This window comes from Streptomyces sp. SDr-06 (assembly GCF_003324565.1).
Classification (GTDB): Bacteria; Actinomycetota; Actinomycetes; order Streptomycetales; family Streptomycetaceae; genus Streptomyces.
On record NZ_QOLA01000001.1, the window covers coordinates 1 to 57449 of the forward strand.

Consider the following 57449-nt stretch of genomic DNA (forward strand, 5'->3'; position numbering starts at 1 on the left):
CCCCACATGACGCCCGCGCCCCAGCCACACGGAATCGGGGACAGTGGTCGAGAAAATACTGTTCTTGGCCATGGAATCGTTCTGTCGGAGATCAGGGCCCGACCAGTATGGTCCGCCCACCCCCCGCCGGAGGCAGTACCCCCTCCCGCCATCTCCAGCACACCATCGACGCCCCCCTCCCTCGGCGTCACCGCCCTGGCCCGTCCCGGTGCCGTCCCCGAGCCGTGCGCCGGATGACCGCGCGGCGCACGGCGGTCTCACACGCTCCGCTCGTCCTCGGGCTCCCGCGCTCTCAGGCGCTGACGGACGCGCCCGACCAGGCGGTAGCGCTCGCGCTGTTCCCGGGACTGCCGGTCCAGCTCCTCGACCAGGCGCTGGGAGCGCTTCTCCACGTCGAGCTCGTCGAGGATCCGGTCGATCTCCGCGAGCAGCGCGCCGTGCAACTGCCACTGCCGGGGGTGCCGCTGCACCTGGGCGAGCAGCAGGTCGGCGACGCGGTTGCGGCTCGCGCGCCCCGCCGTCAGCTCCGCCGCCAGCCGGTCCTCGGCCTCCTCGGCGTTCGCGCTGACCTGCGTGGTGATCAGTACGGCGAAACTCTCCACGGCCCGGGCCAGATGCCCGAAGACCTCCTTCAGGGCGTCCCCCACCTCCGGTTCGAAGAGCCGCTCCTGCGTACGCTCCTTGGCGAGGTCGGTGAACGACCGGCACACCACCCGCAGCACCACCGCCGAGATCTCCAGGGCATCCAGGCCGGTGCGCAGCACCACCCGTGACAGCAGCCCCTCCTTGACGCGCGGGTTGAGCCGGAGGCTGTCCTCGGCCTGCCGCAGCGAGGCGTCCACCCGCACGATGTCGTGGTCGAGCCGGCGCGCCTCGTGCAGCCGGGCGGCCGCCTGGGCGACCGGCGTGTGGCCACCGACCTCCTCCCCAAGGTCCATCAGCAGCCCCCGCATCCGCGCGGCGAGCTCCTCGATGGCGCCGCCCGCGGACTCGACCCAGACGGGCGGCGCGAGCAGCACGTTGAACAGCATGCCCACGCCCGCGCCGATCAGCGTCTCCAGCACGCGGTCCCAGGCGGTCGCCGACACGCGTGTCACGCCGAGGACGAGCATCGCGCTGATCGCCACCTCGGGGACGAACTCGCCCACCTTCACATAGCGCCCTACCACCAGCGCCACCAGGATGATCAGCCCCAGGCTCCACCAGGTCAGCCCCACCAGGGAGCTGAAGCCGATGGCCAGGAGCACGCCGGCCACCACGGAGTTCACCCTGCGCACGGCGGTGACGAGGGTGGTGAAGAGGGTGACCTGCACGACGAGCAGGGCCGTCAGCGGCGCGGTGAGCGGTGCGGGCTCGCTGCTCAGATGGAGGGCCACCACATAGGAGATGACCGCGGCCGCCGTGGATCGCAGGGTCTGCACCACCGCCGGTTCCCGGCGGCGGCGCGCAAATTCGAGGAGAGGGTCAGCGAACTCGGGCATCCTCCGCACCTTCCCTTGTCATGCGCCGGGATCGGGTGGGGCGGCGAGACGGACGGCGCTCTCCAGCATGATCGCGTGCACGAAGGCCTGGGGCAGGTTGCCGCGGAGCTGGCGCTGGCTGATGTCGTACTCCTCGGCGAACAGTCCGGGCGGACCACAGGCGGAACGGTTGCGTTCGAACCATCGCACGGCCTCGACCTGGTTGCCCTGTTGGTGTTCGGCGACCGCCATCAGATAGCCGCAGAGCAGGAAGGCGCCTTCGGCCTCCTCCAGTGGGCGCTCGTCCAGGCCGGCGTCGCGCGTGGAGCCGAAGGCGTCGAGCTGGAACTGGTGGTTGACCCGGTTGCCCACCCGGCTGCCGCCACCGGGGTAGCCCGGCAGATCGAGCTCGCGTCGCCGTCAGGCCGCCGCGGTGGCCGAACCGGGTGGGGCGCGCCTGAGGGACGCCGCTCCAGCGCCGGCGAAGGCTTCCGGTGCGGGCGCTCCACATGCCGTCCTCGTCGCGGTGCGGCTGGTGGGACCGGTCGGAGCCGAAGCCCGCGGCCGGGGCCGGGCTGACGGTGAGGCGGGCTTCCCCGGAGACCGCGTGGACGCGGCGCAGCAGGACCGCCCGGTGCGGGTCCGCGGGGAGGGCGAGGGCCTCGCGGCACTCCACGATGCCGTTCTCGGTGATCCAGCGGCTGCGCCAGATGAGGCTGCCGTTCTCGTAGTAGCCGCCCCACACGTACCGGCCCACGGGGCCGAGCGCGTAGTGGCCGGGCCCGCCGATGAGCGTGCTGAAGACGGCGTCGGAGTCCCGGCGCGGCATGCACATCCAGGCGACGTCCCCGTGCGGGCCGATGAGGGTGCCCCGTTCCTCGTGGGCGATCAGCGCGTACTCGCGCGGCGTCTGCGGAGGGGGAAGGTGCGCGGAACGCGACGATACGGAGGTGCGGGTCACCAGGGTCCCTTGCGTTCAGGCCCGGACCGGTTCGGCGGGACGGGTGGAGCTGTGTACGTAGTGCTGTCCGCGGGCCCACGGGGCGGTGCGGAACGCGGCCCGCCGACCGTCAGTCGTCCGCCACGACCCGCGAGCCGCACACCGTCGAGTCCGCCGCGTCCGGGACGGCCCCGTCCGCGTCGATGCCGCCGCGCTCCGGCCGTTTTCGCGGTACGGCCGCAGAGCCTCCAGGTCGGTCGCTTTCGACTGATCCATGACGCCCCACTGCCCCTATGCCCGCTGGGGGAAACGGGTGCCTGTCGTGCGTGCGGCCAGCTGGAGCAATGCCTTTTCGTGCGGGCGGGCCAGGCCGGAGCGCACGCTTGAGCGGGTTCCGCGGGTTCAGGCGGAGGGCAGCGGCGGCCGGTTCCAGTGGCGGTCTGCGGCTATCGCTTCGGCGAAGGCGTCGGTGAACTCGGCGTCCGTTCCGTGCGCTCCCCTGGCCGATCCGGTGACCACGCCGTCGAGCTGCGCCGCGAGCCCGCTGCCCGACTCCTCTGGGTCCGTTCCGGCGCCGGGCACGATGCCGCCGAGCGCCGCGAGGACCAGGATGCCGGAGCCCAGCGCGCCCACCGCCCTGCCGTGCATGTAGCAGTCCCGCAGAAAGCCCATCGCGTACGGGTCGGCCGTGAGGACGTCCGGGTCCGCCCCGTCCGGCAGCAGCACCGCGTCGTAGAGGTCCGAGGAGAGGGTGGGCAGGGCCCGCTCCGCCTGGGGCCCGGCTCCCTGGTCGCCGGTGACCTCGCCTCCGTGTGAGGCGACGGCCTCGACGACGGCGCCCTCGGCGGCCAGCCGCTCCCGTACGGCGGTGAATCGCTCCGCGTCCACCCCGTCGGTGACCAGGGCCGCGATCCGGCGGGTGCGGAGGCCGCCGCGCACGTTCTCCCCCGTGCGAAGGGTGTCCTGCCGTGTCTGGTCCGGGTTGCTCATGCGTCCGTCGCCTCTCCCCTGGCCGCGATGGGCACGGGTGTCTCTCTCCTGCCTCTGCCGCCCCGGTCGGGGGGCGGGACCTGGTCCTTCGCCCGGCGGCGCCTGGTCGCTGACGCCCCGCGGCGGCCACCGGCGCACCGATGCGCCGGGGACGGACCAGGCCCCCTGCGTCAACCCGCCTATTCCTTCAGTGTCTTGAGGACGGTGTCGCAGAAGACCTTGAGGTCGTCGGGCTTGCGGCTGGTGATCAGGGTGTTGGGACCGCCGGTGCAGACCTTCACCTGCTCGTCGACCCAGGTGCCGCCCGCGTTGGTGATGTCGGTTCGCAGGCTCGGCCAGGAGGTCAGGGTGCGACCGCGCAGCACGTCGGCCTCCACGAGCGTCCAGGGCGCGTGGCAGATGGCGGCGACCGGCTTGCCCGCGTCGAAGAACCCCTTGGCGAAGGCGACCGCGTCCTGGTCCATGCGCAGCGCGTCGGGGTTGGCGACGCCGCCGGGCAGGACCAGGGCGTCGAAGTCGTCCGGCTTCGCCTGCGCCACGGTCACATCGACGGGGAACGTGTCGGCCTTGTCGAGGTGGTTGAAGGCCTGGACCTTCCCGGAGTCGGTCGACACGAGCTTCGCGGTGTGACCTGCGCCGGTGACGGCCTTCCACGGTTCCGTCAGCTCGATCTGTTCGATGCCCTCTGTCGCCACGAGAAATGCCACCTGCATGGCTCCGCTCCCTTCTTCGATGCGCCGCGCGGGTCGCGGCCCGATGTTTTCGACGCCGCCGTCTCCGGTCATTTTCGGCCTGGTCGCATGTCCAGGCCCGGGCAGGATTTCTGACCCCGGTGGGCCTTTCCCGGCAGACGGGGCGGCTGACCGCTCTCGGCCCGCTTTCGGGACCGACGGCGTCACGTAGGCCCGGGTGCCCCTCAGCCCCCGCGCAAAACAGCGCCCTGTCACCGGCCCCTGGCGCCGGACCTGATGAGAAGACTCCGGCCATAGGGGAACCAGATGATCACGTGCACGTTTTCGGAAGGCGGCGCCGGTCACCCGGGGAGAGGCTTGTTCCTACGGTCCGTAGGGACCGCGGCGAGGATGTGTCCGCGTACGACCAAGCACGAGCAGCGACGAGAAGGGTTGCCATGCCGACTCCCACCGCCCCCGTACCCGCAGGCCCGCCCGCCCGCGCCTGGGCCCGCTGGCGCCGGGGGAAGGATCTCCCGATCTCCTCGGCCGCGTCCGGGGTCGAGGACGCCAACCGGCGGTTCCTGCTGTACGGCGTCCTGCCCATGTGGGTGCTGCCGGGCGTGGCCGACTGGTGGATGCACCGGCGGACGAGGATCGAGGACACCTCGGGGGCCCATGAGTCGGCCGTGCACGCGCTGATGATGACCGAGGCGGGCGTCCCCGTCGCTGTCGGCCTCCTGGCGAAGATCAACCCGCTGGTGCTGTCCGTCATGGGCGGCGCCGCGCTGGCCCATGGCGCCACCGCTCTGTACGACGTCAGCTTCGCCACCGGCCGACGCGAGGTCCGGCCGATCGAACAGCACATCCACAGCTTCCTCGAGGTGCTGCCCCTGACGGCGATGGCCTTCGCCGCCTGTCTGCACCCCGAGGCCGTCCGCGCGACGCTTCGGGGCGGTCCCGGCGCCGACGACTGGAAGCTGCTGCCCAAGGAGAGGCCGCTGCCCGCGCGCTACCTCGCGGCGCTGGGCGCCACCATCGCCGTCGGCGTGGGCCTTCCCTACGCCGAGGAGATGAGGCGCTGCCTGCGGGCTCGCCGCGTGCGGCGCGCGGCGTGAGCGCGGCCCGCGCGGGAGCGCGCCCGCGTCCCGCGCCGTTACCCGAGCTCCGCCGCATCGCGGTGGACGGCGTGGGCCCTGAGGACGTCATCTTCGACGCCTCCGGGCGGGTGGTGACCGGCATCGGGGACGGTCGCCTCCTGCGGATCACGCTGCCCGGCCCCGGCCGTCCGGCCGAGGTCCAGGAAGTCGGACGCACCGGAGGCAGGCCCCTCGGGCTCGAAGTCCTCGCCGACGGACGCCTGTTGGTGTGTGACGCGGAGCGCGGGCTGCTGCGCCTCGACCCGGACGGCGGGCAGGGTGTCGAGGTCCTGGCCGATGCCGTGGCCGGGACGCCCCTGCGGTTCTGCAGCAACGTGGTGGCGGCGGTGGACGGCACGATGTACTTCACGGTCTCCAGCCGCCGCCACGGACTCCAGGACTGGCTCTCCGACATCGTGGAACACGAGCCCACCGGCCTGCTGGTGCGACTTGCCCCGGGCGGCGAACCCCAAGTGCTGCTCGACGGGCTCCAGTTCGCGAACGGCGTGGCGCTCGCGCCCGACGAGTCGTTCGTGATGGTCGCCGAGACCGGGGCGTGGCGCCTCACCAGGCTCTGGCTGACCGGCCCCGCCGCTGGACGCCGCGACACCCTGGCCGACGATCTCCCGGGCTTCCCCGACAACACGTCCCGCAGTCCCGGCGGGGGATTCTGGGTGGCGCTCGCCGGGCCCCGCACCCCGCCGCTCGCCTGGCTGCACCGCGCCGCTCCGCGCGTGCGCCGGGCGGCGGCCGCCGCGGCCAGGCACCTTCCGGCCGTGCCGCCCAGCCCCGCACGCGTGGTCGAGGTGGACGCGTACGGCCGGGTGATCCGCGAACTGCGCGGTGCGGGGCGAGGGTTTCGCATGACGACCGCCGCGGCCGAGCACGCGGGACGACTGGTTCTGGGCAGTCTCGTGGAGGACGCCATCGCCTGGTGCGACCTCCCCCGGAGCGGGCGGGAGTGACACGGCGCGGGTCGCCCAGGACATGTCCTGGGCGACCCGCGCCAATCCTTATTCGTCACCGACGGACCGGATTCCCGCAATTTCCCGACCCGGCCCGTCGGCCCTTTCCGGCTTTTGCGGAACGGTACCGCCCGGTATCCCTTATTCCGCTACCAGCGATACCAGCGTCCGCCTCCGCCCTTGGGCCGTGCGACGAATCCGATGAGCCACAGGACCAGGACAACGATCGCGACCCACCACAGGACTTTCACCGCGAACCCGACGCCGAAAAGGATCAGCGCGAGGAGCAGGACGAGGAGCAAAGGAACCATGGCAATCGACCTCCAGACATGCGTGTTCCCCCATTGCACCTCTCCATTCATTTCCCCGGACGGTTCGAATGCGGAGACATAAAGAACAAGGCCGGGGGCCGGGCACCGCCGACGGGCTTTGGGCCACGGACCCGGGGTACCCGCGCTCCGTGATCGCCCTCGCGGCGGCCGCGGTGACCTTTGCGGACCGGCCGCCCGATGCGCGCGCCGCCCCGATTGCGAAGCGGCCGTACGCGACAGAGGCTGAGAGTGACCGAGCGATCACCATGAGCCAAGGAGGAAGACATGCCCAGGGGATCGAGCCCCAAGCGGGAGCGGCAGTACGAGCACATCAAGGAGAGCGCCGAACAGCGCGGCGAGGGCACCGAGCGCGCGAAGGAGATCGCTGCCAGGACGGTCAACAAGGAGCGCGCCCGGGCGGGCGAGTCGAAGACCGCCAGCAAGAGTTCGACCCAGGACATGTCCTCGTCGAAGCGGGGCGGGCAGCGCTCGCACAGCGGGTCGCAGGGTCCGACGTACGACCAGCTCTACGCGGAGGCCCGGCGCCGCAACCTCCATGGCCGCTCCAGCATGGACAAGTCGCAGCTCAAGCGGGCACTCGGCGAGAAGTGAGGCGGCCGCCCGGCTCGGCCCCGGGCCGGCCCGCCTCCGTGACCCCGCGACGCCACGCCGTTCACGGCGGACACCTTGCCCCGGGTTGTGATCGGCCGCCCTGAACCGGGTACCCGCCACCCGGCACTGACCGGCCATCCAGGAAAGGCCCTCACCATGACCACAGCGCACACCACCACCCTCGGTCCCGAATCCGACCTGCCCCAGGTCCGCGAACTCGCGCAGCAGCTGCGCGTGGACTCGGTGCGCGCCAGTACGTCCGCGGGGTCCGGGCACCCCACCTCGAGCCTATCCGCGGCCGACCTGATGGCCGTGCTCATGACCCGGCACCTGCGCTACGACTGGGAGGCGCCCGACAACCCCGCGGGCGACCACCTGATCTTCTCCAAGGGGCACGCCTCTCCCCTGCTGTACGCGATGTTCAAGGCGGTCGGCGCCGTCAGCGACGACGAGCTGATGAAGACCTACCGCCGCTTCGGCGGGCGTCTGCAGGGCCATCCCACGCCCGTGCTGCCCTGGGTCGATGTCGCGACCGGCTCCCTGGGTCAGGGCATCGCGTACGGCGTCGGCATCGCGCTGGCCGGCCGGGACCTCGAGAAGCAGCCCTACCGGGTGTGGGTGCTGTGTGGGGACAGCGAGATGGCCGAAGGGTCCGTGTGGGAGGCGCTGGACAAGGCGGGCCAGCACCGGCTGGCCAACTTCATCGCGCTCATCGACGTCAACCGCCTCGGGCAGAGCGGCCCCACTGAGCTGGAATGGGACACCGACACCTATGCCCGCCGCGTCGAGGCGTTCGGCTGCCGCGCGATCGTGATCGACGGGCACGACGTCGACGCGATCGACCAGGCCCTGACGACCGCGGCCGACGGGCAGGCCCCCACCGTCATCGTGGCCAGGACCGTCAAGGGCCAGGGCGTGAGCGAGATCGCCGACAAGGAGGGCTGGCACGGCAAGCCGCTGCCCGAGGACATGGCCGATCGGGCCGTCGAGGAGCTCGGCGGCATCCGCCACCTGAGCGTGCGCGGCCCCAGGCCGCCGGCCGCCGAGCGCACGCCCGCCCCGGCCGCCGGGCCCGTGGAACTGCCCCGCTTCGACGTCGGTGACAAGGTCGCCACCCGCGTCGCGTTCGGAGGCGCCCTTGCCGCGCTCGGCGTCCGCCCGGAGGTGGTGGCGCTGGACGCCGAGGTCGGCAACTCGACGCACGCGGAGGACTTCAAGAAGGCTTATCCGGAGCGGTTCTTCCAGACCTACATCGCCGAGCAGCAGATGATCGCCGACGCCGTGGGGATGGCCGTCCGCGGCTACCGGCCGTACGCCACCACGTTCGCGGCCTTCCTCACCCGGGCCCACGACTTCATCCGCATGGCGGCCGTCTCCGAGATCACGATGGCGCTGTGCGGCACCCACAGCGGTGTCGAGATCGGCGCCGACGGTCCCTCCCAGATGGGCCTCGAAGACCTCGCCATGATGCGGTCCGTCCGCGGCTCAACCGTCTTCTACCCGAGCGACGCCACCTCGGCCGCCTCCCTCACCGCCGCCATGGCCGACCTCGACGGCATCTCCTACCTGCGCACCACCCGCGGCGCCTACCCCGTCCTCTACGGCAGCGACGAGACGTTCCCGGTGGGCGGCTCCAAGACCCTGCGCCACAGCGACGACGACCAGGTCACCCTCATCGGCGCCGGAGTCACCCTGCACGCCTGCCTCGACGCCGCCGAGCGCCTCGCCGCGGACAACGTGCGGGCGCGGGTCATCGACCTGTACTCCATCAAGCCCATCGACACCGACGCCCTCAGCCGCGCCGCGCGGGACACCGGGGCCCTGGTGGTCGTCGAGGACCACCACCCCGAGGGCGGGATCGGAGAGGCGGTCCTGTCGGCACTGAGCGCGGCCGGCGCCTCCCCCGCCGTCGCCCACCTCGCCGCCGTCGGCCTGCCGGGCTCCGGCACGACCGACGAACTCATGGACGCCGCGGGCATCTCCCCCACCCACATCGCCGACGCGGCCCGCGCTCTCGTCCAGAAGTAGCCTCGGCGGAGCGGCCTCGGGGAGGGTGCACTCCGTGGCGTGATGGCCGGGCGTCACCGTCGCGAGCGGCTCTCGCGGCACAGGCGCCCGGCCATCGGTCGTCCAGCGCTCCCCCTGCCCGAACTGGGCTGCTGTGCAAGGGGGTTGACGGGGGGCTCAATTAGTTCTGATCCTAATCAAACTAATTGAGGAGGGCGACTGTCATGAGACGGTGGGAATCACGGCCCAGATCATGGGGCGCACGCATGGCGCTCGGCGCCGTCATGGCCCTCGCGGCCGCCGGACTGCCGCTCGCGCCCGCGTCGGCCGCTCCGGCCGTCGCCGGGAACAGCGCCGCGGCGGGCACCGGCACGAGCACCATCACGGCCGGCGGATGGTGCCTGGACGACGCCGACGCCGCGACCGGCGACGGCAACCCCATCCGCCTGTACGGGTGCAACGGCACCTCCGCGCAGCAGTTCACCTGGCGCGGCGACGGCACGGTGACCGTACTCGGCAAATGTCTGGACGTGACGGGCGCCTCCAACGCCAGCGGCACCCTCGTGCAGCTCTACGGCTGCGCGAGCGGCGCGCCGCAGCAGAAGTTCAAGTACCTGCCCGACAAGACGATCTACAGCGTCAAGTCCGGCAAGTGCCTTGCCGTGCAAGGGGCCACAGCGGAACTCGCCCGCGTCGGCCTCGCCCCCTGCGACCCCTCCAAGGCGGCGGAGCAGTGGGGCGCACCGGCCGCGCCGACCTCCGGATACACCCTGTCCTCCGGAAAGGCGGTCGAGTTCACCAACCCCGACGACATCCCCGCCGTCCCGTTCACCGACCGGAACGGACAGTTCTACTACCAGCAGTCCCACGCCCTGTACGGCGCCAAGGACAGCCGCCAGTGGGACTTCTACACCGGCACGGACTTCGACCACGTCGGCCTCGCCCCGGTCAGCAACGCCTCCGACCCCGCCAACCCCGCGGACAGCAACGCCGACACCACCTGGCGCTGCAACAACAGCCCGACCGGCCGGACCGCCACCAACGCCCCGGCCCCCTCAGGCTATTCGCAGCGCAACTTCTGCGATCTGAGCGGGGTGTGGGTCGACCCGGACACCGGCTGGTGGTACGGCCTGGTGCACAACGAGTTCACCCCGCAGCCGTTCGGCGACGGCCTGCACTACGACGCGATCGACTACGCGCTCTCCAAGGACCGGGGCGCGACCTGGACGATCCAGGGGCACGCGATCACCTCGCCCTACAGCACGGCCCGCGGCGACACCACCGCCTTCCCCCACGAGACGTACTACTACGGCGACGGCGACCAGCGCCTCTTCGTCGACAACGCGTCCGGCTACTTCTACGTCTTCTACGCCACGCGGGTCCTGGACAAGTCCGGTGGCGGCACCATCTGGCTCCAGCACGTCGCCCGGGCCCCCATGGCACAGAAGATGGCCTCCGCCTCCTGGAGCAAGTGGTACGACGGCGCCTGGCGCTCGCCGGGGGTGGGCGGCGCCGAGAGCGACATCATCCCGTCCGAGGGCCTCGGGTCCGGCTACCTCGCGCCCGGTGAGGACTACAAACCGGCCACCTCCGGCACCGTCGCCGACCAAGTGGCCCGCGGTGCCATGCCGGACCATTCACAGCTCGCGGTGATGAACGTCGCCTGGAGCGCCTACCTCGGCAAGTACATCGGCACCCCGCAGAACAACGTCGCCCAGGCCACCGACACCAGGACGCCCCTGCACTTCTACGTCACCGACGACCTGGCCACCCAGAAGTGGACCGACATGGGCCTGGTCGCCGACCAGCCGAACGCGGCGTGGTACCGCTGGATGCTGGATCCCGCGAACCTGACGAGCTCGACCGTCGTGGGCAGGACCTTCCGCTCGTACTGCGCGTTCTACTGCTCCACCTACACCAGCGAGTACGCCGACATCACCATCGCGCCGAGGACGCCCTCGGACCTCCCGGCTCCAGTGACCCCGGGCGCGTCCTACCGGATCGGCACGGGCGGGGGCCTGTCCCTCGCGCAGAGCGGGTCCGGCCTGACCGCGGCCGCCCCGGACGCCTCGTCGCCCGCGCAGCAGTGGCGGTTCGATCCCACCGGAGACGGCTTCTTCACCGTCAGCAACGCCGCCTCGAACCAGGCGCTGGCCGTGGCGACCGGCGACGCGGGCCGGGCCTGGGGAGCGGGCGTGACAGCGGCCGCGCCCACCTCGAACCCGGCGGTCGGCCTGCAGTGGTCCGTGCAGCCCGTCGTCACGGCCTCGGACGGAAGCGGCCCGTCCGCGCCGACCGGCGCCTACCGGCTGGTCAACCGGTACAGCGGGCTGGTGCTCAGCCTCGGCTCGGGCGCACAGGCGGTGACCACCGCGCCGGTCCGCGCCTGGGACAACCGTGGCACCGGCGGCGACACCCGCCCCGCGGCCGGCCAGCTGCTGAGCCTCGTTCCCACCGGCCGCGCCGACCTGGCCCTGAACCGGCCCACGACCGCATCGAGCGTCCAGTCCTCGGCCACCCCGGCGAGCGCCGCGGTCGACGGGGACGGGGCCACGCGGTGGTCCAGCCAGTTCGCCGATCCGCAGTGGATCCAGGTCGACCTGGGCGCGGTCCGCAGGGTGTCCGAGGTGACACTCACCTGGGAGGCCGCCTACGGGAAGGCCTATCAGATCCAGGTCTCCGACGACGCCAAGCAGTGGACCACGATCGGGGCGACGACCTCCTCGGACGGAGGCGTCGACGACCTCAACGGCCTGTCGGGAAGCGGGCGTTACCTGCGAGTCCTCGGAACGCGGCGCGCCACGGGGTACGGCTACTCTCTCTGGTCGCTCCAGGTGTACGGAGCTTGAGACATGGGGGCCGGCCCGTCGCCCCTGGCCCGGGGCGCGGCGGTCCTCACCCGGCGACGGCGCCCGGGTCCTGGTAGACGGCGTCCAGGGCGAGGTGGGCGCCGCCGCGGGCCGGGGCGTTCAGGCCCAGGGTCGAGGGGACGATGTCGCAGCCGCCCGCGTCGGGTGCCATGACGCGCCGCGCGACGCCCTCGCGGACCCGGTCGAGGAGGTGGTCCGCGAAGACCGGGAAGTAGCCGCCGAGCACGACCGCGCGGGGGTTGAGGACGTCGGCGAGGAGGGCGACGCCAAGGCTCAGGTCGTCGGCGAGGCGCTCCAGCGCCGCAAGGGTGCGGGCGTCACGGGCGTCGGCGCGTGCGCGCAGGTCGGCGAGGCGCGAGGCGACATCGAGCGAGGCGTCGTGGACACGGTCGTGCGGGTCGGCGGCGTGGCGCAGCAGGGCGCCGAGCCCGACCATGGTCTCCCAGCAGCCCCGCCGCCCGCAGTTGCAGCGCCGGCCGCCGGGAGCGAGTGGCATGTGACCGATCTCGCCCGCGAACCCCCGTGCCCCGCGCAGGAGTTGACCGCCGGAGACGATGCCGCCGCCGACACCGATCCCGCCCGTGACGGAGATGAGGTCGTGGATGTCGGCGGCGGAGGCGATGACGTATTCGGCGATGGCCGCCAGCTTCGCGTCATTCTCCAGGTGGAGCCGGGGCGCGGCGCGGCCCAGGCGTCGGCGCAGTTCGGCCAGGGCGGCGATGTCGCGCCAGCCGATGTTCGGCGCGTAGCCGACCTGGCCGGTGGCGATGTCCACGTTCCCCGGCGCGCCCAGCGCGGCGCCCACCAGGCGGGCACCGGCGGCCGTCACCGCCGCGTCGGCCTCGCGGATCAGTTCCGCCGTCTCCTCCAGCACGGCCGTCGGCCCGAGGGCGCGGACGTCGAGCGGGATCCGGCGTTCGTAGAGGGTTTCGCCGCGCAGGGACAGGGCGACCGCCGTGACGTAGTCGGCGGTGATCTCCAGGCCGAGCCCGCAGACCGCGTGGCCGTCGATCTCGACGGCAAGACCCGGTCTTCCGACCGATCCGTCCCGCTGCGAGTGGCCCTCGCGGACCAGGCGCAGGCCCACCAGTTCGGCGACCAGGTTGGTGACGGTGGGGCGCGGCAGCCCGGTGTCCGTGGCGATCCGGGCGCGCGAGCGGGGACCGCGGTCGCGCAGCAGCCGCAGCACGAGGCCGAGGTTGGTCCGCCGGATCGACGCACGGTCGCTCGCCCGGCCCGGCCCGCCCGCCCCCGGTTCACGGACGCCCCGCAGACCTTCCCCCACGCTCTCCCCCCACCTCACGCGCCGCACCGCGTACGGCAGTCTGCCACCACGGCCGGTATCCTGCCCGACCCGGACGGCACCGTCCCCGAACTCGGCCCGGGTGCACGGGAAGCGGTCCTGCCCCGTGCCGTGCGCGGACGGATCGTAGCCATCCACGGCATGTTCCACTGGAAAATGCCATAACTTCCCCCTTCTCGCTACACCGGGCGTAACTTCTCCGTCACCGCGGCACCGGAGTTGAGCCGTGGGACCAGTCCTCAAGTGACCCCAGGGAGGGGAGTTCCGCGTGCCCGGAATCGACGAGTGCCTGCTGGAGACGATGCGGCTGCCCGGCGCGCTCGGAGCGGCACTCGTCGACTGGACCAGCGGGCTCGCCCTCGGCACCATCGGCGACTCACCGGGCGGTGACCACGAGGCGGCGGCCGCGGAGGCCGCCGAGTTCGCCAGGAGCGCCGCGGAGCACCCGGCCTTCGCACCCGCCTCCACCGACGCCTTCGGCGGGTCGCTGCCGGTGGAGGACGTCCTCGTCACCGCGCACGGCGGCTACCATCTGCTGCGCTTCGTACGCACCGGCCACGACAGCAGCATCTTCCTGTACCTCTGGCTCGACCGCGATCAGGGCAATCTCGCGCTCGCCCGGCTCCGGCTGGGCGATCTGGCCGAGCGGCTGGTGCTGGCGTGAACCGCGGCGCGCAACCGACGGACGGGCACCATCTCTCGCCGATGCTCCGCCGGTTGGTGGCCGAGCGCGCGACCGGGGCACTGCTGCGCGACAGCGGCACGCTCTACCTCGTCGACGGCCAGGTGGTGCACGCCGAGAGTCCCTCCGCGCCGGGCATCGACATACTGCTCACGGTGGGCGGCCGACTGCGCCCCGAAAGCTGGCAGTGGGCCGTCGACCAGGCGGGCGCGCGCGGCTCGGTGGGCCGCTTCCTCGTGGACAGCGGCCAGGTCCCCGGCGGCGAGCTCGAACTGTGCCATCTGGGCGCCCTGTTCGACGCCGCGTTCTTCACGCTCTCCCCCGGCAGCGGCGCCACCCGCTTCCGCTACGGAGTGGCGCACTGGATCGGCCCGGTGTCGCCCGTTCCGGCGCAGGCGGTGGCCCGCGAGGCCGCGCGGCGCCGGGAACTGCTCGGGAGGCTGTGGCCGCACCCGGAGGTCGACACCGCTCCGGTGGTGCGCGCCCGCGGCCTGCCCGCCGCATCGGTCACCGGCCGCCAACGGGCCCTGCTCGCCCTGGCCGACGGCGCCCGCACACCCCAGGACATCGCGCGCCTGCTCGGGCGTCCGGCCTTCCACACCCTGGTCGACGTCCGCAGGCTGGCGGCCGCCGGCGCGATCGCGACCCCGACGGCGGCCGTCCCGCCGCTCGGCATGCCCGCCCCCCTGGCGCGGGCCGCGGCCGAGGCGGAGGCGGTCGCGGACGTGGCCCTGCTGCGCAGGCTGCGCGACGGCCTGGAGACCGCGCTGTGATCCGCGTCCGCAGGCAGCGGGCCGAAAGGAGACAGATGATGACGGCCGAGGCCGAGGTCCTCGCCGAGCTGCGCAGGCTGCGGGTCCAACTGCCGCAACTCAGCGGGGCGTTGGCGGCCAGCGTCGACGGTCTTGTACTCGCGCAGGACGCCATGAGCGAGGCGGAGCCCCTGGCCGCGCTCACCGCGGCCGCCCTCGGTGTGGCCCAGCGCCTGACCGACACCGCCGGCCGGGGCGCCTTCCACGAACTGCTCCTGCGGGGCGACGAAGGATACGTCGCCACCTATGCGGCGGGCTCGTCCGCCGTGCTCACCCTCCTCGCCCAGCCCCGCATCAACGTGGGGCGGCTGCATCTCGAAGCCCGCCGGGCGAGCGCCCGGATCGGCGACCTGGTCGACGGCAGCCTCGGCCGACTGGAGACCCCATGACTCCCCCACGTACCCGGGCCGACCGGCCCGGGACCACACCCATCGGAAAACAGCGGAAAGGAAGCACGAATCCCATGGCCAACACGGAAGCCGCGCTCAAGGAATCGATGACCACGATCGACGGGACCATCGGCGTGGCGCTCGTCGACTACAGCAGCGGCATGGCCCTCGGCACCCTGGGCGGCAGCAAGGACCTCGACCTCTCGGTGGCCGCCGCCGGCAACACCGACGTGGTGCGCGCGAAGGTGCGCACCATGGAACTACTCGGCCTCAAGGACGAGATCGAGGACATCCTGATCACCCTCGGTTCCCAGTACCACCTGATCCGCCTCCTGACAGGGCGGGGCCACAACGGTCTCTTCCTCTATCTGGCCCTCGACAAGTCCCGGGCCAACCTCGCGATGGCGCGCCACCAGTTGAGGAAGATCGAGGCAGAACTGGAGGTGTGAACCGCCCCTGGGCGGGCCCCTTCCGATGGCGCCGCGTTCCCCGGCCCGCGGCGCCACCCGGGCACGGCCCCCATCACGTCGGCCCGATGTCCCCGCTGGGGAACTTTCGTCCAAGACAGGGCCGCCGAAGTCGGCGACCGTAGAGGCATGCACAGCTACGAAGCGGGGCCGGACCCCCTGGAACGCGACGCGGGGACCGGCTGGGAGGTCGCCCTCCCCCACAACGGCACGTCCCTCGGCGGTGTACGGATGGCGGGGTTCCGCGACCGCGTCTCCGCGGGGCTCGACAAGCAGGTGCTCCCGCAGCCTGCCGTGGTCGTCGTCATCGGGCTCGGGGACGCCCCGTTCACGGTCGAGGGCGGCAGCGGAGGGCAGTCCCTGAGGAGCTTCGCCGCCACGCTGGCGCCCGGCCCGGCCCGCATTCGCGGCCGACGCGTCGAATGCATCGAGATGCGGCTGTCTCCCCCGGCCGCCTACGCGCTGCTCGGCGTGTCCCCGAGCGAACTCGGCCAGTCGGTCGTCAGCCTCGAAGACCTGTGGGGACGGCAGGAACAGCGCCTGCGCGAGCAGCTCCCCGAGGCCTCGACCTGGCAGGAACGCCTCGCCCTGGTGGACGCGCTCCTGGTGCGGCGGGCCGCACGGGCGCCGGTCATGGCGCCCGAGGTGACGGCCGTCTGGGACCACATCGTGGCCCGCCGGGGCCGGGTGCGGATCGGTGAACTCGCCGCGTCCTGCGGCTGGAGCCGCAAACAGCTGTGGTCCAGGTTCAGCGCCCAGATCGGCCTCAGCCCCAAGCGCGCGGCCATGCTGGTCCGCTTCGATCACGCCGCACGTGCCCTGCGCGCAGGCCACAGCGCCACCGAGGTCGCACTCGCCTGCGGATACGCCGACCAGCCGCATCTGCATCGCGACGTCCTGGACTTCGCCGGATGCACGCCGGGCGCCCTGGCCGCACGGGCGACGACCAGCGGCTGACAGGCGCCCCCGAAACGCCCATCACTCCGGGAAGGTCCGCGTACCTCCCCGGTGAACACGCGCACCTGCCCACCCACAACGGAAGGAACACCGTGGCGACTACCGATGCCCGAGCAGTGAACCTGGCCGATCGAGGCCTGATCCTCCGGACCGCCTTCGGCGGCATGGCCGCGCAAACCCTGCGCGCCGCCGTGCGGTTGAAGGTGATCGAGCTGATCGGTGCCGCGCCCCGCCGGGCCGACGACATCGCGGCCGCGGCCGGGGCCGACCCGCGGTCCATGACCCGGCTGCTGCGCGCCCTGGCCGGGCTCGGCCTCCTCGAGGAACACGCCCCAGGCCTGTTCTCCGTCACCCCGGCGGGCGCCCTGCTCGATTCCCGGGCGCCCGGCTCCCTCACCTCCTTCGTGCGGGTGTTCACCGACCCGGTGGCCCTACGCGCCTGGGAGCACCTGGACACCAGCGTCCGCACCGGTGACGTGGCCTTCGACGCCGTCTTCGGCACGGACTTCTTCAGCCATCTCGCCCAACACCCCGATATTTCAACGGCGTTCAACGCGGCGATGAGCCAGGCCACCATGGCGACCGCCACCGTGCTGCCGCACGCCTTCGACTTCGGGCGGTTCACCTCGGTCACGGACGTCGGCGGCGGGAACGCGACTCTCCTGTCCGCCGTCCTCGCGGCGCACCCCCACCTCAGCGGCGTCGTCCACGACACGGCGCAGGGTCTGGCCGAGGCGCCGGGGACGCTGCGGCGGCACGGACTCACGCAACGCTGCACCCTGATCGCCGGGGACTTCTTCGGCTCGGTGCCCAAGGGCTCCGACCTCTACCTGATCAAGAGCGTCCTGCACGACTGGACGGACGAGCAGGTGGTCACCATTCTGAGCCACTGCCGCGAGGTACTGCCGCCCGAGGGCCGTGTCCTGATCGTGGAGCCCGTGCTGCCCGAGACCGTCGCCACCCAGGACGGCGCCCATGCCTCCGACCACGGAGTCACGTATCTGAGCGACCTCAACATGCTGGTGAACGCGGGCGGCCGGGAGCGCACCCGCGAGGGCTTCCAGGAGGTGTGCCACCGTGCGGGCCTGACCGTCACCTCGGTCGCTCCTCTCGAAGGAGCCGCCCCGTTCTCCCTCATCGAGGCCGCCGCCTGCTGACCGTCCCACCACCGGAGGTGAGCGGTCACCGGGACGGGCACCGACCAGGCCCACCTCACGTGTGTGCAAAGTTCACGATGCGCGTCCGGGGCCACCGGGCGCGGGTTGCGGAGCGAAGTCGGCGGCGGGCTCGGTGGCGTACCGGCTCATCGTGCGGAGGGTGGCCCGCGGGCTCAGCGCCTGCCCGCCGGCGATCATGTCCTGGAGGTCGCGGAAGTACTGCACGTACAGGTCGGGTGTGAACGTGCTGAGCATGACGGCGGGTTGGTCGGTGACGTTGGCGAAGGTGTGCGGGGCGCCGGTCGGGACCATCACGAGCGTGCCCGCCGTGGCATCGTGGTCCTGGTCGCCGACGGTGAACCGCACCGCGCCGGAGATCACGTAGAAGCCCTCGTCGTGCTGGGCGTGGCGGTGTTGCGGCGGGCCGGGCGTGTGCGGCGCGAGGACGGACTCCGCGAGCCCGAGGCGGTGCCCGGTGTTGCTGCCGTCCTCCAGGATGCGCAGGCGTGTGGTGCCGAGAACGATCGTCTCGCCGTCACCCGGCCCGACGACCGAGACGACGGGGTCGGCGACGGGCTCGCTGGTTTTCGATGCGTCAGTCATGACCCGATTCCACGGCCGGGGCCCGGTGCCTGTCCAAGACCTGTTCTCCGACCTCGATACCGTCCGGGTATCGTCGCAGCATGGAGCTACGTACGCTGCGCTACTTCGTGGCGGTCGCCGAGGAACTCCACTTCGGGCGGGCCGCCACGCGGCTGCACATGAGCCAGCCGCCCCTGAGCCGGGCGATCAGACAGCTGGAGGGCGAGGTCGGCGCCACCCTGCTGGACCGGTCGCCGGCCGGTGTCACGCTGACTCCGGTGGGAGCGGTACTCCTTGAGGAGGCGCGAGCCCTGCTCGACCGGGCCGAGCGGCTGCGCGTGCGCGTGGCCGCGGCCGCCGGAGCCGCGACGCTCACCGTCGGCATCCTGGGCGACGGCGGCGACCGGGCCGCGCTCCGGCTGGCCGACTCCTACCGGCGACGGCACCCGCGCGTGGAGGTCCGCGTCCGCGAGACCGACCTGACCGATCCCACCTGCGGGCTGCACGCCGGATTGGTCGACGTCGCCCTCACCCGCGCCCCCTTCGACGAGACCGGCCTGAGGGTCCACGAGGTGCGCGCCGACCCGGTGGGGGCGCTGCTGCGCGCGGACGATCCGCTGGCCGGCCGCGCGCAGTTGAAGCTGGCCGACCTGACGGACCGGCGCTGGTTCCGGTTCCCGGAGGGAACCGACCCCCGCTGGCAGGCGTACTGGAACGGCGGGGAATCCCGCGAGGGGCCCGTGGTGCGCGCCGTCCAGGAGTGCCAGCAGGCCGTTCTGTGGAACGGCACGATCGGCCTGGCACCCCTGGTCCACCGGCCGACGCGGGGGCTCGCCGTCGTGCCGCTGTCGGACATGCCACCGAGCCGGGTGGTGGTGGCGTGGAACGAGGGCGACACCAATCCGCTGATCCGCTCCTTCGCCGAGATCGCGACGGCCGCCCACCGCGCCTGAACGGCCCATGTCCGTACGGCGGTTGGGCCCATGGAGGGCGCCGGACGGCCCCGGCCTAGAGGGCCAGCCACTCACTCAATGTCGTCACCTCGTCGAGGACGTCGGGCAGCGGCTCGACGCCCAGACCGGGCCCGGTCGGCACGTCGAGGTGTCCGTCCGCCAGGACGAACGGCGTGGTGATGTCGGTGGCGAAGTAACGGTGGGAGCCCGAGGTGTCGCCGGGCAGGGTGAAGCCGGGCAGCGCGGCCAGGGCGATGTTGGCGGCGCGGCCGATGCCCGTCTCCAGCATGCCGCCGCACCAGACGGGTATGCCGTGGGCCCGGGCGAGGTCGTGGATGCGGCGTGCTTCCAGGTAGCCGCCCACCCGGGCCGGTTTGACGTTGATGACGGAACAGGCGCCCAGGGAGATGGCCGCAGCGGCATGGGCGGCCGACTCGATGGACTCGTCGAGGCAGATCGGGGTGCCCAGCATCCTGGCCAGCTGGGCGTGCTGCACCAGGTCGTCGTTGGCCAGGGGCTGCTCGATCAGGAGCAGGTCGAAGGCATCGAGCCTGGCGAGGTGCTGGGCGTCCACAAGGGTGTAGGCGGCGTTGGCGTCGACCTGGAGGAGCAGATCGTCCCCGAAGCGCTCGCGGACGGCACGGACGGGCTCGATGTCCCAACCGGGCTCGATCTTCAGCTTGATGCGGACATAGCCTTCCGCGACGTACTGCTCCACCGCGTCCAGCAGTCGGGGCACCGAGTCCATGATGCCGACCGAGACCCCGCACGGCACGCGGTCGCGGGCCGCGCCGAGGTACGAGCCGAACGACTCGCCGCTCAGCCGGAGTTGCGCGTCGAGCACCGCGCTCTCCAGGGCGGACTTGGCCATGTGGTGGCCGGTGAAGGGTTCCAGCGCCCGGCCCACGCCCGCGGCGTCCACGCCGTCCGTGGGCAGGGCCGGGACGAGGAACCTGCGCAGGACGTCCTGGGCGCCGTCGACGTACTCGGAGCAGTAGCGGGGCTCGGACATGGCGGCGCACTCGGCCCATCCCTCGCCGTCCGCGGTGACGACCCGCACGAGGAGGACGTCCCGGCGGGTCTCGACGCCGAAGGAGGTGCGGAACGGGGCGACGAGCGGCATCGCGATGCGGCGCAGTTCGATGCCGGAGATCTTCATCGTGGTCACAGGTGGCTCCCGGGGGCGGGTCGGGCGGGGATCGGGGTGGGCGTGCGGCGGACGATGTAGCCGCGACGGTCGTGGAGACCGACGACATCGGCCCCGTCGGCGAGCAGACCGCCGAGGGTCTGGCGGACGGCGAGCCGCCAGGCATGGGCGGCCGGTGCGTCGCCGCGGCGCAGGGCCTCGATGTCCTCGGGCAGCTCGATCACCACGAACTCGGCGTCGGTGGGCCCCAGTTCGGGACGCCCCTCGACACTGCGCACGCCGTGCACGGCGCCGTCCGGCATCGCCCGGCCACCCGCTCCGGCGGCGGGCAGGGGCGCGGTGATGTCCCAGGCCGCCAGGATCCGGTCCGACTCGTCGCCGCCGTTGATGGTGTCGTCCATGGCGCCGTAGAAGGACTGGAGGTACTCCTCGGGGCGGGCGCCGAGTTTGGTGAGGTTGAAGTGGGCGTTGCGGCGGACCAGCGGGTCGTAGGTCCAGGTGATGCGCTTGAGGCCGCGCTCCAGGGCCCATTGGCGCTGGTGCAGCTTGAGCGCCAGACCGATACCCCGGCCCATGGCGGCGCCCGTGATGTGGGAGTGCAGGGTGGTGCCCGCGGGCTCGCCGAAGAACGCCAGGGACGCCCCCGCGAGCCGGCCGTCCTCGTACGCCCCGACCGCGTAGTTCCCCGCGTGGCTCAGGGCGCGCATGACCTCGGCGGAGACCGGCGGTGTGTCCGGGCGGGTGCCCCAGATCTCGGCGTAGAGACGGCCTGCGGCCTCGAACTCCGCCATCGTGTGGAGCTCACGGATGTCGAGGCCGGTCACAGCATCGCTCCGAGGAGTTCGGCCAGCAGCCGCGCGCGGGGCGGCATGGTGGCGGCCAGTACGTGTTCGTGGTCGGCGTGCGCCCCGTCGCCCACCGCCCCGAGGCCGTCGAGGGTGGGGCAGCCCGCGCCCGCGGTGTAGTTGCCGTCGGACGCGCCACCGACCGCCGCCTGGCGCAGTTCACCCATGCCCAGGCCGCAGGCGACGTCCGCGGCCAGCGCGAACAGTTCCTTGGATCGATCGGCGTCCAGGGGTGGGCGGTTGGGGCCGCCGTCCAAGTGCAGCCGGGCGCCGGGGTGGTGGGGACGCAGGGCCGAGATGAGCTCGTGGACCGCTTCCTGCGCCGCCGGGGTGGGGACGCGGGCGTCGATGCTCAGTTCGGCGCGGGCCGGCACGGTGTTGGTGGTGGTACCGGCGCGCATCACGGTCGGGGTGATGGTGGTGCCCGGTCCGGTGCGGGTGGTGACCGCTTCGGTGACGCGTTCCAGGGCGAGCAGGTGACGGGCGAGTTCGGTGGCCGCGTTGATGCCCTTGTCCGGGTCGAGTCCGGAGTGGGCGGCGCGGCCCTCGACGCTCAGATGGTAGTGGGACATGCCCTTGCGGCTGGTCTTCAGGGCGCCTCCGGGAGCCGACGGCTCCACGACCAGCGCGGCCCGGCAGGACCGTGCGGTGTCCTCGATGAGGGCGCGGGAGGTGTCGGAGCCGACCTCCTCGTCGCCGGTGACCAGCACGCACAGCCCGTCCAGGGAAGGAAGCGTGGCCAGCGCGTGGAAGAGCTGGACCAGCCCGGCCTTCATGTCGAAGACACCGGGACCGCGGACGATGCCCTCCCGCACCGTGAAGGGGTGCGACGCGAGTGTGCCGATCGGCCAGACGGTGTCGTGATGGCCGAGGAGCAGGACGCGCGGAGTGCCGAACGACCACTGGAGGTGGCTCACCCCGTCGACCACGTGGATCCGCGGCGTGGCACCGATCAGTCGGCTGCCCTGCTCGGCGACGACATGGGCACTGCGGGCGACCGCCTCGTGGTCGGCGGAGTACGACTCGCACGACACGAGCTCTTCGAGGTCCTGGAGCATCGGGTCGAGCGGCGGGGCGGAACGGGAAACGGGGTGGGCCTGCACGGGTGCGTTCTCCTGGGCTGGGCGAGGGGGTGTCCGCAAAGGTGTCCTGAGCGGATGACCGCCACGGTAGGCACGCCGCGGGAGCCGGAGTTGGTACGTGAGTGGCAACATCGGGGCCGCATTCGTACGGCGGCCCCAACCAGCCCGGCGCGCCATGGCGTACGGCGGCGGACGTCAGCCCATGGGGGGTGCTGATGACGCGTCTTGGGGTTGCCGCCGAGGACCTGACACCTTCGGCGACATCCATGCCGACCTGCCCGTGCCACCCGGCGCGCGCCGCTGAACCGGCCGCGGCGCAGGCCCCCTTGGGCACCGGGGCCACCCTCACCCCGCGGCGGCGCGCCACCCCGGTTCGTCCGCGCTGTCGTAGAGGCCCATCAGGCGCATCTGCAGCATCGCCGCGAACCGGGCGTTCGGGTCCCGCAGGTCGATCCCTCCCACCTCCGCCACCCGGCGGATGCGGTAGCGGAAGGTGTTGGGGTGGACGAAGACGCTCGCCGAAGCCGCGATCACGTCGCCGAAGGCGTCCAGCCACGCCCGCAGGGTCTCGACCAGATGGGCATGGTGGCGCGCGTCGTAGTCCGCCAACCGCGCGATGGGGCCGGCCAGTTCGTCCCGGTTGGCGGCCACCAGGTCCCGCATTTCGAGCAGCAGCGCGTCGATGTGCACGTCCCCGATCGCGGCGACCCGCCGCAGTCCGCGCCCGTGGAGCAGGACGCGCAGCACCCGGTCGGCGTTGACCCGCGACCGGGCCAGGGCGGCGGGGTCGTCCGCCACGGAACCGATTCCAACGACCGCCCCGGTGCGCGCGCCGGTGCGCTCCAGGAAGTTCGACGCCACCTGCACGGCACGCTCCTGGGCCGACACCGAGGTCCCCTTGACCGGGAACAGGGCGTACGCGACATCGCCAAGGTACGCCACCGCGGACCTCGGCTGCACCGCCGTCAGGTGCACGCCCAGCGCACTCGCCAACCGCTGACACTCCGCCGCGACCTGGGCATGATCACCCTCCCCCGGCTGAAGGCCCAGCGCCATGACGAGCAGCGGTCCGTCGGCGAGGCCGAGGCGGCCCAGCGCCGACGCCGCGCCGGCGCCGCCCTCCAGTGCCGTCGTCACCAGGTCGGCGCGGAGCCGGTGCTGCGCGTCGGTGCCCGCGCGGAAGCGCAGCATGTGGAGGGCGGCGAGCTTGGCCGCCTCCCGGAACGCCTCCTCGCGCTCCTTGGTGAGCGGCTCGCGCAGCGTCGCCCACACGGAGCCCAGGATCTCGTCCCCGGCGCGCACGGCGATCGCCACCCGCGGCAGCGCGATCTCGTCCCCCAGCGTGGGCGGCGGAATGTGCAACGGGCCCTCGCGGCGGTACAGCTCCTTGAAGACCCCCTGTTCCTGGTGGATCCTCAGGTATCGCTCCGGCACCCGCCGGGCCAGGATGCTGGCCACCCGGGGCGGATCGGCTTCGTCCTGGCGTCCGGAGAAGGCCAGGATGCGCGAGCGGCGGTCCTCGATGGTGACAGGCGCGTCGAGGAGCGTGGCGATCGCGTTCGCCAGCGCGAACAGATCACCGGACGGCACACCGCCCAGGGTCTGCTCCCCAATCTCACCCACGTCGTCCTCGGACAGCAACATCCTCAGCATGGAGGCCAGTTGAGCCCATGAGGCTCCGCGGGTCAGCTCCAACAGGGCGACACCGGTCTCGGCGGCCGCGGCTTCGAGTTCGGCGCACGCCTCGACCGGTCCACGGACCACCAGGGCGGCCGCGCCCGCACGCGCCAGTTCGCGGAGCAGCCGGGCCGTCCGTTCCGGCCCGTGGACACCGTTGCCGAGCACGATGGCGTGCTCGGGGTAGTGCTGCTCGTCGTACGGATCATGGATGCCGACCCCGCCGAGTTCGCCCGCCCGGGCGGGATCACCGTGGAGCAGATCGAGAAGGGTGGGTCCGAGGTCGTCGAGCACCCGGCCCAGACTCCGGGCCGGGTGTTCCGACATGTGCCTGATCATCTCCGCAGGTTAGAACCGGTACGGTCCTATACGTCCGTATGTGCGGACGAGGATACGGGACGGTCTTCGTCGCCCGGTACGAATGCCTGGCGAGCGGGCCGCCACAGCCGTGCCTGGACGGCTTCCCACCAGCGCCTCGGCCGGTTCGACGGCCGACAGCACCCGCGCGGCGCCCGCCGGGACGAGCCGGATTTCGGTGCCGCGGCGACGGCCACCTGCGCGCCCGCCGCCGCAGTGCCTCCCCAGCCCGGGCGCTCCACTGGCCCGCCCCGCTCGTGACGGTACGGATCGCGGGATCGACCAGCTCCTCCCGTACGTCGGCGGCGACTTGGAGGACGTCCAGCCGCCTAGCGTCGGCTTGTCCCTACACAACCGCACCGCCTCCCGGGTGCGGCACACCCAGGCAACGCACGCCCTGGCAGACGGAGTTCAACCGTCCGAGACTCGGTCCGACAGCACCCATCAGCATCAGCACCAAGGACAGAGGGTTTCGCCATGCCGAGGAACACGAACAGCGGCCTTGCCGAGGCGGCCGGGCAGACCGGTGCGAAGGTAGTGGCGGTCACAGGCGCGAGCAGCGGGATCGGCGAGGCGACCGCACGAAGGCTCGCGGCGGACGGCCATCACCTCCTGCTCGGAGCGCGGCGCACCGAGCGTCTCGCCGCGCTCACCAAGGAGATCACCGCCGCGGGCGGCACCGCCTCCTTCAAGCGGCTCGACGTCACGGATGCCGCCGACGTCCAAGCCTTCGTCTCCGCCGCCCGCGAGCGCCACGGCCGTGTCGACGTGATGGTCAACAACGCCGGGGTGATGCCGCTCTCACCGCTGGAAGCACTGAAGATCGAGGAGTGGGACCGCATGATCGACGTGAACGTCCGCGGGGTCCTGCACGGCATCACGGCCGCGCTGCCCGCGATGCGGGCCCAGGGTGGCGGACACTTCGTGAACGTCGCCTCCGTCGGGGCGTACGAGGTCTCCCCCACCGCCGCCGTGTACTGCGCCACCAAATTCGCCGTCCGGGCGATCTCCGAGGGACTGCGCCAGGAGTCGAACGGGGACATCCGGGTCACTCTGGTCTCCCCGGGAGTGACCGAGTCCGAACTCGCCGACAGCGTCTCCGACCCGGCGGCGAGAGCGGCCATGCAGAGCTACCGCGCCGTGGCCCTGCCCGCCTCGGCCATCGCGGACGCCATTGCCTACGCCGTGTCCCAGCCGCCTCAGGTCGACGTCAACGAGGTGGTCGTGCGCCCGGCCGCGAGCGCGCAGTAGGCCACACAGCGGGCACCGGACCTCCAGCGGTACGCCAGAGCGGCGCTCTCGGACGGGCCACCCCGGCACTCCGACAAGGCCCGGGGCCGTCAGGACAGGGTGATCCGCAGTTCGTAGGGGCGGCCCGCACTGATCGCCTCGGCCTGCTCGCGCAGGTCGGCCGTGGTGAAGCCGAGCAGCGCCTGGTCGGCCGCGCGGCGCAGCAGGGGCACGATCTGGGCGGGCGGGCTGCCGCGGTGGGTGGAGGCGAGGGTGGTGAAGGCCCGCTGGTACGTGGAACCGTGCGGGTCGCTGCTGTCGGCCAGCAGTCTCGGCAACGCGCTCGCGTCGATGCTGATGTTTCCCATGTGGTCGCCTCCCGTCGTCGCGCGGCCGGGCGGATCCGGCCCACACGACCGACGGTAGGGGCCGGGTCTGACAATCCCCCGCCCCCCAGACCCGTGAGCCCCACCACCCGCCGGATCGCCAGGGCCGTCCCCCTGGACAGATAGTCTGTGCACAGATAATCTTTGGGCACATCATCTTCGCAGGAGGCCATCATGTGGGTGTACGAGCACAGCATCGAGACCGACGTCGCACGCGCGGCGATCTGGCGACTCTGGGCCGATGTCGAGAACTGGGCCGCCTGGAACGCGGAGATCGAGAAGATCGAGCTGCGCGGCCCGTTCGCCGCGGGCGCGGAGATCTCGATGACCCCGCCCGGGCAGGACCCGGTGGAACTGCGGGTGACCGAGGCCGAGAAGGACACCATGTTCGTCGATGAGGCCCGCTTCGACGGGCTGGTCCTGCGCACCATCCACCGGCTCGTCCCCCTCGACCACGGGCGCACCCGGGTGGTGTACCGGATGGAGATCACCGGCGAGGGAGCCGATGATCTCGGTCCCCGGATCGGCCCGGACATCACCTCCGACTGGCCCGTGACCATGGCCGCACTCGTCGGCCTCGCCGCACGGAGCTGACGGCAGTGAACCCCGAAGCCAGCCCCGGGTTCCTGCTGTGGCACGCCACGCTGCGCTGGCAGCGGGGCATCGCCACGGCCTTGGCGCCCCTCGGCCTGACCCACGTCCAGTTCGTGCTGCTCGCCTGCGCCTGGTGGCTCAACGAACAGGGAAGTCATCCGAACCAGTTGGCGCTCGCACGGCAGGCGGGGACCGACGTCAAGATGACCTCCCAGGTACTCCGCACCCTGGAGAACAAGGGCTTGGTCGAACGCGAGGTGGACCCGTCGGACACCCGGGCCAAGCGCCTGCGCGTCACCGCCCTCGGCGCGGAACTGGCCCCCCGCGCCATCGCCGCCGTCGAGCGGGTCGACGCCGAGTTCTTCCAGCCCGTCCCCCTCGACGAAGCCGTGGCAATGCTCAGCCGCCTGTCGCATCCCGAGTCCTGACCACCGCCCCCGCCCGTTCGGCGCAGCCGGCCCGCGCTCCGGGGTGCGCGAGCGACCCGCGGCGCTTACCTGAGAGAGCCACGCTTTCGCAGGGAGACGCATCATGACCGAACAGCACCCGCCCGACCCGGACCCTCATGGCGGCACACCACCGGGCGGGCAAGGCGGAGCGGCTCCGGGATGGGGGCAGCGACAGCCGCCCGGAGGGGCACCCTACGGCTCGCCCCCGCCGGCCTGGGGCCCCCAACCCCCCGCCCCTCCCGGACGCCGCTTCGGCCGAGGCGTCCTGATCGGGTGCCTCGGCGCCGTCGTACTGCTCATCGTGATCGTCGCGGTCCTCGTCCTGGCCTTCGGCGGCAGCAGCGGCAAGAAGAGCCCGCCCAGTCCCACCACCACCAACAGCGGCGTCCGATCCAGCGAAGGTGCGCACCCTCCCGCCGCGGACGTGTCCATCACGTCCTGCGAACTCGACCCCTCCACCTCCTTCGCCAGCGCCAAGCTGAAGATCATCAACCACAGCTCAAAGCCCTCGGACTACAGCATCTCCGTGGAGTTCCTCGCCGCGAACGGAACCCGCGTGGGCGAGGGCGGGACGTTGCAGACGCATGTGGCGCCAGGCGAGACAGCCGAGGACACGGCCAGCAGTCCCACTCAGGCGACCGGCAACATCACTTGCAAGGTGACTTCCGTGGAGCGGTTCTCCTCAGCCGGGTGAGGGCCCGACCACCGGCCCCCACACTCATACCAACTTGCGCAAGCCCCAGGCCAGTTCACTCCTCATGCGAAGATGAGCCATGCGCGCACCACCGCCGTTCGGGGACAAGCTGCGGGCGCAGCTGGGCTCACCTCAGGAGGCGCGGCAGCTCGAAAGCAGCCCCCGATCGCGGGTGTGGCGGGCCGAGCTGGCCGGCACCGCCGTGGTGGTCAAGCAGCTCGTCGACGGCTCGGAAGCGGCGGAGAGGTACGCGCGCGAGGTGGCCGCACTGACCCTCGCGTCGCACGTCGACCCACCCGTCGTGCCAAGGCTCATCGGCACTGACCCGGACGAGCGCGTGCTGGTCGATCGGCCCCTCCGAGGACCGCTGCCACAGCGTGACGAACTGACCGACTTGCGTCGGGGTGGTCTTGGCCACACGGAATCTGACGGCTTGCCCGTCGAGGGTGAACCGGTGCGCCACGTACTCCGCGCTCTCCGGTTCGGGCTCCGGCCGCGAGCAGTCGAAGCCGCTCGGGCCGTACACCATCGTTTGCGCCGCCAGCAGGTCACAGTGAGGCCCGACCAGGGCTGATTGGCCATGCACTCATCCTGCCGTCCCCCGGAGATGAGGCTCGTCACCCACCCGGCGAATCAGAGAAGGAATTCCGCGTACAGCACGGTGAACGCCGGGCGCAGGCCGTCCAGGAAAGGCCGGTCGAAATGCGGCCTTCGGGCGCAGGGCCGAGGGGAGGGAAAGGCCAACACCCTACGGCGCTTTGGGTCGACCGGTTTCCGCCTGAGTGCGCGAACGTCGGCACCGAGTCTTTCACCAGCCGCTAACGATCCGCTAACGCACCGACTCCACGAGGTGGGCGGGCGAGGATCTCACCCCGGCCGAGCCCAAGACTTCGCAGGCCGGAGGACTGAGGGGCAATCAACTCCGCCAGTGATGGCTTCCGTTGGGGTGCGCGTGGAGCACAGCTCCCTAGTCCCGACACACCTCACTGGGTAGCCGAACGCAGAAGCTCGGGGGCCGAGCGAGGTGTGAGGTTTCACACTCTGCGAGGAATTGCCGGGCGGTGTCGGCTTCCAGCAGAGTTCTACAACCGTCAGGCCCCGCATACGGCCACCCCGTCCCCCGAGTACCTCGTACTCGTACAACTCCATAGCCGAGCCGTATGCCGCCCGTGCATCACCCGGGTTTCGTCCCGGGAAAATTGCCCATCGGGTTCCGTTCCTCCGTGACCGGCAGTTGGGAGGAGGCAGCAAGGGGCACGATTGCGTTCGCGAGGTCACCCGTGCGTATGCTCCTGGAAGGAAATCGTGTGAGCCGGATCCCGATCCGGGGATTCGCGGTGGCGTCTGCCACCGCGGTCACCGCCGTTGGCGCCGTGGTCGGCGTGGCGGCGGGGAGTCCCGCCGCCGCCTCGAACGACAACGTCGAGGCCACCGCTGCCGACACGACGCTCCTCGCCGACATACCCGCCGGCCAGCAGGTCCAGGTGCAGACCACTTCTCTCGCACAGCAGGCGAACGCGCAGTCCGCGCAAGCCAACGCCGCGGCGAAGAAGTCCGCCGAGGAGGCCGCACGCCTCCGGGCCGCCCAGGACGCCAAGGCCAAGAAGAGCGCCGCCGACAAGGATAGGGCGGACAAGGCCGACAAGGATGCCAAGGCCCGCGACCTGGAGACCCAGGCCGCCAGCCGCTCGACCAGCCGGACCACCTTCCAGGTGCAGAGCTCCTACTCGGTCTCCGACGTCCAGGCCATCGCGCGCCAGATCATCCCCGCGGGCCAGTTCCAGTGCTTCAGCAACATCGTGAACAACGAGTCGAGCTGGAACTACCGGGCCACCAACGGCACCGCCTACGGCCTCGTCCAGGCGCTGCCCGGATCCAAGATGAGCTCCGTGGGATCCGACTGGCAGACAAACCCGGCCACCCAGATCAAGTGGGGCCTCAACTACATGAACGAGCGCTACGGCAGCCCTTGCGGCGCGTGGTCGTACTGGCAGGCCCACGACTCGTACTGATCCTGCCCCGTGGGCAGTTGAACGGCCGGCCGGTGAGTCACGCGTCGGCCGGCTGTAACCTCGGCCCTTGTGAATTGGCTGCCTGACGACTTCGTCCACCCCGAGTACGTGCCCGTGCCCCGTACGACGCTGCACCTACGGCCGATCCGGGAGGCGGACTGCGCGCTCGACTATCCCGCGGTCATGGGCTCCCGAGAGCGCCTGTGGGAGATCTTCGGCCCGGCCTGGGCGTGGCCCAGTGAGACGATGACGTACGAAGCGAACCGCGTCGACCTGCTGCGGCACGAGAGGGAGATCGCCGCGCACCAGTCGTTCAACTACGCGCTCCTCGACGAACAGGAGACGTCGCTCCTCGGCTGTGTCTATGTCGACCCGCCCGAGCGCGCCGGTGCCGACGGGGAGGTGGCCTGGTGGGTGGTGGACGCACTCGCCGACAGTGAGGTGGAGCGCGCTTTCGACGCGTTCGTGCCGCAGTGGATCGCGACCGCCTGGCCCTTCCAGCAGCCCCGCTGCCTGGGCCGGGACATCAGCTGGAAGGCCTGGCTCGCGCTGCCGCGCGCCTAGCCGGGTCTCGACACGGAGGGGCGGCGCCCCGGCGGCCTCTCCTCAACTCCTCGCCCGTCACAGGTTGATAACGTCCCGTCGACCCCTTGCCAGTAACATTTCACATATCACATGCTGCTCCGCATGAGAAAAGTCCTGGCTCTGCTCTCGGCGGCCGCCGCCGTCACAGCCCTCACCGGCACGTCCGCCGGCGCCGCACCCACCGCCCCCGAGGACACCGGGCAGGGGAAGCTCGTCTGGAGTTCCTGCAACGACGCCACCACGCCCACGCTCCAGTGCGCGATGCTCGACGTGCCGGTGGACTACGCCGACCCGCACGGCCGCAAGATCAAGATCAAGGTGAACCGTCTGCCCGCCACCGCGCCGCAGAGCAAGCGGCAGGGGCCGATCCTGCTGAACCCCGGCGGCCCCGGCGACTCCGGGCTTTGGATGCCCGCGTACATCGCCGGACAGATCCCCAAGGACGTCGCGTCGACCTACGACTGGATCGGGTTCGACCCGCGCGGCACCAACAGCAGCGAGCCCCATGTCGTGTGCGACGCCCACTACTTCGACGGCGAGCGCCCGGACTACCAGGTGGGCCAGGGCACTTCGAAGGCCTGGCTGGCGAAGGCGGCCGGGTACGCCGCCGACTGCGCGGCCGACTGGTCCTGGCTGATGCCGCACATGACCACCGTCGACAACGCACGCGACATGGACAGCATCCGGTGGGCGCTGGGGGCGCAGAAGATCAACTTCTATGGTGGCTCCTGGGGCACCTCGCTGGGCTCCACCTACGGTCAGCTCTTCCCCTCGCACGTGCGGCGCATGGTCCTGGACAGCATCGTCGGGCCCACCATCAGCTGGTACGACCACAACATCCTCCAAGACAAGGAACACCAGCGCCGGTTCGACGCCTTCGCGGCCTGGACGGCGAAGGCCGACTCCGTGTACCACCTGGGCACCGACGCCGCCGCGGTCGAGAAGGCGTACCAGCAGGTCGAGGCCGATCTGCGGACGCACCCGGTGGACGCCGCGCCGGCCCCCGGCAAGATCGGCCCGGCGGAGTTCGAGGACACCTTCTACGGGGGTGGCTACAACTTCCTGCGCTGGCCCCGGATGGCCACCGTGCTCTCGGCCTACCTCACCCACCACGACACCCGGGCGCTGAACACCGCCTACAACAAGTACGCCGCGCCGAGTGGTGACGACGGCGCCTTCCCCGCGTACAACGCGGCCCAGTGCACCGAGAACGCCTGGCCGCGCGACTGGGAGTTCTGGAAGAAGGACCAGGCCAAGGTCAACGCCGTCGCACCCTTCTACACGTACAACAACATGTGGTACAACGCGGCTTGCATGTTCTGGCCCTACCAGGGCAACCCGGCCGGCCGCATGAAGATCACGGGCAAGGGCCTGCCGCCCGTGCTGCTCTTCCAGGCCACCGAGGACGCCGCCACCCCGTACCAGGGCGGGCTCGCCATGCACGACGCGCTGCCCGGTTCGAAGCTGGTCGTCCAGAACGGCGGCAGCTTCCACGAGATCCTCTTCCACGGCAATGCCTGCCTGGACGACACCTTCGCCGACTACCTCCGTGATGGGACCCTCCCCACGGGTCGCGGCCGCATCGCCAAGACCTGCGCCCCGGAGCCCGAGCCCGCACCCACGTACGTGAGTGAGCGGTCCCTCACCGCCAAGACCGCCGCTCCGGCCACCCCTCTCGCCCCCACCGACCCCGAGGCCGTGCGCGGCCTCCTGCGGTAACAGAGGCCGCACCACCTCGCCTTCAACGGCCGGTCCCGCCACCCGGGGAGGGACCGGCCGTCGGTCCGGTCAACCGGCCCGGTTCCCCGGAGCCCGGCGTCCCTCCTGGTCAGCGTCGCGCCTTGGACCTTCTGCCGAGGGCGGTCTGCGGCCATGGTCGGGACGGCGCATTGTGCGGGGCGGAGACCTGCGGATGGGATGGGCAGGATCGCCACGGCGGGGCCGGTCCCGCCGTCGCGTTCGGGGCGCGCCATCGGGACCACCACTCGACGAGCGCGACGCGATCCGTACGGCCCCCGCTCCCCGCCGGTACAGAAGGAAGCGCATGACATCCCTGCTCGACGGGTGCACGCCCTGGCCCAAGGAGTTCGTCGACCGCTACTGGGCGGCCGGCTACTGGCGCGGCAACACCCTGGACAACCTGCTGCGCGGCTGGGCCCTCCAGCACGGGCCGCGGACCGCGCTCGTCCACGGCACCACGCGGCTCACCTACGCGAAGCTGAACCGGCAGGCGGACCGCATGGCCGCCGGTTTCCGGCTGCGCGGCATCCGGCCCCGCCAGCGGGTCGTCGTCCAGCTGCCGAACGTTCCCGAGTTCGTCATCACCGTTTTCGCGCTGATGCGCGCCGGTGCGATCCCCGTGCTCTGCCCGCTCGCGCACCGCACGCCCGAGGTGCCCGAGCTCGTGCGGATCACCCAGGCGGTCGGGTACGTCGGTCCCGCGACGCACCGGGGCTTCGACCACACGGCGATGGCGGCCGACATCGCGGCCCAGTGGCCGTTCCTGCGGCGGGTGTTCACCCTGGAGGAGCCGGGCACCGAGTCCCCCTACGGCGGTCTCACGACCGACCCGTCGGGCTGCCAATACTCTCCACTGGGCTCCATCGACGCCGCACCCGAGCCCGCGCTCGCCCAGAGCGCGGACCAGGTGGCGTTCTTCCTGCTCTCCGGCGACAGCGGCACCTCCGCCGCACCCCGGCTCGTTCCGCGCACCCACAACGACTACGGCTACCAGGCACAGGCCGCCGCCGACGCGGTCGCCCTCACCGAGGACGACGTGTACCTCGCCGCGCTTCCGGCCGAGTCCACCTTCGCCCTCGGCTGTCCCGGCATCATCGGCACCCTCGGCGTCGGCGGCACCGTCGTCCTGACCGAGAACCCGGCACCCGCCGCATGCCTGCCGTTGATCGAGCGGGAGAGAGTCACGTTCACCGCCCTGGCGCCCCCGGCCCTCCAGCGCTGGCTCGATGAACTCCCGTCCCACCCCCACGACTTGAGCAGCCTGCGCCTCCTCCAGGTCGGCGGTCCGCCCCTGTCCCGGGCCACCGCCGAGCGGGTCGGCCCGGAGCTGGGCTGTCGCCTCCAGCAGGTCTTCGCCCAGGCCGAGGGGCCCCTCACCCTGACCCGGCCCGCCGATCCGGACGAGACCGTGCTCGCCACGCAGGGCCGCCCGCTCTGCCCCGACGACGAGTTCCGCCTTGTCGACGCCGACGGCAAGGACGTGGCCGACGGGGAGTCCGGCGAGCTGCTGGCCCGCGGCCCCTCCACCGCGCGCGGCTACTACCGGGCCCCCGACGAGAACGCCGACTCCTTCACCGCCGACGGCTACTTCCGCACCGGCCGCCTCGCGCGGCGCACCCCCGACGGCACCTACGTGGTGACGGGCCGCGCCGACCGCGTCCGATAGCGGTCACCCGCAGCGCCCGGCCCGGCCGAGGCGGCGCCGGAGCCGCCTTCCTCCGCCGCGCGGGCCTGCGCCGTACGGACGGCTGCTCGGGAACCCGGCCATCGGCATCGTCGCGCTGATCATCGCCGTTAACCTGGTCGCCGTCTTCCTGGAGGAGGGTTTCCACTGGTTCCTGCCCGACGATCCGGTCCGGTACCAGTTCTTCTCCGACATCGACGTGGTCTGAGACCCCAACCGCCGTGCCGCTCCGCAGATGGTCACCGCGGACGCCAGCCCCGGGGCCGCCTATCTTTGCTGAACTCCGTGACGGATGAGACGAGTTCCGGCCGGACCGGGCGAAGGTATGGCCTCGGCGCGGGGTCCGGTCCATGCTGCATTCCTCGGATCACGCGACCTCGGATCACGGACGGACGGAACTCGCCGATGCGGCCGTACTCGCGCGCCCTGCATGTCCTCGCGCTCGTCCTGGCCGTGGCCGCCACCTGCGGCCAGCCCACCGCCGCCGCCCCGGCCCCGCGCGGCGAGTCCGCCGGATACGGCTCCCGCTACGACAACGTGCTCGACCTGCGAGGCACTCCCGCCGCGGCGCTGCCCGGCGACGCGCGGGACAACAACCCCGTCAACGTCTTCGCCGATCAAGGGGCTTGGCATGCCTACGCCCTGCCCTCGGCCGAAGCCCCGGGCGGCTACGGCGGCTTCACGGGCCCGCTCTACATCGCCCAGGAGTATCCCTGGTGGCTGAGCACCTCCTTCAGCCGCATCCGGCTGAGCGAAGACGGCCGCGCGCTCGACCTGGCAGGCGGCGCCAAGCCCCGCTTCACCTCCCGTCCGGGCGCCCTGGTCCAGACGTACGACATCGGCGGCGGCCTGCGGCTCACCCTTGAACTGCGGTACGCCACCCATCGCACCGCGCTGGTCCGCGCCGCCGTACGCAACACCGGCCGCGCGTCACGCACCCTGGGCGCCGACTGGACGGGGACCCTGCTGCGGCCCGCCGAGGCCCCCATGCGCCAGGCACCCCGTCTGGCCGCCGCGCGCGGGGGTGTGGCCGTCGCTTTCGCCAAGGTCCGCGCCCCCGACGACTTCCTCACCGACGGCACCGAGCGATTCGAGGTGCGGCACGCCGAGCCCGTCCACACGGCCGTGACCGGTGACTCCTACCGTACGGAGCTGGCGCGGCCCTTCACCGTCGCGCCGGGCGCGGAACGCTTCCTGGACTGGACCGAGAGCTTCACGTTCACCGGGGCCGAGCGTGCGGCCGAGGCCGGTCGGATCCGGTCGGCACTCGCCGACCCGACCCGGACCGTCCGGGCCACGGAGGCCCGCTGGCGGCGGTACGTCGACGGTGTGACCGCCGGAGTCCCGGCCGGGCGGCGGCGCCTCGCCGTCAAGGCGCTGGAGACGCTGGTGACCAACTGGCGCAGCGCCGCCGGCTGCCTCGCACACGACGGGATCACGCCGTCCCTCTCGTACAAGTGGTTCGCGGGCGGCTTCTGGGCCTGGGACACCTGGAAGCAGGCGGTCGGTACGGCGCGCTTCGACGCGGGGCTCGCCCAGTCGCAGATCCGCTCGGTGCTCGACCACCAGATTCCGCCCGGCTCCACGACCCGGCCGCAGGACGCCGGGATGATCCCGGACGTCGTCTTCTACAACGATCCGCGGCGGGGCGGGACGAACTGGAACGAGCGGAACAGCAAGCCCCCGCTCGGGGCCTGGTCGGTGTGGCAGGTCTACGGCCGCAGCGGGGACAAGGACTTCCTGCGCGAGGTGTATCCCCAGCTGGCCGCCTATCAGCGCTGGTGGTACCGCAACCGGGACCACGATCACAACGGGCTCGCGGAGTACGGCGCGACGGTGGACCCCGCCAACGACACCGCAGAGCATCAGCGGCAGGCGGCGGCGTGGGAGAGCGGCATGGACAACGCCCCTCGCTTCGACGCCGCCCTTGGCACCTCGGTCGTCCCCAACCGGGACGGCACGGGCCGGGTGACCGGCTACTCGCTGACCCAGGAGTCCGTGGACCTCAACGCCTATCTCTTGGCCGACCAGCGGTATCTGGGCCTGATCGCCGCGGAGCTGGGCGACCGCGCGGCAGCCCGGGACTGGCAGGCCAAGGCCGCCGCCACGGCCCGGGCCGTACGGGAGAGGATGTACGACCCGGCGACCGGCTGGTTCTACGACACCGCGCTCGGCACGGGCACCCGGCTGACGGAGCGGGGGCGCGGGATCGAGGGTGCGATCCCGGTGTGGGCCGGGGCCGCCACCGGGGACCAGGCGGCAGCCGTACGCGAACGGCTCCTGGACCCGGCCGAGTTCGCCACTCCCCTGCCCCTGCCCACGGTGTCCAGAAGCTCGCCGTACTTCGCCGCGCGGCAGTACTGGCGCGGCCCCGTGTGGCTCGACCAGGCCTCCTTCGCACTCGACGCGATGCGCCGCTACGGATACGGCAGCGACGCGGACGCCCTGTCGGCGCGACTGGTCGGCGGTGCTGCCGGGCTCACGGGCGAGGCGCCCCTCATGGAGAACTACGACCCGCTGACCGGGGGCCCGCTCAACTCCCCCAACTTCAGCTGGTCCGCGGCCATGGTGCTCCCGCTGATCGCGGAGCATTGAACGCGCCACGTGTCGCAGGGTGTCGGCTCGGCCGGGCCGCCGCGGTTCGCGTGGGGCCGGAAGCTGCGGGTGTTGGTGGGGCAGGGCAGAATTCCGGGCCATGGGAATCACCGAGCGCGGGCTCAACCGGGCGACCCTGAGTCGGCAACTACTGCTCGCGCGTGAGCGATTGTCCGTGCTGGACGGCGTTCGGCGGCTGGTCGCGCTCCAGGCCCAGCAGCCGGCCTCGCCGTATCTCGCGCTCTGGAACCGGCTCGCCGGATTCGCCCCGGCCGAGCTGGACGAAGCCTTCGCCCGGCGCACCGTCGTCAAGGCGACGCTCATGCGCATCACCCTGCACGCCGTGGCGGCGCAGGACTATCCGGTCTTCCGTGCGGCGATGCAGTCGACGCTGTACAGCTCCCGGCTCGGTTACCGCTTCGCCGCCGCGGGTCTGACGCCCGCGGACGCCGAAGAGCTGGTTCCGCCGCTGCTGGCTTTCGCGGAGCGGCCTCGCAGCGCGGCCGAGATGCAGGGCTGGGTCGAGGAGCGGGTCGGGGCCGCGAAGAAGGACGGCGGGTGGTGGGGGCTCAAGGCCTACGCGCCCTTGCAGCACGTCCCGACGGGCGCGCCCTGGTCGTTCGGTGTCCGGCCGTCCTACATCAGCTCCGGAATCGAGCCGCCTGCCGCCGGGCGGGCGGGGGACCCGGAAGCCCTGCGCACCCTGGTCCTGCGCTATCTGGCCGGGTTCGGGCCCGCCTCTGTGGCCGATGTGGCGCAGTTCGCGCTGGTGCGGCGGCCTCTGGTGAGCGAAGCGCTGGCCGCCCTGGACGGTGCCGTCGTACGCCTCCAGGGGCCGGGAGGTGTCACGCTGTTCGACCTTCCGGATGCCGACCGGCCTCCGCCGGACACCCCTGCTCCACCCCGGCTCATGGCGATGTGGGACAGCGTCCTGCTCGCCTACGCCGACCGGGGGCGTCTGATCCCGGCGGCCTACCGGCCTTCGGTAATCCGGAACAACGGCGACGTGCTGCCCACCCTGCTGGTGGACGGCTATGTCGCCGGAGTGTGGCGGCCGGTCGACGGCGGCATCGAGGCCACCGCCTTCCACCCGCTGTCGGCCGCCGCCTGGGACGGCCTGGCCGCCGAGGCCCGGTCACTGGCGACTCTGCTCGCCGGGCGCGAGCCGGCTCCGTACGGCCGCTACCACCACTGGTGGGCGAAGCTTCCCCAGGTGGACGTCGAGGTACGGACGCTGCCCGTGCGGCCCTGACCGGGCCGGTGCCCGGGACTTCTCGGCCCTCGGCTGTCAGCGGCGGGCCGTGCGCAGCAGGCGGTCGGCGAGGGTCAGGAAGACGAAGAGGTTCGGGACGACGGCCACGGAACGGTTGCTCAGCGTGCGCCACCGCCCGGTGACCTGGATCTTCAGGTACCCGTTCACGACCTCGACCGCCTGGATCTCCTGCCAGGACAGGGACTCCTTCTGGGAGCCGATCCGCTCGGCGCTCATCCACAGGTGGCCGAAGTCGAGTCGCTCCCCCGCCTGGACGGCCGCGACGGCACGCGGCAACTGTGCGTCGGTGACGGCCAGTTGTATCGCCTTTCCCCAGGCGTCGAAGCCCTCCAGGACCCCGCGCGTCACCGTCCGGTCCGAGCGGCCGCGCAGCACGACCTTCGCCCCGTCGACGTCGAGGAGAGTGTACTCGTAGTCCGTGTGCCCGAACGCGCCGGTGTGCCGCACGTTGTTCTGCCAGACGGAGGTCGCGTCGTAGCGCACGACGCTCAGCCGCCCGTCGCTCGAGACGACGCACCCGTCCCGGTAGAGGTCCAGCCTCAGACTCGCGTTGCGCCGCGACCCGGCCCGCTCCCACGAGCGGCCGAGCAACGAAAGCCCGGCCAGCACCGCGAGCACGAGCGCTCCGCCCGCCATGCCGGCCACCAGCAGGACCAACGCGACCACGCCGAGCAGGATGGCCAGGATCGTCATGCATCCCATCCCGCTGGGATCCTGGCGGCCCCCGTAGGCGGCCACATGGGCGCCGAGCCGCGCCCGGCCGGCCGCTTCGGCGACCCCTTCCGGTACCGGCGCGGCCTCCGGCCCTCCTGCGTACGCCCCCTGATCGGTCAACTCCGGTCCCCCTCCGGTTGGTGGGTGTGCAGGCCACTGCTCCACCACACATGAACGCACCACATTAACCACGTCCGATGAACACAGAACAGCCCGGAGGGTAAGAACGAGCGACCCGTCCCGCCGAAGGACCAACCACACCCCGGGCCCCCGAGGGCCGGCGGCACACCTCATCGTTCCCAGCACACTTTCCGGGCAGGACGCGGGCGGGGGCAGAGCGGGGCGTGGTGGGTCGGTGCGGGCTTCGACGCCTTCTCCCGACCGGGCCGGGCCGGACCCGCGGGTCACTCCGGTGACCCTCGTGTTTTCAGCCGACGCGGAGAAGCGTCTCCTTCGCCCGGCACACCCCGCCCGTAGGGTGCGAGCAGCTGAGGTGGCCTTTGCCCACCCGCCCCGTTCCCGGGCTCTTCCGCGTACCGGACGGCTTCACCGGCCGCCCCGCGCCGGGACCGTTCACGGTCGGCCAAGGCCTCGCGTAAACCAGCCCAGAACGGCCTAAACCCTTTGTTTTAGTGGCTATTTGGTCGGGGAGTGATCACTCGTTCGCACGATCGCTCACCGGGGAGTGGCGTCACTGACGGCGTCGCCCCGGCCAAGTCACCAAGACGGGAGCTCCACCCATGCTGCCCTCCATGCCACGCCACGCCCGCGAACGCTTCCTCGCCGAACCACGCGTCGGCGTCCTGGGCGTCACCGACTCGCGGGGCGGCGACCGCGCACCCCTGCTCGTGCCGGTCTGGTACGGGTACGAGCCCGGCGGTGACGTCGTCGTCGGCACCAGCCGGGAGAACATCAAGGCGCGACTCCTGCGCGCCGCCGGGCGGTTCAGCCTCTGCGTGCAGGACGAGACGCGTCCGTACCGGTACGTCAGCGTCGAGGGACCGGTCACGGCGGTCGAGGACCCGATAGCCCCCGCCGTGCGGGAGGCGCTGGCGCACCGGTACCTGGATCCCGAGGAGGCGCGCGCCTATCTGGCGGCGACCTCGGCCCAGCTCAAGGAGGACGTCCTGTTCCGCATGCGTCCCGAGCGCTGGCGCAGCGCCGACTTCGCCGCGTTCGCGGCGGACTTCGCCGAGGAAGGCGCGGGCGGCAGCAGCGGCTGAACGCCGCCGCCCCGAGATCCCCGCGCGGGCCGCGCAGGCCCCGCGCACGTAAGCCGTTCGAGCAAGAAGGACTTGATGAACCACACCGACGTTCCGTTATCCCGCACGCGCCCCTCGGCCGCCTACGCGCCCCGGGCGCTCCGGACACCCGCGCCCGCCTACCCGCGGGACAGCCTCATCCCGGAGCTCTTCGAGGCCCAGGCCGCGGCCCGGCCCGAAGCACCGGCCGCCCGGCACGGCGAGCGCGTCGTGTCCTACGGCCAACTCGACGCCCACGCCGACGCGTTGGCGGACCGCCTGCTCGCCCGCGGCGTCCGCCCCGGCGACCTGATAGGCGTGTGCGGCAGCCGCTCGCTGGAGGCACTGGTGGCGCTGCTCGGGATCCTCAAGGCGGGCTGCGCCTACGTGCCGCTGGACGAGGACCTCCCACCGGCCCGGCTGCGGGCCATGGCCGAGGACGCGGGGCTGAGCGCCGCGGTCACCCTGCCCGGCAGCACCCGCCGTGTGCGCGGTCTACGCGCGTCGGTCGAGGTCGGTCCGCTCGACCGGACCATCGCCGCCGCCGACCGGCCCGCCCTCGCGCGGACCGGCTCCGCGACGGACTGCGCGTACGTGGCCTTCACCTCGGGGACCACCGGCCGCCCCAAGCCGGTCGCCGTGCCGCACCGTGGCGTGGTGCGCCTGGTGCTGTCCGAGCCCGAACTGCCCCCGCCCGGACCGGGCGACGGGATACTGCACGCGTACGGCCTGTCCTCCGACGCCTCGACGATCGAGATCTGGGGCGCGCTGCTCACCGGCGCCTGCCTGGTCCTCGCCGACCGCGCGGAACTGCTCTCCCCCGCCGCGCTGGAACGGCTCTTCCGCACGGCCGGGGTGACCGTGGCCTACCTGACGACGAGCGTGTTCCACCTGATCGCCCGGACCCGCCCCGCCGCGCTCGCCTCACTGCGTTTCGTCTCCGCCGGCGGCGAGGCGATGGACGCGCACCTCGCGAACGCCGTCCTCGCGGCCTGCCCCGACACCACGGTGGTGAACTTCTACGGCCCGACCGAGAACGCGGTCGTCTCCACCGCGCACGTCCTGAGCCCCCTGCCGCGGGACGCCGCACACGTCCCCCTCGGCCGCCCCTTCGGCGCCACCACCTGCCATGTCCTGCGCCCCGACGGCTCGGTCGCGAGGCCGGGCGAGGAAGGGGAGTTGTACGTCGGCGGGGACGGACTGGCCCTGGGCTACCTCGGCGACGCCCGGCTGACCGCCGAGCGGTTCGTCTCGCTGCCCGCCGTCGAACCCGGCGGACCGCTGTACCGCACCGGAGACCGGGTCCGGTGGGACGCCGACGGCCTCCTAGAGTACCGCGGCCGCCTGGACCGCCAGGTCAAGCTGCGCGGCGCCCGCATCGAACTCGACGAGGTGGAGGCCCGGTTGCGGGCCCATCCCGAGGTCGGTGAAGCCGCCGTCGAGGCCGGCCCGGACGCCCTGACCGCCTACGTCACCCCCACCACCCCCGGCCGCACCCCGGCGCTCGCCGCCCTGCGCGCCTACTGCGCCCAGTGGCTGCCCCCGCAGGCCGTCCCCGCCCTCGTGCCCCTGGACCACCTCCCGGTGACCAGCGGCGGCAAGGTCGACCGCGCCCGGCTGAAGTCCGTCACCCCGCCGCCCGGCCCCGACACCGGCGCGGCGAGCACCCCGGAGCGGGGCGGGCCGAAGGTCGAGGGGCTGCTCGACGTGCTCGCCGAGGTGTGGCAGCGGGTCCTGCGGGTGCGTCCGGTGCCCCAGGACGACTTCTTCCTCCTCGGCGGCGACTCCCTGCTCGCCTCGGAGGCCGTCACCCGCACCCTGGCCCTGCTCGGGCTCGACGCCGGCCTCGGCTCGACCCTGATCAGGGCCCTGCTGGCCACCCCCACGCTGGAGGGCTTCACCGCCGCCGTACGCGAGGCCCGGGGCGGCACCGGCGCGGGGGCCGAGCCCGTCGTCGACTTCGTGAGCGAGACCGGGCTCGGCTTCACCCTGCCGCCCGCCGAGGGCCCGGCGCCCACCCCTCAGGACCCCAAGGACGTGCTGCTCACCGGAGCATCGGGCTTCGTCGGCGTGTTCCTGTTGCACCGCCTCCTGCGCACGACAGCCGCCCGCGTCCACTGCCCCGTCCGGGCGTCGGACCCGGCACACGCCAAGCAGCGCGTACGCACCGCTCTCGACCGCTACGGGCTGCGCCTGGACGAGGCCGAGTGGCGGCGCGTGGAGTGCTTCCCCGGTGACCTGACCCATCCGGGCCTGGGTCTCTCGGCCTCCCACGCGGCCACCCTCAGCCGTCACCTCGACCTGATCGTGCACAACGGCGCCCGCGTCAACTTCCTCTATCCGTACGAGCAGTTGCGCCCGGCGAACGTCGACGGGACCCGGGAGGTCATCCGGATCGCGGCCCCGCGCCGGGTGCCCGTGCACTTCGTCTCGACCGTCGCCGTCGCCGCCGGATTCGGCACCGCCGGGGTGCGCGACGTGCCCGAGGACCTGCCGCTCGCCCACGCCGACCGGCTCACCATGGGCTACGCGGAGAGCAAGTGGGTCGCCGAAGGCGTCCTGCGCGAGGCCTCCCGGCAGGGCCTTCCGGTGGCCGTGTACCGGCCGTACGAGGTGACCGGCGACCGGGAGCAGGGCGCGTGCAACACCGAGACGGCCATCTGTTCCCTGTTCAAGACCATCGCCGAGACGGGTCTGGCCCCCGACATCGAGCTGCCGATGGACTTCGTCCCCGTGGACCACCTCGCCGAGTCAGTGGTCCACATCGCCACCCACCAGCCGGCCGACGGCCGCGTCTACCACCTCACCAACCCCCGTCCGGCGATGCTGTCGGACGTCCTGGACCGCATGCGGTCCACGGGCATCACCCTGCGGACCCTGCCGTACGCACAGTGGGTCGGCGAGCTGGTCCGGTACGTCGCCGAGCACCCGACGAGCGCCACGGCGCCCTTCGTGTCCCTGTGTGTGGACCGCGTTCGCGACGGCGACATGTCCGTCAAGGAGATGTACCTCAAGGGCACCTTCCCGGTCCTGGGCCGAAGCAACGCCGAGCAGGCGCTGGCCGGCAGCGGGCTGCACTGCCCGCCGGTCGACGCGGCACTCCTCGACCGTTACCTGGAGTACTTCTTCGCGTCCGGTTACATCGCACGCCCAGGTCACCCGCCGCACCGCGGCACGCCGTACGCACCCGGGGCGGGATCGGAGGACGCCGCATGAGCTGTCCCGAAGCCCTCATCCCGGTACCGCAGGTCCAACCTGGTACGGCGGGCCCGCCGTGCGCGTACGCCCGGTTGCGGGCCGAACACCCCGTCGTCAAAGCGGAGTTGCCCAACGGCGAGAGCGGCTGGCTGATCAGCCGGTACGAGGACGCGCGGGCCGCGTTCGCCGACCCCCGGCTCGTCCGGCCGCTCCTGTCGGCGTGGCCGCCGCGCGCGGGGGCCGATGCCCCGCCACCGGCCCTGCCGACCTTCCTGGAGATGACCGGCGAGCACCACGAGCGCGTACGCCGCGTCGTCCTGCCGATGTTCGGCCGCCGCCGTCTCGCAGGCATGCGGCCCCGGATCCGGGCGATGGCCGGGGAACTCGTCGACACGATGGTGGCCGGGGCCGGCGAGGGCAGGACGGCGGATCTCGTCGCGTCCTACGCGGAGCCGCTGCCGCTGCGCGTGCTGTGCGAGACCATCGGCCTGCCCTACGAGGACCGCGAGATCTACCTGCCGCACACCCTCACGCTGCTCGGCGCGGCCGGGCTCACGATGGATGAGGTGCTCGCGGCCCTGTACGCGCTCCAGGACTACGCCGACGAGCTCATCTGCGCCCGGGAGAAGGACGGCGTGGGCGACGACTACATCGGGGCACTCCTGGCGGAGGCCCGGCGGCCGGGCGGCCGGCTGAGCCGGGACGACGTCGTCAGCTTCGTCGTCACCATGCTGATGGCGGGCTACAAGACCAACATCCAGCACACCGGCAACGCCCTGCTCGCCCTGCTCACCCATCCCGACCAGCTGAGCGGCCTGCGCGAAGCGCCCGAGCGGATCGGCAGCGCGGTGGAGGAGCTGCTGCGGTACGTCCCGCTGATGAACGCCATCAACATCCTCGTCGCGACCGAGGACTTCACCCTGCACGGGCAGCGGATCCGGGCCGGTGACGCGGTCGTCCCGGTGCCCGCGTCCGCCAACCGCGACCCGGAGGCGTTCGCAGACGCCGACCGTCTCGACCTCACCCGGGCGCCCAACGCGCACCTCGCGTTCGGCCACGGTCCGCACGCGTGCCTGGGCGGACACCTGACCCGGCTGCAACTGGCCATCGCCATCGAGGTGTTGCTGGAGCGGCTGCCCGCGATCGAGCTGGCCGCGCCGCCCGAGGCCATCGCCTGGGACGAGACCTCCCCGCTGCGCGCCCCGGCCCGATTGCCCGTGCGGTGGTGACTCCGCCCGTTCCGCCGCACCGTACGCGACCCGATGAGAGAGGCCCGCATCCCGTGACCGCACCGCACGCCCCCGCCACCGGGGCGACCCCGCACGAAGACTCCCTCCCGCACTACCCGTTCAGCACCCGGGGCGACCGGCTCGCCCCGGAACTCACCGAGCTGCGCGGCAGCTGCCCGGTGGCCCGGGTCCGCGCCAACTCCGGTGATCAGGCCTGGCTGGTCACCGGCTACGAGCTCACCCAGCATGTGCTGCGCGACCGCGCCTTCGGGCGCTCGGTGCTCGCGGAGGCGACCAGCCCCGCGCAGGACGCCCCGATCATGGCGCCCGAACTGCTCGACGCCATGAACCACCTCCAGAAGGCGGGGCTGCGCGACGAAGTCCTCAAGGCGCTCGGCCGCAACCAGCCCGCCCTGCCGGCCGACTGGGTCGAGGGCGTGACCCGCGAGGGCCTCGACGCGATGGTCCGCGACGGCGCCCCCGGCGACCTCCAGCGTCACTTCGCGGAGTGGGTCGCCGCCCAGTGCATGTGCCGTCTGCTCGGCCTGCCCTTCGAGGACCACGCGTGGCTGGCCCGCCGCGCCGACCTCGACCTGACCATGGTCACCCCCACCCACGAGGAACTGGCCCGCAACTGGGAGGAGGTACGCCAGTACATGCAGGAGCACATGGCCGCCCGCGACCCGGGCAGGCCCCGTGGCCTGGCCGACCGGCTGGCCGACCTCAACGCCCCTCATCAAGGACTGACGATGCGTCAACTCTCCAACATCGTGTCCGTTCTCTTCGTGAGCGGCTACGAGGACTTCGCGAGCTTCCTGGGCGTCGCCTCCCTGAATCTGCTGCGCCACCCCGAGGCCATGAGCAGGGTCAGAGAGCGCCCGGAGACCATGCCGCAGTGCGTGGAGGAGCTGCTGCGCTGCAGCGTCGTCCTGGGCAACGCCATCCCGCGTTTCGTCACCCGCGACGCCCGGCTCGGCCCCGCGAAGGTGACGGAGGGCGAGATGATCCTGCTCTCCCTGGACGCGGTGAACTACGACCCGGCCGCGTTCCCCGACGCCGATACCTTCGACCCCGCCCGCTCCCCCAACCCGCACCTCCGCTTCGGCTACGGCCGCCATCACTGCCCCGGCGCCCATCTGGTGCGGCGTCAGTCCGAGGTCGCCTTCCGCACCCTCCTGGACCACCTGCCCGGCATCTGTCTCGCCGTCCCGCCGACGGAGGTTCCCTGGCACCCCAACCGCATGGCCATCATGGCGGCCGAGCTCCCCGTGACCTGGTGAGCCGGACGCGCCTTCACCGAAGGGCGCCCACGCCGTGACGCGCTGCTGCCCCCGCCTCGTCCGGGCGGGGGCAGCCGTCCTGAGCGCCGGGTTGCGGAGTGGGTGATCACGGTGCTGGACTGGAGCTACGCCCGCACAGCGCGGGGAAGCCCGGCCCCGTCCGGCTCAACCCCCCTTCGTCGCGGACCCGTTGGCAGCACAGTCGGCCCATGCTGGTTAAGGAGTGCTCGGGGACATGGACTATGTGAGTCGGTTCCGCCGCGACATCGAGGCCTTCGAGAACGCCGCGCTCAAGGCGTCGGGGAAGGCGGGCGCCCACGGGATTCCGCTGGTCCCTTCGTGCCCGGGCTGGTCGGTGGCCGATCTCGTCTTCCATCTGGGTGCCGTGCACCGCTATGTGAGCCGCGTGATCGGCGAGGGGCTCCTCGACCAGCCCGACGACACCGACTTCACGTTCCTGTCCCTCCCCGCGAACCCGGAGGGCTGGCCGAATCCTCAACACGCCCCGAACCAGGCCTTGTTGCCTTCCGAACTCGTCGGATGGTTCCACGAGGGGGCCTCCCGGCTGGCGACCGTGTTCACCGAGCACGATCCCGCCGAACGGGTGTGGTCCTGGTCGCAGGAGCAGTCCGTGGGCTTCTGGCAGCGCATGCAGGCCATCGAGGCGTCCGTACACCTCTGGGACATCGAGAACGCCCTGGGCGACCCCCGGCCGGTGGACCGCCTGCTCGCCGCCGACGCCGTGCGCCACACCTTCGAGGTCATGGCTCCCGCCCGCCGCGCCCGCCAGAACGCCCCGGCGGGGCAGGGCGAACGGCTCCGGTTCCGGCAGTCCGACGGCTCCGGCGTCTGGATCGTGCAGCTGGACCCGGACGGCGTCCGGCTGAACTCGGGCACCGGATGCTGTGACGTCGAACTGACGGCCACGGCCTCGGACCTGATGCTGTTCCTGTGGCACCGCATCCCCGCCGACGGCCTGGAGGTCCGGGGCGACGGCGCCCTCCTGGAGCGCTACTTCAAGCTGGTCCCGCCGCTGTAGCCGCGACCGTCCCGACGCCTCGCCGCGCTTCGCCTCCGCCCCCGCGCCGAGCCCACGACGTCAGCACCCGGTCAGCGGCAGCGCGGGGAAGGGATGATCACTCCAGATCCGGCGCGAGGCTTCCTCCGGGTACGGAACGACGGTGGACTCGACGTCGAAGAGCCGGGCCTGGCGCTGGCGGGTGTCGTAGGCGGGCCAGCCGGGATCTCCGTGCGTGGCAAAGGCGGTCCACGCGGCGCGCATCCGCGCGGACAGGTCCTCCGCCTGCGGATACGGCGCTTCCCCGATCAGCGCGGCGGGCTGACCACGGTCCAGGGTGCCGAAGACCAGGGGCACGTCCAGGCCGTGGCAGGCGCCGAAGGCACCGCCCATGCCGGGCGCGGGCCAGGTCAGTTCGTACAGGTGCGCCCGGCCTCCGCCGGCCACCTGGGCTTCAGCCAGGCGGAGGGTCGGCATCCGGAACAGCCAGTCGGACTGGACCAGTTCGTACAGCTCGTCCGGGCTCGCGAAGGGAAACGCCTCGCGGTAGCGGCGTGCGCCGTCCGGTTCCGGTGCGAAGGCATCGAGGGCGGCCGCCGCCTGCTCCTCGGTCACCCGGCCGAGGAGTCCGTCGAGCACGGTGAACAGGCGTTGCTCGTCACGGGTGTGGCCGACCATGAGGTCGATGGCACGCCCGCCGCCGTCGGCCAGGGCCTGCCACGGTGGGGCGGTCAGCGTGTCACCGTCCACGACGGGCGCGAAGAACACCGACCGTCGCGCCGCGCGGCCCCAGCGGTGCCCCCGCTGACCGGCCTTCGCGGCGATCACGTCACCGGCCGCGGACAACCGCCGCGGATGCACGTCCGCCAGGTCGGCCACCGTCGGGCGCAGTCCGAGCTCGGCGGCGCAGGCGGCCGTGATGTCGGCCGCGAGCTCCGGTGAGAAGTAGGTGCCCTGTGCGCTCTGCGCGACGGCGCGGCGGAAGAGCCCTGCCGCCCGGTCCGTGGCGAGGAGTGCGGCCACCGATCCCCCGCCCGCCGACTGGCCGAAGACGGTCACCCGTCCCGGATCGCCGCCGAAGGCCTCGATGTTGTCGCGCACCCACTCCAGGGCGGCCACCTGGTCGAGCAGGCCCCGGTTGGCCGGGGCCCCCTCGATCTGCGCGTAACCCTCAAGTCCCACGCGGTAGTTGAAGGTCACCACGACGACCCCGCCGTCCCGGGCCAGCCGGGTGCCGTCGTACTCCGGCAGACCCGACATGCCGATCACGTAGGCCCCGCCGTGGATCCACACCATCACCGCGAGCCCCGCGCCGCGTTCGCATACGGGCGACCAGACATTGACCGTGAGCCAGTCGTCATCCGCCGGGTCCCCCGCCAGGGCGTCCATGCCGAAATGGGCGGCCTGGGGTGGCGGCGGCCCGTAGCAGGCGGCCTCCCGCACACCGCTCCAGCCACGTACGGGCCGCGGCGCGGCGAACCGCAGCGCGCCGACCGGTGGCTCGGCGAACGGGATGCCCCGGAAGTCCGCGACTCCGGCCTCCATGGTGCCGCGCAACACCCCACCGGGCGAGCGGACTTCGGGCCGTGAGGCGGAAGGATCGGACCCGGCACCAGTCATCGCGACGCCCCTTCGCAAGGGTGGAGGCCGCACCGCCTCCGTCCGCAGCGCATCATCCTGCGCGGGTCCCGTACCGCGCCAGCCAATTACGACAGAACGGCGCCGAGCGGCGGCGGCTCGCGGCCCTACCGGTCCCGGCCGGGCCGTCCAGTGATCGACGCGAGGAAGTCGTCGAGCAGGGCGATCTGCACCTGCTCGGGGAAGCGGGCCGGGTCGAAGAGAGCCTGGACCACGAGTCCGTGGGTGAACGCCACGGCGGTGGCGGCCAGTTGCTCCGGGTCGGCCGACTCGGGCAGCTCGCCAGCGGTGCGCGCGGCCTCCAGGTGCGGGCTGATCGCCGAACGCATCCGCGTGTAGCGGTCCGCCTGCTCCACGCCCAGGCCCTCGTCGGCGAGGGCGAGGTCCCAGGAGCTGACCCAGATCCGGTTGCGGGCCGTGTCGTCCGGGGTCAGCGGCAGGATGTCGAGGAGCATCGCGCGCAGCGCGGCGATCCCCTCGCCGGGACGCTCCCGCCGGGGCCGCTCCGCCGTGCGGGTCTCCAACAGCTGCAGGGCGTGGGCGACGAGGGCCCGCTTGGTCGGGAAGTAGTGCATGAGCATGCCGGTGGACACCTCCATGGCGGAGGCGACGGCTCGCAGGGTGAGGCCCCCGAACCCGCGGTCGGCCAGCACTTCCCACACCGCCTGGGATACGTCTTCGCGGCGTGCTTCACGGTCTCCGGGGGCGGGCGGCATGCTGCTACCTTACATACCGAACGCTTGTTACGTACCCGTGGAATGAGGCATCCCGTGTTCGCACTGCCGCTCGGCGACGACGCCCAGCTCCGCCCCCTGGAACCCTGGCAGGCGCCGGAGTTCCTGGCCCACATGGACCGTGCCCGCCCCTACGTCGACCCGTGGATACCCTGGGCCACGTTCAGCACGGACCTCGCCGGCGCCGAGTCCACCTTGCGGCGCTACGCGGAACGGCAGGCCGAGGACTCCCGCCGGATCTACGGCATCTGGCTCGACGGCACCCTGGTCGGCGGGGTCATGTTCACGAGCTTCGACACGGTGTCGGGCGTGTGCGAGATCGGCTGCTGGCTGGAGGAGAAGGGCGCCGGCCGGGGGCTGGTGACGCGGGCGTGCCGGGTGCTGATCGACTGGGCGTTCACCGAGCGGGCGATGAGCCGCGTCGAATGGTGGGTCACGCCCGACAACACCCGCAGCATCCAGGCGGCACGCCGGCTCGGGATGACCCGCGAGGGCGTGCTGCGCCGGCGCTACCCGTACCGGGACGTCCGGCACGACTCGGAGGTCTGGGCGGTCCTCGCCGAGGAGTGGCCGCCCGCGGAGGGGAACCGCGCGGACCTTCCGGCCGACACCGTCCTCGCCCCGCCCGAGCCCGAGGTCAAGGCGGAGCTCGACCGCCTGATGACCACCTTCCTCGGCGCGTTCACCAACACCGGGGGCGGTCGCCCCGACGTCGGCATCGTCCGGGAGGTCTTCATTCCGCAGGGGCTGATCATCAGCAACGCCGGGGACGAGCCCGTGGTCTACGACCTCGACTCGTTCGTGGCGCCCCGCGAGAAGATCCTCAACGACGGGACCCTGACGGAGTTCTCGGAGTGGGAGGTCGCCGAGCGGACCGAGGTCTTCGGGTCGGTCGCCCAGCGGTTCAGCGCGTACCGCAAGTCCGGACGCCTCAACGGCGAATGGTTCGAGGGCTCCGGCCACAAGACCACCCAGTTCGTGCGGACACCGGCCGGCTGGAAGATGAGCTCCCTGTCCTGGGACGACGAGTAGCGGGGCGCCCCTCGCCCGCGGCCCTTCCCCGTGGCGGTCCCGCCTCCCCCGCGGCGGGACCGCCACGGCGAACTCTCCGCTCGCGAACGCCGAGCGCCTCGCCGCCCAGGCGCCGGAGGACGCCCGGGCGTCAGAAGACGAAGTAGCTCGCCCCGAACGTCGTCGCCGACTGCCCGGGGTCCACCTCCGCCGTCACCGGGCCCTGGCAGTTCGCCGCGGCATGCACCAGGACCACGGAGTTCGTGTGGTTTTGGACCGAGACCGGGGAAGACGTCGCGTAGCAGCCCCTGCCCGGGTTCTCCTGGAGCACCCCGTTGACGACCAGGAATCCGGTCGCCGCCTGAGCGGGCACGGCGAGCGCGAGCACACCGGCGGCGACCAGCGTGCCGAGCGCGGCGATACGACGGCGCATGATGAATCTCCCTCCCACAGGGGCCACGGCCGCGGCCGCGCCCCTCCAGCACATGTCTGACTTACCCATCCTTTCCGGGACAGGAAGCGCGCGGCTATCCCTCAATGAGATGAGGCCGTACGGCGCTTCGCCGCACTCCTCGGGCCGCATTTCCTCGGGTAGTAACGAACACATAACGGGACTAGCCCAAACTTCAGTGCCTGTTAGAACGCCGGACAGGCAACCCGCAGCCCTCGGCCACCCGGTGGCGTCAGGCTCGTCCCGGCCGGGCGTCACAGACAGCACCCGGCACCCCGCCGACTCGCCAACTCCCGTGCCAAGAACGCCCGTTCAGGGAGCACGGAGTCGACTGCCCTCACCTCAAGGAGTGCCCATGAGTCCCGTGACGCGACGCAGATTCATCAGCATGGCGGCGGGCGCCACCGGCTCCGCCGCCGCGCTGTCCGCCCTGCCGGGCGCCCTCCAGCAGGCGCTCGCCGCGCCCGTCACCGGGGGCAGCATCGGCGACATCCAGCACGTGGTCGTCTTCATGCAGGAGAACCGGGCGTTCGACCACTACTACGGGACGATGCGGGGCGTGCGCGGCTTCGCCGACCGCAACGCCCTCAACCTGCCGGGCGGCAGGTCCGTGTTCCACCAGCCGTACGCCAACTCCGACGGCTACATCCTGCCGTTCCGCATGGACACCGCCACGACCAGCGCCATCTGTGCCGACGCCCCGGCGATGAGCTACCCGGTGGACACGGCCATCTGGAACAACGGCAAGTACGACGCCTGGAACACCGCCCGCACGCCCGGCCTCGGCATGGGCCACTTCCAGCGGGCGGACCTGCCCTTCTACTACGCGCTCGCCGACGCGTTCACCCTGTGCGATCACTACTTCTGCTCGACGCTGACCCAGACCAATCCGAACCGGCTGCACCTGTTCACCGGCTCCAACGGGCTCTCGGTGGGCAAGAGCGCGGTCCTCGACAACACCGAGCCGAGCGCCGGGTTCGCCTGGACCACGTACGCGGAGCGCCTGGAGGCGGCAGGGATCAGCTGGAAGATCTACCAGCAGAGCGACAACTTCGACGACAACGCCCTGGCCTGGTTCGCCAACTTCAAGAACGCCAAGCCCGGTTCGGCCCTGCACGACAAGGGCATGGCGACCGTCCCCGACCTGGTGACGGCCTTCAGGAACGACATCGAGGCGGGCACCCTGCCCCAGGTGTCGTGGATCATCGCCCCGGCCGCCCAGTCCGAGCACGCCAACTACAAGCCCGCGTGGGGCGAGGACCTGTCGGCCCGGCTCCTTTCGGCGCTGGCCGCCAACCAGAGCGTGTGGTCCAAGACCGCCTTCCTCCTCAACTACGACGAGAACGGCGGCTTCTTCGACCACATGCCACCGCCCGTACCGCCCGCCTCCGCGGGACAGGGCATCAGTTCCGTCGGCACGGCGGGCGAGATCTCCGGCGGCAAGGCGATCGGCATGGGGCCGCGCGTCCCGCTCATCGTCGTCTCGCCCTGGTCGCGCGGCGGCTACGTCTGCTCCCAGGTCTTCGACCACACCTCGGTGATCCGCTTCCTGGAGCAGCGGTTCGGCGTCCACGAGCCCAACATCAGCGCCTGGCGCCGGGCCGTGAGCGGCGACCTGACGTCCGCCTTCGCGTTCACCGCGGCCGACACCTCCTGGCCGTCCCTGCCCGACACCAGCGGTTACGTCTCCGGCGCCGACACCCAGTGCTCCACCCTGCCCGCGCCCCGGGTTCCCGCCCAGCAGTCCCTGCCGGTGCAGGAGTCCGGCACCAGACCGGCACGGGCGCTGCCCTGGCAGCCGAACGCGAACGGCAGGACCGACTGCGCGGGCGGCCGGTTCTGGATCGACATGACCAACACCGGTACGGCGGGCGTGACGTACTCCGTCCATCCCAACGCCTACCGCACGGACGGCCCCTGGCTGTACACGGTCGCCGGCGGGGCCACCGTGTCCGACTACTGGGTCGCGGGCACGCCCACCTGGGCGTACGACCTGTCGCTGTACGGGCCCAACGGCTTCCACCGCCGGTTCGCGGGCAACCGCGTCACCGCCTGCGCCGGATCCGCGGCCTCGGTGGAGGTGGCCACCCGCTACGACACCACCGGCGGCCAGGTGGTCCTGGACCTCACCAACTCCGGCGGCACCCCGGCCACCGTGACCGTCACCGACAACGCGTACGCGACCGGCGGACCCTGGACCTACTCCGTCCCGGCCCACACCACCGCGCCGGTCACCGCGTCCTTCGCCACGGTCAGCGGCTGGTACGACCTGACGGTCACCGCGAACACCACCGACGGCTTCCTGCGCCGCCTCGCCGGGCATCTGGAGACGGGCGCACCGAGCGTCACGGACCCCGCGATGGCCGCGGCGGCAGCCGCCTCACGGACGGGGAACTGACGAGCCCGCCTCCAGGATCACGGCTCCGGCAGCGACCTCGGGGCCGTGGTCACCGGCACACCCGTGCCCAGCGTCTCCTGGGAGGCCCGGGGCAATGAAACGGTCAAGCGTTTCCCATCCAGGTCAAGATTGGCGCACATAAGGGACGGCACGGACCCCGGTGGAATAGTCGCCTCGGGAAACGGGTTTATGCCGCACGTACCCCGTACGGGTGCCGCCGCCGACCTCTCCCGCCTCCGGAGGCCCCGCCATGTCCCTGCCGACGACCCACCAGCAGGCCGCGCCTCGCGGCATACGCGGTGTCGTCCCCGTCCTCGCCTTCGCCGGCATCACGGTCGCGGTGATGCAGACGCTGCTCGTCCCGGTCATTAAGGACCTGCCGACGCTGCTGAGCACCTCGCCCTCCAACGCCACCTGGGTCATGACCTCGACCCTGCTCGCCGGCGCCGTGGCCACCCCGATCATGGGGCGGCTCGGCGATCTGTTCGGCAAGCGCCGCATGCTCCTCGCGAGCCTCGCCATCATGGTGGTCGGCTCGCTGATCGCCGGTTTCACCAGCACGCTGCTCGTGATGATCGCCGGGCGCGCCCTGCAGGGCTTCGCCATGGGCGCGATCCCGCTCGGCATCGGCCTGATGCGCGACGAGCTGCCCCGCGAGAAGCTCGGCTCGGCCATGGCCCTGATGAGCTCCAGTATCGGCGTCGGCGGCGGCCTCGCCCTGCCGCTCGCCGCCCTGGTCGCCCAGCACGCCGACTGGCACGCCCTCTTCTTCGGCTCGGCGGGCCTGGGCGTGGTGGCCATCCTGCTCACCCTCCTGTTCGTCCCGGAGAGCACCGTCAAGGCCGAGGGCACCTTCGACGTGCTCGGCGCGCTCGGCCTCTCGGCCGGCCTGGTCCTGCTGCTGCTTCCGATCACCAAGGGCAGCGACTGGGGCTGGGGTTCGACCACCACGCTCAGCCTGTTCGGCGCGGCGGTGCTCGTCCTCCTGCTGTGGGGCGTGATGGAGCTGCGGGTCAAGGCGCCCCTGGTCAACCTGCGCACCACCGCCCGGCGCGAGGTCCTGCTCACCAACCTCGCCTCGACCATGGTCGGCGTGGCCTTCTACGCCATCTCGCTCGTCCTGCCGCAACTCCTCCAGCTCCCGAAGGCCACCGGGTACGGCCTCGGCCAGTCGATGGTCGTCGCAGGTCTGTGCGTCGCGCCGCTCGGCCTGACCATGATGCTGACGGCGCCCGTGTACGCCCGCCTCTCGGCCAAGTACGGGCCGAAGACCACCCTCATCCTCGGCATGCTGGTCATCGCGATCGGGTACGGGGCCGGGCTCGGCCTGATGGACGCGGCCTGGGAGACCATCGTCATCTCGGTGGTCGTCGGCGCGGGCATCGGCCTCGCCTACTCCTCGCTCCCCGCGCTCATCATCGGCGCGGTCGACCCGTCCGAGACGGGCGCGGCCAACGGTCTCAACACCCTGATGCGCTCGATCGGTACGTCGGTGTCCAGCGCCGTCATCGGCATGGTGCTCGCCAACACCGCACGGAAGATGGGGCCGGTCGAGGTGCCGACCATGCACGGCTTCCGCGTCTCGTTCCTGATCGCGACCGCCGCGGTCGCCGGTGGGCTGCTGCTCGCCGTGTTCCTGCCCAAGGGCCGTCCCGCCGCCAAGCCGCAGTTGCGGGCCAGCAGCGAGGAGGACGCCGCGCTGGAGCGGGCCACCGAGGCGCTGGCCGCCTTCCACGGCCGGGTCCTCGCCGCGTCCGGCGTGCCGGTGCCGCACGCCAAGGTCACTCTGATCGACCGCCACGGCCGCCAGGCGGGTTCCGCCCACACCGACGAGGCGGGCCGCTACGCGGTGCCGGTCCCGCGGGGCGGCGCGTACGTCCTGGCCGCGACGGCCGCGGGCCACGCGCCCCTTGCGTCCTCGGCCACCCACCACGGGGGCGAGGGGCGGGTCGCGGTGGACCTGGCCCTGCCCGTGCCGATCCAGTAGCCGGACCGGCCCGGGCGGTGTGCCGTGCGGCCGTCCCCACCCGCGAGTGGGGACGACGCGGTCACTTCCAGGTGTCGTCGAGGGTTTCCGACCCGGAGGCGGCACTGGTGTGCACGCGGTTGGCACCGGACTCCCAAGTGACGTTCCCCGAACCGTCCTTCACGATGTACTTGTACTCGAAGCGGGTGTTCGCCGGGGTGCCGACCGTGGCCGACCACACCGGATAGGACGCCGAGGACAGCGCGACGGCGGAGTTCGGATCCCAGTTCCCCAGGGCCGGGATCGAGCCGACCACGTACACGTTCTGGCCCCACACGGTGGTCTTGTTCTCGTGGAAGGTCTCGCTGACCGTGCCGGACGTCGTGGGCGTCGGGGTGGGCGAGCCCGTCGCGTACAGCGCCACCGCGTCACCCGCGTTGACGGTGACGGTGGCCTGTCCCGAGGAGTTGACCGTCACCGCGGGACCGGAGCAGGCCCCTCCCCCGCCGGCGGGCGGGGCGCCGTGGATGACGTCGCAGTACGTGCCGGCCGCGAGACCGGTCGTGAAGGTCTGGGTGACGGCGGCGCCGCTGTTGTTGAGGGTCACCCAGGCGGCGTTGCCGCGGCTGAACGCGATGGCGTTGGCGCCGTTGTCCCACCAGTTGGCGACGCTCTGCCCCTTGGCGGCGTTGTGCCAGCCGACCATGTTGGCGATGCCCTGGTCCCGGTCGGCGCAGGTCCAGGCGCCGGAGGAGCAGTCGGTGTCGGTGACGTGGCCGCCCGCGTCGGCGGGCGGGGAGTCGTCGTTGCCGTTGAAGCGGAAGCCCGCGTACACCTGCGGGGTGCCGTAGCCCCAGGCCAGTTCGAAGATGTGGGCCAGGGTGTACTTGGAGCCGTCCTTGTAGGTGAGCGTGCTGCCGTCGCGCTCCAGGTCGTGGTTGGTCACCATGACCGCGGACTTGTCGCTGGGCTCAAGGCCCCAACTCTGTCCGAACGTCCTCAGGTTGGCGATGTTGCCGTTGAACTGGTCCTTGAGCTTGTGGGCGTAGGTGAACTCGAGCACACCACCGTTGCCCTCGAACGCGCTGGGGGCGAGCTGTCCGCTGCCGCCCGGGATGACCTCCTGGTAGACGTAGGGCCGGCCGCCCCACCGGGTGTCGTTGACCTTCGCGAGGATGGCCGCCATGTCGGCCTGGGCGATGTGCTTGGCGGCGTCCACCCGGAAGCCGTCGACGCCGTACCCCTCCAGCTTGTTGAGGTATCCGGCGATCTTGGAGCGGACGTCGTCCTTCTCGGTGTACAGGTCGGACAGCGACACCAGCTGGCACTCCTGGACCTGCTGCACGCTGTTCCAGTCGTTGATGGTGTTCCCGGAGTTGGGGCAGTTGGCCGGGTAGTCGTGGAAGCTGGAGCGGTCGTAGCCGATGCTGCCGTAACTGTAGGCCGCCGGGTCGAAGCTCGCGCCGCCGTAGGAGTCGGTGCTCGTCTGGTTGGCTCCGGCGGTGTGGTTGATGACCGCGTCGGCGTAGACCTTGACGCCCGCGTTGTGGCAGGCCGTCACCATGGCGGCGAACTGCGCCTCCGTGCCCATCCGGCTGTTCAGGTCGTAGCCCACCGGCTGGTAGACGTCCCACCAGGGGTGGGGGCCGGCGCCGACCCGGATCGAGTCCTCGGGCGGGGCGACCTGTACGGCTCCGTACCCCTTGGGGCCGAGCACGGTGGCGCACTCCTGGCCCACCGATGTCCAGTTCCACTCGAAGAGGTTGGCGATCACGTCGCCGCCGTTGGCGGTGGCGGCCGCCTGCGCGGTGCCCTGGAGGGCGACGGGCAGTACGGCGCCCGCGAGCAGGGCGCCCACGGCGAGGAGACCGGCCGGGGCCCAGCGGCGGCGGATGCGGGGCAGGATGGTGGACGCTCTTGGGTCGGACGGCGCGGTCATGGCGGCTCCCTGGGCTGGTGGGGGCAGCGCTGATCCGCACCCTGGGGCGGCCCTGGGGAGGGTGGCCGCCGGGCGCGGTGGCGCTGCGGGGAGGTGCTCCGTGGCGTCGGCCGACACCACGGCGCGGCACAACCCGTCGACCACCCCCGGCACCACCCGTACCGGATCCGTCCCGAGACCCGGCGCATCGGTGTCCCGCGCCGAGCACCCGCGGAAAACAGCGGTGTTCGGCGCTCGGCCGGCCGGGGAGGCCGGGCTGGGCTGCGCGAGGACGACGATCCCGCCCTGGCCGATACCGCGTCAAGAGATTGGCGCAAAGTCCTTCTGAAAGTTGCAGCAAGTTCTTGAGGACGATCGGTCGCCGTGGCGGGACCAGGGCCGCGCGTACGCGGCGGAGCGCCGAAAACGCAGGGACCGGCGCGCCTCCGGGCGCCTAGGGTGTCGTGATGCCGCACGTGCGAGAGATGACCGAGGCCGATGTCGAGGCCGTGTCCGCCCTACGCGTCCGGGGCTGGCAGAGCGCCTACGCGGGCATCGTCCCGCAGCCGTACCTGGACGCCATGTCGATCGAGGACGACGCTCGCCGGCGCACGGCCCGGCTGTCGGATCCCCGCAGGCAGGGAGTGGATCTGGTGGTTGAGACCGACGCCACCGCCGTGGGGTGGGTGAGCTTCGGACCGTACCGCGGGGAAGCCCTGGAGCCGGGAACACACGTCGCCGAGGTGTTCGCCCTCTACGTCCACCCGGACCGGCTCGGCCGGGATGCCGGACGCGCCTTGCTGTGCGCCGCGCACCAGCGTGCCCGGGCCGAGGGGTTCGGCTCGATGGCGCTGTGGGTCCTCGGCGACAACGGTGCGGCACGCCGGTTCTACGAACGGGCCGGGTACACGGCCGACGGCGGCGAGCAGGCCGACGCCTACGGTGACGTGGTGCTCGCCGAGTTGCGCTACCGGCGTCCGCTGGAGCCACCCCCTTTGTCCGAGCCGGGCTCGGCGGCCTTGTACGGGGGGTGATC

At 72.1% G+C, this 57449-nt stretch carries 48 protein-coding genes and 2 pseudogenes; 31 read left to right on the forward strand and 19 right to left on the reverse strand.

Features of this window, described 5'->3' with window-relative positions:
- Positions 1–257: 257 nt before the first annotated feature.
- From DT019_RS00005 to DT019_RS00020, 5 genes and pseudogenes are all read right to left on the reverse strand, one after another.
- Positions 258–1481, reverse strand: coding sequence for an FUSC family protein (locus DT019_RS00005; protein ID WP_114034453.1), 1224 nt, complete (start codon positions 1479–1481; stop codon positions 258–260).
- An 18-nt stretch (positions 1482–1499) separates the two neighbouring features.
- Positions 1500–1832, reverse strand: coding sequence for a glycoside hydrolase family 15 protein (locus DT019_RS40050; protein WP_223279295.1), 333 nt, complete (start codon positions 1830–1832; stop codon positions 1500–1502).
- Positions 1833–2061: 229 nt separating this feature from the next.
- Positions 2062–2421, reverse strand: a pseudogene (locus tag DT019_RS40055) (trehalase-like domain-containing protein); the annotation flags it as partial.
- Positions 2422–2802: 381 nt separating this feature from the next.
- Positions 2803–3390 carry a DJ-1/PfpI family protein gene (locus tag DT019_RS00015; RefSeq protein WP_114034454.1) on the reverse strand — a complete coding sequence of 196 codons (588 nt, stop codon included), beginning with the start codon at positions 3388–3390 and terminating at the stop codon, positions 2803–2805.
- A gap of 179 nt (positions 3391–3569) precedes the next feature.
- Complete coding sequence (locus tag DT019_RS00020) at positions 3570–4103, reverse strand: type 1 glutamine amidotransferase domain-containing protein (protein WP_114034455.1); 534 nt, start codon at positions 4101–4103, stop codon at positions 3570–3572.
- Between the two features lie 416 nt (positions 4104–4519).
- Between DT019_RS00020 and DT019_RS00025 the strand changes: the two genes are divergently transcribed.
- Positions 4520–5179, forward strand: coding sequence for a diguanylate cyclase (locus DT019_RS00025; RefSeq protein ID WP_223279219.1), 660 nt, complete (start codon positions 4520–4522; stop codon positions 5177–5179).
- Positions 5176–6165, forward strand: a complete 990-nt coding sequence (locus DT019_RS00030; protein ID WP_189388961.1) for an SMP-30/gluconolactonase/LRE family protein — start codon at positions 5176–5178, stop codon at positions 6163–6165. The genes DT019_RS00025 and DT019_RS00030 overlap by 4 nt, the downstream gene beginning before the upstream one ends.
- A gap of 149 nt (positions 6166–6314) precedes the next feature.
- Here the strand turns inward: DT019_RS00030 and DT019_RS00035 are convergent, their stop codons facing one another.
- Positions 6315–6476: a hydrophobic protein gene (locus DT019_RS00035; protein ID WP_114034456.1), complete on the reverse strand. Its 162-nt coding sequence runs from the start codon at positions 6474–6476 to the stop codon at positions 6315–6317.
- Positions 6477–6761: 285 nt separating this feature from the next.
- On the opposite strand from DT019_RS00035, the gene DT019_RS00040 reads away from it, so the two are divergent.
- From DT019_RS00040 to DT019_RS00050, 3 genes are all read left to right on the forward strand, one after another.
- Entirely contained in the window at positions 6762–7088 is a 327-nt protein-coding gene (locus DT019_RS00040; protein ID WP_114034457.1) for a plasmid stabilization protein, read from the forward strand.
- Positions 7089–7244: 156 nt separating this feature from the next.
- Positions 7245–9116, forward strand: a complete 1872-nt coding sequence (locus DT019_RS00045; RefSeq protein ID WP_114034458.1) for a transketolase — start codon at positions 7245–7247, stop codon at positions 9114–9116.
- A 245-nt stretch (positions 9117–9361) separates the two neighbouring features.
- Positions 9362–11944: a ricin-type beta-trefoil lectin domain protein gene (locus DT019_RS00050; RefSeq protein WP_189388964.1), complete on the forward strand. Its 2583-nt coding sequence runs from the start codon at positions 9362–9364 to the stop codon at positions 11942–11944.
- A 46-nt stretch (positions 11945–11990) separates the two neighbouring features.
- Here DT019_RS00050 and DT019_RS00055 read toward each other — a convergent pair whose 3' ends face one another.
- Entirely contained in the window at positions 11991–13250 is a 1260-nt protein-coding gene (locus DT019_RS00055; protein WP_223279220.1) for an ROK family transcriptional regulator, read from the reverse strand.
- A 286-nt stretch (positions 13251–13536) separates the two neighbouring features.
- On the opposite strand from DT019_RS00055, the gene DT019_RS00060 reads away from it, so the two are divergent.
- The 6 genes from DT019_RS00060 to DT019_RS00085 all read left to right on the forward strand — a co-directional run bounded on the left by DT019_RS00060 (position 13537) and on the right by DT019_RS00085 (position 17732).
- On the forward strand, positions 13537–13932 hold the full coding sequence (locus DT019_RS00060) for a hypothetical protein (protein WP_114034461.1): 396 nt from the start codon (positions 13537–13539) through the stop codon (positions 13930–13932).
- A gap of 41 nt (positions 13933–13973) precedes the next feature.
- Positions 13974–14723, forward strand: a complete 750-nt coding sequence (locus tag DT019_RS00065; RefSeq protein ID WP_114035235.1) for a transcriptional regulator — start codon at positions 13974–13976, stop codon at positions 14721–14723.
- A gap of 38 nt (positions 14724–14761) precedes the next feature.
- The gene (locus DT019_RS00070) at positions 14762–15151 is read left to right on the forward strand and encodes a roadblock/LC7 domain-containing protein (protein WP_189389132.1); all 390 of its coding nucleotides are present in this window, start codon (positions 14762–14764) and stop codon (positions 15149–15151) included.
- Between the two features lie 74 nt (positions 15152–15225).
- Positions 15226–15600, forward strand: coding sequence for a hypothetical protein (locus DT019_RS00075; protein WP_114034463.1), 375 nt, complete (start codon positions 15226–15228; stop codon positions 15598–15600).
- Between the two features lie 147 nt (positions 15601–15747).
- The gene (locus DT019_RS00080; protein WP_114034464.1) at positions 15748–16575 is read left to right on the forward strand and encodes a helix-turn-helix domain-containing protein; all 828 of its coding nucleotides are present in this window, start codon (positions 15748–15750) and stop codon (positions 16573–16575) included.
- A 92-nt stretch (positions 16576–16667) separates the two neighbouring features.
- A complete protein-coding gene (locus tag DT019_RS00085) occupies positions 16668–17732 on the forward strand; it encodes a methyltransferase (RefSeq protein ID WP_223279221.1) in 1065 nt (354 codons plus the stop codon).
- Positions 17733–17804: 72 nt separating this feature from the next.
- On the opposite strand, the gene DT019_RS00090 is transcribed toward DT019_RS00085, so the two are convergent.
- The gene (locus tag DT019_RS00090) at positions 17805–18335 is read right to left on the reverse strand and encodes a cupin domain-containing protein (protein WP_114034466.1); all 531 of its coding nucleotides are present in this window, start codon (positions 18333–18335) and stop codon (positions 17805–17807) included.
- An 80-nt stretch (positions 18336–18415) separates the two neighbouring features.
- Here DT019_RS00090 and DT019_RS00095 point away from each other — a divergent pair, with 80 nt between their 5' ends.
- Complete coding sequence (locus tag DT019_RS00095; RefSeq protein WP_114034467.1) at positions 18416–19267, forward strand: LysR family transcriptional regulator; 852 nt, start codon at positions 18416–18418, stop codon at positions 19265–19267.
- 55 nt (positions 19268–19322) lie between these two features.
- Here DT019_RS00095 and menC read toward each other — a convergent pair whose 3' ends face one another.
- The 4 genes from menC to DT019_RS00115 form a co-directional block, all read right to left on the reverse strand.
- The gene (gene menC / locus DT019_RS00100) at positions 19323–20426 is read right to left on the reverse strand and encodes an o-succinylbenzoate synthase (RefSeq protein ID WP_114035236.1); all 1104 of its coding nucleotides are present in this window, start codon (positions 20424–20426) and stop codon (positions 19323–19325) included.
- Between the two features lie 5 nt (positions 20427–20431).
- Entirely contained in the window at positions 20432–21238 is an 807-nt protein-coding gene (locus DT019_RS00105; protein ID WP_114034468.1) for a GNAT family N-acetyltransferase, read from the reverse strand.
- Positions 21235–22317: a M20 family metallopeptidase gene (locus DT019_RS00110; protein ID WP_114035237.1), complete on the reverse strand. Its 1083-nt coding sequence runs from the start codon at positions 22315–22317 to the stop codon at positions 21235–21237. The genes DT019_RS00105 and DT019_RS00110 overlap by 4 nt, the downstream gene beginning before the upstream one ends.
- A gap of 369 nt (positions 22318–22686) precedes the next feature.
- Complete coding sequence (locus DT019_RS00115; protein ID WP_317617711.1) at positions 22687–24357, reverse strand: PucR family transcriptional regulator; 1671 nt, start codon at positions 24355–24357, stop codon at positions 22687–22689.
- A gap of 495 nt (positions 24358–24852) precedes the next feature.
- On the opposite strand from DT019_RS00115, the gene DT019_RS00120 reads away from it, so the two are divergent.
- Complete coding sequence (locus DT019_RS00120; protein WP_114034470.1) at positions 24853–25626, forward strand: SDR family oxidoreductase; 774 nt, start codon at positions 24853–24855, stop codon at positions 25624–25626.
- Between the two features lie 89 nt (positions 25627–25715).
- On the opposite strand, the gene DT019_RS00125 is transcribed toward DT019_RS00120, so the two are convergent.
- A complete protein-coding gene (locus DT019_RS00125; protein ID WP_114034471.1) occupies positions 25716–25973 on the reverse strand; it encodes a hypothetical protein in 258 nt (85 codons plus the stop codon).
- 192 nt (positions 25974–26165) lie between these two features.
- On the opposite strand from DT019_RS00125, the gene DT019_RS00130 reads away from it, so the two are divergent.
- From DT019_RS00130 to DT019_RS00140, 3 genes are all read left to right on the forward strand, one after another.
- Positions 26166–26585 (forward strand): SRPBCC family protein, encoded by a 420-nt coding sequence (locus DT019_RS00130; protein ID WP_114034472.1) that lies wholly within the window; start codon positions 26166–26168, stop codon positions 26583–26585.
- Between the two features lie 5 nt (positions 26586–26590).
- Positions 26591–27013 (forward strand): MarR family winged helix-turn-helix transcriptional regulator, encoded by a 423-nt coding sequence (locus tag DT019_RS00135; RefSeq protein ID WP_114034473.1) that lies wholly within the window; start codon positions 26591–26593, stop codon positions 27011–27013.
- Positions 27014–27335: 322 nt separating this feature from the next.
- Positions 27336–27728, forward strand: a complete 393-nt coding sequence (locus DT019_RS00140; RefSeq protein WP_114034474.1) for a hypothetical protein — start codon at positions 27336–27338, stop codon at positions 27726–27728.
- A gap of 346 nt (positions 27729–28074) precedes the next feature.
- On the opposite strand, the pseudogene DT019_RS40065 reads toward DT019_RS00140, so the two are convergent.
- Positions 28075–28310: pseudogene (locus DT019_RS40065) on the reverse strand (MepB family protein); the annotation flags it as partial.
- Between the two features lie 725 nt (positions 28311–29035).
- Here DT019_RS40065 and DT019_RS00150 point away from each other — a divergent pair.
- The 6 genes from DT019_RS00150 (at position 29036) to DT019_RS00175 (ending at position 37596) form a co-directional block, all read left to right on the forward strand.
- The gene (locus DT019_RS00150; RefSeq protein ID WP_114034475.1) at positions 29036–29740 is read left to right on the forward strand and encodes a transglycosylase SLT domain-containing protein; all 705 of its coding nucleotides are present in this window, start codon (positions 29036–29038) and stop codon (positions 29738–29740) included.
- Positions 29741–29809: 69 nt separating this feature from the next.
- Entirely contained in the window at positions 29810–30304 is a 495-nt protein-coding gene (locus tag DT019_RS00155) for an N-acetyltransferase (RefSeq protein WP_114034476.1), read from the forward strand.
- Between the two features lie 123 nt (positions 30305–30427).
- Positions 30428–32044, forward strand: coding sequence for an alpha/beta hydrolase (locus tag DT019_RS00160; RefSeq protein WP_114035239.1), 1617 nt, complete (start codon positions 30428–30430; stop codon positions 32042–32044).
- A gap of 325 nt (positions 32045–32369) precedes the next feature.
- A complete protein-coding gene (locus DT019_RS00165) occupies positions 32370–33731 on the forward strand; it encodes a (2,3-dihydroxybenzoyl)adenylate synthase (RefSeq protein WP_114034477.1) in 1362 nt (453 codons plus the stop codon).
- 423 nt (positions 33732–34154) lie between these two features.
- Complete coding sequence (locus DT019_RS00170; RefSeq protein ID WP_114034478.1) at positions 34155–36344, forward strand: MGH1-like glycoside hydrolase domain-containing protein; 2190 nt, start codon at positions 34155–34157, stop codon at positions 36342–36344.
- 100 nt (positions 36345–36444) lie between these two features.
- Positions 36445–37596: a winged helix DNA-binding domain-containing protein gene (locus tag DT019_RS00175; protein ID WP_114034479.1), complete on the forward strand. Its 1152-nt coding sequence runs from the start codon at positions 36445–36447 to the stop codon at positions 37594–37596.
- A 36-nt stretch (positions 37597–37632) separates the two neighbouring features.
- On the opposite strand, the gene DT019_RS00180 is transcribed toward DT019_RS00175, so the two are convergent.
- Positions 37633–38451 carry a DUF6585 family protein gene (locus DT019_RS00180; protein WP_147267242.1) on the reverse strand — a complete coding sequence of 273 codons (819 nt, stop codon included), beginning with the start codon at positions 38449–38451 and terminating at the stop codon, positions 37633–37635.
- Between the two features lie 632 nt (positions 38452–39083).
- Here DT019_RS00180 and DT019_RS00185 point away from each other — a divergent pair.
- From DT019_RS00185 to DT019_RS00205, 5 genes are all read left to right on the forward strand, one after another.
- Positions 39084–39554, forward strand: a complete 471-nt coding sequence (locus DT019_RS00185; RefSeq protein ID WP_223279222.1) for a pyridoxamine 5'-phosphate oxidase family protein — start codon at positions 39084–39086, stop codon at positions 39552–39554.
- 75 nt (positions 39555–39629) lie between these two features.
- Positions 39630–42788 (forward strand): amino acid adenylation domain-containing protein, encoded by a 3159-nt coding sequence (locus tag DT019_RS00190; RefSeq protein ID WP_114034482.1) that lies wholly within the window; start codon positions 39630–39632, stop codon positions 42786–42788.
- Positions 42785–43999 carry a cytochrome P450 family protein gene (locus tag DT019_RS00195; RefSeq protein WP_114034483.1) on the forward strand — a complete coding sequence of 405 codons (1215 nt, stop codon included), beginning with the start codon at positions 42785–42787 and terminating at the stop codon, positions 43997–43999. The genes DT019_RS00190 and DT019_RS00195 overlap by 4 nt, the downstream gene beginning before the upstream one ends.
- A 53-nt stretch (positions 44000–44052) precedes the next feature.
- Positions 44053–45279, forward strand: coding sequence for a cytochrome P450 (locus DT019_RS00200; RefSeq protein WP_114034484.1), 1227 nt, complete (start codon positions 44053–44055; stop codon positions 45277–45279).
- Positions 45280–45514: 235 nt separating this feature from the next.
- The gene (locus tag DT019_RS00205; RefSeq protein WP_114034485.1) at positions 45515–46318 is read left to right on the forward strand and encodes a maleylpyruvate isomerase family mycothiol-dependent enzyme; all 804 of its coding nucleotides are present in this window, start codon (positions 45515–45517) and stop codon (positions 46316–46318) included.
- A gap of 60 nt (positions 46319–46378) precedes the next feature.
- Here DT019_RS00205 and DT019_RS00210 read toward each other — a convergent pair whose 3' ends face one another.
- The gene (locus DT019_RS00210) at positions 46379–47917 is read right to left on the reverse strand and encodes a carboxylesterase/lipase family protein (protein ID WP_114034486.1); all 1539 of its coding nucleotides are present in this window, start codon (positions 47915–47917) and stop codon (positions 46379–46381) included.
- A gap of 125 nt (positions 47918–48042) precedes the next feature.
- Complete coding sequence (locus DT019_RS00215) at positions 48043–48651, reverse strand: TetR/AcrR family transcriptional regulator (protein ID WP_114034487.1); 609 nt, start codon at positions 48649–48651, stop codon at positions 48043–48045.
- A gap of 54 nt (positions 48652–48705) precedes the next feature.
- Here DT019_RS00215 and DT019_RS00220 point away from each other — a divergent pair, with 54 nt between their 5' ends.
- A complete protein-coding gene (locus DT019_RS00220; RefSeq protein WP_114034488.1) occupies positions 48706–49701 on the forward strand; it encodes a GNAT family N-acetyltransferase in 996 nt (331 codons plus the stop codon).
- A 130-nt stretch (positions 49702–49831) separates the two neighbouring features.
- Here DT019_RS00220 and DT019_RS00225 read toward each other — a convergent pair whose 3' ends face one another.
- Positions 49832–50113 (reverse strand): hypothetical protein, encoded by a 282-nt coding sequence (locus DT019_RS00225; protein ID WP_147267243.1) that lies wholly within the window; start codon positions 50111–50113, stop codon positions 49832–49834.
- Positions 50114–50486: 373 nt separating this feature from the next.
- Between DT019_RS00225 and DT019_RS00230 the strand changes: the two genes are divergently transcribed.
- Together DT019_RS00230 and DT019_RS00235 are read left to right on the forward strand one after the other, a co-directional pair.
- A complete protein-coding gene (locus tag DT019_RS00230) occupies positions 50487–52529 on the forward strand; it encodes a phosphocholine-specific phospholipase C (protein ID WP_114034490.1) in 2043 nt (680 codons plus the stop codon).
- Between the two features lie 250 nt (positions 52530–52779).
- Entirely contained in the window at positions 52780–54516 is a 1737-nt protein-coding gene (locus DT019_RS00235) for an MFS transporter (protein WP_114034491.1), read from the forward strand.
- Between the two features lie 61 nt (positions 54517–54577).
- Here DT019_RS00235 and DT019_RS00240 read toward each other — a convergent pair whose 3' ends face one another.
- Positions 54578–56434 (reverse strand): carbohydrate-binding module family 20 domain-containing protein, encoded by a 1857-nt coding sequence (locus DT019_RS00240; protein WP_114034492.1) that lies wholly within the window; start codon positions 56432–56434, stop codon positions 54578–54580.
- A gap of 446 nt (positions 56435–56880) precedes the next feature.
- On the opposite strand from DT019_RS00240, the gene DT019_RS00245 reads away from it, so the two are divergent.
- Positions 56881–57447: a GNAT family N-acetyltransferase gene (locus DT019_RS00245; protein ID WP_114034493.1), complete on the forward strand. Its 567-nt coding sequence runs from the start codon at positions 56881–56883 to the stop codon at positions 57445–57447.
- Positions 57448–57449: the final 2 nt, after the last annotated feature.

Coding starts and splice junctions, on each gene's coding strand:
- DT019_RS00005 (WP_114034453.1), bottom strand. CDS start 1,481: ATGCCCGAGTTCGCTGACCCTCTCCTCGAATTTGCGCGCCGCCGCCGG.
- DT019_RS00015 (WP_114034454.1), bottom strand. CDS start 3,390: ATGAGCAACCCGGACCAGACACGGCAGGACACCCTTCGCACGGGGGAG.
- DT019_RS00020 (WP_114034455.1), bottom strand. CDS start 4,103: ATGCAGGTGGCATTTCTCGTGGCGACAGAGGGCATCGAACAGATCGAG.
- DT019_RS00025 (WP_223279219.1), top strand. CDS start 4,520: ATGCCGACTCCCACCGCCCCCGTACCCGCAGGCCCGCCCGCCCGCGCC.
- DT019_RS00035 (WP_114034456.1), bottom strand. CDS start 6,476: ATGGTTCCTTTGCTCCTCGTCCTGCTCCTCGCGCTGATCCTTTTCGGC.
- DT019_RS00040 (WP_114034457.1), top strand. CDS start 6,762: ATGCCCAGGGGATCGAGCCCCAAGCGGGAGCGGCAGTACGAGCACATC.
- DT019_RS00045 (WP_114034458.1), top strand. CDS start 7,245: ATGACCACAGCGCACACCACCACCCTCGGTCCCGAATCCGACCTGCCC.
- DT019_RS00050 (WP_189388964.1), top strand. CDS start 9,362: ATGGCGCTCGGCGCCGTCATGGCCCTCGCGGCCGCCGGACTGCCGCTC.
- DT019_RS00065 (WP_114035235.1), top strand. CDS start 13,974: ATGCTCCGCCGGTTGGTGGCCGAGCGCGCGACCGGGGCACTGCTGCGC.
- DT019_RS00070 (WP_189389132.1), top strand. CDS start 14,762: ATGACGGCCGAGGCCGAGGTCCTCGCCGAGCTGCGCAGGCTGCGGGTC.
- DT019_RS00075 (WP_114034463.1), top strand. CDS start 15,226: ATGGCCAACACGGAAGCCGCGCTCAAGGAATCGATGACCACGATCGAC.
- DT019_RS00080 (WP_114034464.1), top strand. CDS start 15,748: ATGCACAGCTACGAAGCGGGGCCGGACCCCCTGGAACGCGACGCGGGG.
- DT019_RS00090 (WP_114034466.1), bottom strand. CDS start 18,335: ATGACTGACGCATCGAAAACCAGCGAGCCCGTCGCCGACCCCGTCGTC.
- DT019_RS00095 (WP_114034467.1), top strand. CDS start 18,416: ATGGAGCTACGTACGCTGCGCTACTTCGTGGCGGTCGCCGAGGAACTC.
- menC (WP_114035236.1), bottom strand. CDS start 20,426: ATGAAGATCTCCGGCATCGAACTGCGCCGCATCGCGATGCCGCTCGTC.
- DT019_RS00110 (WP_114035237.1), bottom strand. CDS start 22,317: ATGCTCCAGGACCTCGAAGAGCTCGTGTCGTGCGAGTCGTACTCCGCC.
- DT019_RS00115 (WP_317617711.1), bottom strand. CDS start 24,357: ATGATCAGGCACATGTCGGAACACCCGGCCCGGAGTCTGGGCCGGGTG.
- DT019_RS00120 (WP_114034470.1), top strand. CDS start 24,853: ATGCCGAGGAACACGAACAGCGGCCTTGCCGAGGCGGCCGGGCAGACC.
- DT019_RS00125 (WP_114034471.1), bottom strand. CDS start 25,973: ATGGGAAACATCAGCATCGACGCGAGCGCGTTGCCGAGACTGCTGGCC.
- DT019_RS00130 (WP_114034472.1), top strand. CDS start 26,166: ATGTGGGTGTACGAGCACAGCATCGAGACCGACGTCGCACGCGCGGCG.
- DT019_RS00160 (WP_114035239.1), top strand. CDS start 30,428: ATGAGAAAAGTCCTGGCTCTGCTCTCGGCGGCCGCCGCCGTCACAGCC.
- DT019_RS00165 (WP_114034477.1), top strand. CDS start 32,370: ATGACATCCCTGCTCGACGGGTGCACGCCCTGGCCCAAGGAGTTCGTC.
- DT019_RS00170 (WP_114034478.1), top strand. CDS start 34,155: ATGCGGCCGTACTCGCGCGCCCTGCATGTCCTCGCGCTCGTCCTGGCC.
- DT019_RS00175 (WP_114034479.1), top strand. CDS start 36,445: ATGGGAATCACCGAGCGCGGGCTCAACCGGGCGACCCTGAGTCGGCAA.
- DT019_RS00185 (WP_223279222.1), top strand. CDS start 39,084: ATGCCACGCCACGCCCGCGAACGCTTCCTCGCCGAACCACGCGTCGGC.
- DT019_RS00190 (WP_114034482.1), top strand. CDS start 39,630: ATGAACCACACCGACGTTCCGTTATCCCGCACGCGCCCCTCGGCCGCC.
- DT019_RS00195 (WP_114034483.1), top strand. CDS start 42,785: ATGAGCTGTCCCGAAGCCCTCATCCCGGTACCGCAGGTCCAACCTGGT.
- DT019_RS00205 (WP_114034485.1), top strand. CDS start 45,515: ATGGACTATGTGAGTCGGTTCCGCCGCGACATCGAGGCCTTCGAGAAC.
- DT019_RS00210 (WP_114034486.1), bottom strand. CDS start 47,917: ATGACTGGTGCCGGGTCCGATCCTTCCGCCTCACGGCCCGAAGTCCGC.
- DT019_RS00215 (WP_114034487.1), bottom strand. CDS start 48,651: ATGCCGCCCGCCCCCGGAGACCGTGAAGCACGCCGCGAAGACGTATCC.
- DT019_RS00225 (WP_147267243.1), bottom strand. CDS start 50,113: ATGCGCCGTCGTATCGCCGCGCTCGGCACGCTGGTCGCCGCCGGTGTG.
- DT019_RS00230 (WP_114034490.1), top strand. CDS start 50,487: ATGAGTCCCGTGACGCGACGCAGATTCATCAGCATGGCGGCGGGCGCC.
- DT019_RS00235 (WP_114034491.1), top strand. CDS start 52,780: ATGTCCCTGCCGACGACCCACCAGCAGGCCGCGCCTCGCGGCATACGC.
- DT019_RS00240 (WP_114034492.1), bottom strand. CDS start 56,434: ATGACCGCGCCGTCCGACCCAAGAGCGTCCACCATCCTGCCCCGCATC.
- DT019_RS00245 (WP_114034493.1), top strand. CDS start 56,881: ATGCCGCACGTGCGAGAGATGACCGAGGCCGATGTCGAGGCCGTGTCC.